This is a genomic window from Paenibacillus mesotrionivorans (assembly GCF_046098205.1).
GTDB classification, from domain to species: domain Bacteria; phylum Bacillota; class Bacilli; order Paenibacillales; family NBRC-103111; genus Paenibacillus_AR; species Paenibacillus_AR mesotrionivorans.
The window spans coordinates 221,549-279,219 of sequence record NZ_JBJURJ010000001.1 but is presented as its reverse complement, the minus strand read 5'-3'; the positions used below and the strand labels follow the sequence as shown (position 1 = coordinate 279,219).

Genomic DNA, 57,671 nt, shown 5'->3' with positions numbered 1-57,671 from the left:
TTGCCGTGGATAACGGGCAAGCCTGGCTGGACGAGCTGCGGATCAAGGAGCTGAAGGAGCTGGCGGTTACCGGCGGCGAACTGATTGCCGCATCAGGCCGTGGTGCAGGTCCTTGGGTAGGTGCGGCTATGTCCCGTTTACTGCGGCTTGCTGCGGTGGGCCGGGTTGCCAACACCAAGGCGGAATTGCTGGAAGCAGTGTTGGACAGCGGGGGAGGTGCATAACATGAAGCATCGGCTTTTGGAGCTGTTTAAGAATGCGGGAGGCGCCTACCTGTCCGGCGGTGATATCAGCAAGGCTCTGGAGGTCAGCCGTACGGCCATCTGGAAGCATATCCAGGCGCTGAAGGAGGACGGCTATACCTTTGAGGCGATCCCGCGGCGGGGATACCGGCTGCTGTCGCAGCCGGATAAGCTCTCACCTGCTGATATTCTACCTTATCTGCGCACCCGGGTTCTGGGACAGAACATCCACTGCTTCGACGAGGTGGATTCCACGCAGAATGTAGCCCAGCGCTTGATCCGGGATGGCGCTCCGGAAGGAACATTGGTACTGGCGGAGCGCCAAACGGCAGGAAGGGGCCGGTTGGGGAGGCATTGGCATTCTCCCAAAGGCAAAGGCATATATATGAGTCTGGTCGTGAAGCCGGAAATCCCCCTGCACTTAACACCGCATCTGACCCTGCTGGCCGCAGTGGCGCTTAACCGGGCTATCCGCAAGGTGGTGCCGGAGGTACATCCGGCTATCAAATGGCCGAATGACCTGTTGATCAACGGCAAAAAAATCAGCGGTATTCTCCTCGAATCCAGTGCGGAGAATGAGCAGCTGCAATACATTGTGACCGGTGTGGGCATCAGCTGCAATCTGGAGCAGTCCGATTATCCGGAGGAGCTTAATCCCAAAGCCACGTCCCTTATGATCGAGTCTGGCAAACGGATTGACCGTGCCAGACTGATTGCCGAATTTCTGGGCCAGCTGGAGGAGCTCTACGCCCTCTATTACGCCCAAGGCTTCAGCCCCATCCGGACGCTGTGGGAGGCTTCGGCAGCTACGCTGGGGCAGACCGTTCGTTCTTCTGATGCAAACGGAAATTTTGAAGGTACGGCGGTAGGACTGAATGAGTGGGGCGGACTGATCTTGCGGATGGCTGACGGCACAGAACGGACCATCTATTCGGCGGATACCAGAAATTCGTAGTTGTAATTAGGGTAAACCATAAAGGAGAATGAAGAAGATTTTTCGGAGAAGGATGCCATTCAATTGAGCACCGACTACAAGGAAACTAAGGAAACTGCCGAAAAAGGAATTTCCATCCAAATGATTGAATGAAAATCATTCGCTTTTTTTCATCAATTGCAGTATGATGCAAGTAAGGCGGTATCCGCACCGGAACCGCACTTTCTAACCGTTTTGGGAATGCTAACCCTTATATCGGATTCTGCTCTGAGCCGTTTGGACCGAGACAGAAGGGATCATAAGACAACTGAACCATGTCTTTTTGTGACCTTATCGGCCTTCCTGCGGCGGGAAGGTTTTTTTATTTTTAACCAATAAGGAGAGATATGTTATGGAGAGCCGCAAGCCTGTTACAATCCCGCAATTCAAAAAAATGAAGAAGGAAGGGACGCCAATCGCGTTCCTCACCGCATACGATTATCCTTCCGCACAATTGGCGGAGGAAGCCGGTGTGGACGGTATCCTGATCGGCGATTCACTGGGCAATGTGGTGCTGGGCTACGATTCCACTCTGCCGGTTACGCTGGATGATATGATCCACCACACCAAAGCCGTTACCCGCGGCGCAAAAATCCCTTTTGTGATTACGGATATGCCGTTTCTAACCTATCACGGCAGCATAGATGAAACCATGCGCAATGTTGGCCGCGTCATGCGTGAAGGCTTGTGCAAGGGTGTCAAAATGGAAGGCGGAGCTGAAATTGCCGCTACTGTGGAAGCCTGCGTACGGGCCGGCGTTCCAGTTATGGGACATATCGGCCTTACGCCGCAAGCAGTGCACCAGATTGGTGGTTACCGGATTCAAGGCAAGGACTCCCCAGGAGCGCAGAAGCTGCTGGAGGATGCGTTGGCTTTGGAGAAAGCAGGCGCCTTCGCCATTGTGCTGGAGCTGGTGACCGAGGAGGTCGCCCGGATGATTACCTCCCGGCTGTCCATCCCTACCATCGGCATCGGAGCCGGTACCGGATGTGACGGACAGATTCTGGTGTTCCATGATATTCTGAACTACGGAGCGGACATCCGCCCCAAAAAATTCGTCAAAACCTATACGGACATTGGCAGTTCCATCCGCCAGGGCATCCGCCAGTATGTGGACGAGGTCAAGACCGGGCAGTTCCCCCGGGAGGAGCATTCTTTTAAGGGGAATAACGAAGCTGTCGCCTACCTATACGGGAATAAAGAATAAGTAATAAAAAGCCGCCCTCAAACCGGCCTTGCCGGTTTCGAGGCTTCAATAACTTATCTGGCCTTCGGCTTGACCAAGTTATTTCAGAGGAGAGACAAAAACCATGCAAATCGCCAGAACCATTGAAGATGCACGGATGATGATTATGGAAGCCAAAACTCGGGCGCTCCGGGAGGGCCGCTCCACAGTGACCGGATTTGTTCCCACCATGGGTTACCTGCACCAGGGACATGCCAGTCTGCTGCGCCAGGCCAGGGAGGAATGCGGTGTCCGGGTGCTGAGCATCTTTGTGAATCCTATCCAATTCGGCCCCAAGGAGGACCTGTCCCGTTATCCCCGCAACGAAGCAGGGGATCTGCAGCTTGCGGAAGAGAATGGAGTGGACGTAGTATTCCTGCCTTCAGTCGAAGAGATGTATCCCCGGGCTATCAAAACAAGTGTTCAGGTTGCTGATGTTACGGAGAGGCTCTGCGGGGCATCGCGGCCGGGGCACTTTGACGGAGTGGCTACCGTAGTGTCCAAGCTGTTCAACATTGTCCAGCCTGACAAGGCGTACTTCGGGATGAAGGATGCCCAGCAGGTGGCGGTTATCGAACAAATGGTATTCGACCTGAACATTCCCGTGCAAATTATGCCTTGTCCCATCATCCGGGAAGCGGACGGTTTAGCATTAAGCTCCCGTAATGTGTATCTGGGCGTGGAGGAGCGGCGCCAGGCGCTGATTCTTTCGGAAACCCTGAAGCTTACGGAAGACTGGCTGGCGGAGTGCCGGGGAGATTTTGCAGCTGTCAAGGAAAGAATGGAGGCTCATATCCGGACCATGCCTCTTGCCGATATCGATTACGTGGATTTGATGCTGTACCCGGACATCCAACCGGTATATGGATTGCCTGTAGGAGAATGGGCCGGGCGCCGCCTCTTAGCTGCATTGGCGGTGCGTTTCGGCACTACCCGTCTGATCGACAACCGTTTGTTCGAGCTGGGAGACGGGGTTTCAAAAACCTTGCGTCCGGCAGAGCAAAGCCGCGCCGGTGTATCCCGCGTATAAAGAGAAAGGAGAGATCTTCATGTTTCGAACAATGATGAAGGCCAAGCTGCACAGAGCGACGGTGACGGAGGCCAACCTGAACTATGTGGGCAGCATTACAATTGATGAGGATTTAATGGATCTGGTGGATCTGCTCCCCAATGAAAAGGTGCAGATTGTCAATAACAATAACGGTGCCCGGCTGGAAACCTATACAATTCCGGGTCCCCGCGGGTCCGGTGTGATTTGTTTGAACGGAGCGGCTGCACGGCTGGTCCATCCCGGCGATATCGTGATTATTATCAGCTACGCCATGATGACTGATGAGGAAGCTCGCAATAACAAGCCCAAGATTGCCGTGCTGGACGCGGCCAATAAGCCGGTGAATATGCTGGAGTCCGAACCGCATTCCACTGTCCTGATCTGAACCATTGTTAATGCGCTCCCCGCTTGGGAAGCATTTGAGCGGTATGAAACCCGCTGCGGTGACAAAGAATGAGGGTACAACAATCTTGAAGCCCAAGGTGGTGTGCCCATGTTCAAACAGCTGTTTGCTTCCATGAACGGCGCATTGGATGATATTCTGTCGCGTCTCCCCTCGTCTTCTGGCAAGGAACGCAAGGACCTGGAAGAGCGGCTGTCCGTGTTAAAGGCAATGAGCGACACCTGCATTGAGGAATGGCTGTTGTTCGAGGAAAAAATGGGGCTGCTTTCAGAAGGGAAGTCCGCTCCGGGGAACGGGGCTTCCATGAGTCTTCCGGCTGGTAAACCCGGCTTGTTGCCGGGAGCAGCTCTGACTGCCGCGGCGCCGGCGGGATTCCTGACAGAACCTGAACAAGCTAAACAAAAAGCGTCTTCTGCAACATACGGATTGAAAAAGCCGCTTAGCTTGGCCAGCTTCTCCAAGGGCCAGGGCTTTTACAAGCTCTCCATGTACAAACAGGCGGTGGATGAACTGGAGCGTGTGGTGGAGACCCAGCCGGATGATTTGTTGGCCCGGATGTATTTAGCCATGGCTTATTTCCACAGCGAGGAATACGCGGAAGCCTACCGCCATTTTCAAATTGTGGTGCCCTTGACCGATGATCTGAAGATGAAGGCCATTTCATACAATGCCATGGGCTGCATCCAGGCTGAACGCCAGAATCTGGACAAGGCTCTGGAGCTGTTCCGGCTAGCCCATTCGGCGGATCCCGCCTCCATAGAGCCGGTGTTGACCCCGGCCCATTGGGATAAACGGAAATAAAGCAAGAACAAAACATTTGTTCTTCCCAACCCCGACTCCTTTTGGTATGCTAAAAGGACAGCCCATCAATGACAAGAGAGGATTGGACGGGGAGAATGAAATTCGCCGTATTGGATTTTGAAACTACAGGCAACCAGCCTTCCGACGAAATCATTCAAGCCGGACTGGTCATCCTGGAAGATACTGAAATTACCGGCAGATACGCCTCCTTCATTAAACCATCGGGGCCTATTCCCGAATTTATAACCACCTTAACCGGCATTACCGACCAAATGGTGGAGTCTGCTCCGTCTGTGGAAAGTGTGATGGCACAGATGGCTCCAATGTTGGAGGATGCGGTGCTGGTGGGTCATAACGTTTCCTTTGACCTCGGCTTTTTGCAGCGGGGGTTGGATATTTCGGGGTATCGTCCCTTTTCCGGAAGGGTTCTCGATACCCTGGATTTTTTGCGTATGCTGTTCCCCATGCTTGGCAGCCTGCAGCTGTCCATGGTTACCCAAACCATGGAGATCCCCCATGAACGACCCCACCAGGCGGATTCGGACGCAGAGGCAACGGCTCTTCTATGGGTGAAGGTGCTGGAACGCTTCGAGGATTTGGATCTGCTCACGGTGCAGCGCCTTTCCTATCTGTTCGAAATGGAAAATACAGACCTCAGCTGGTTTCTAAAGGAAATTCTGGGGTTGAAGGAAATTGCTACTCCGGTGGATCCCAATTTGGACCGGTATTTCCGGCAATATTCCCTGAAGGCCGGGGAATGGGGCGAGGAGAAAAAGCCGCGGGCAGACAAGGAATGGCTGGACAAACCCTTCGAGGAATTCCATGCCTATCTCACAGAGCGGATGAAGGAGAAATTCCCCGGCTACGAGGAGCGGCCTGCCCAGGCCCAGATGATTCGTGATGTACAGGGGGCTTTATCCGACAGCGCCCACCTGCTGATTGAGGCGGGAACGGGGACCGGAAAGTCCTTGGCTTATTTGATCCCAGCCCTTCATTACGGCATCAGCGAAGAGAAGAAAATCGTGGTCAGCACCCATACCATCCAGCTTCAGGAGCAGCTGCGCCAGCGGGATATCCCGCTTTTGCAGGAGCTGTTTCCTTTTGGGTTCGAGGCGGCTGTTCTGAAGGGGCGTAATCATTATCTGTGCCTCCGCAAATTCGAGACCAAGGTGAATACGGCAGACTTCGCCAACGGCCGCGATGACCGGCTGACGGCTGCGCAAATGACCGTATGGCTCTCTGACACAGAACGGGGAGACGACGAGGAGCTGTATTTGACCTCCAAAGGCAATGACTTCTGGCAGGATGTGCAAAGCGATGCGGATTCTTGCTTGAACCGCCACTGCCCTTGGTTCCGGCGCTGCTTCTACCACCGGGCAAAGCATGAATCTACCCAGGCGGACGTGATTATCGTCAATCATTCCCTGCTGTTTACGGATATTAAAGCGGAGAACCGGCTGCTGCCGGCTTATTCGCAGTTAATCGTGGACGAGGCTCATCACTTCGAGGAGGTAGCGGCCAAGCATCTGGGCTTGGAGCTGCATTACCTTAGCTTTGTGCACACGTTGACATGGCTGTATAAGGATTCCCGTTCGGGCCTCCTGCCGTTGGTATCCATGCGTATTCAAGAGCATGCGGCTGGGGATAAAGCATCCAAGTGGCTGCGGGCTATAGTGGACGTGGAGGAGAAGCTGGTGGAGGCCAAGGAGCACTGGGACGAGCTGTCCCAGCTGCTGTATGACTTTGCGGGAATGTCGGCCAGCGCCTCCGACCCTGCATCGGCGGAAGCCGGGCAGCTGGTGGTGCGGGTTAAACCCGCCATGCTTCCTCCTAGCTGGGAGACTCTCCGGAAGATGGAGGAGAATATCTACGTTGGCCTTGGTGAAGCTTCGCGGCAGCTGGACCGGCTGCTGAATGATTGGAAGGATGTCCAGGATGACCTGGGCATACAGACTCTGGTTACGGATTTGAACGGGGCCGGCAAGGATCTGGACAGGCACCGGGATACCCTTCACAGGTTTATGCATATGCCTGAGCAGGATGATGTGTATTGGCTGGAAGCGAGCAGCCAGTTCAAGAGTAAGTCCCTTCAATTGGTAAGTGTTCCTGCGGATGTAAGCGCCATTCTTCGACAGTTCTTTTTTGATGCAAAAGATAGTATAATATTGACATCTGCCACCTTGTCCGTGGACAAGAAATTTCATTATATCTGCGAACAGCTGGGGCTTATGGAGAATAGCCCGTCCGGCAAGGTCCGGACGGTCATTCTGCCATCCCCCTTTCAATACAGGGAGCAGGCGCTGGTAGCGGTGCCCCGCGATTTTCCCAATATTAAGGGCAGTGCCGCCGAAGCGTATTATATCGAGAAGCTTACGGAATCTCTGCGCGATGTGGCGGTGGCAACCAACGGAAGAATGCTTGTGCTGTTCACCTCGTACCGGATGCTGAAGGCGGTTCACCAGAGGCTGAAGGAAGAGCTGGCCTCAAGAGGGATTCAGGTGCTGGGGCAGGGGATGGACGGCGGCAACCGGAGTAAGCTGACGCGGATGTTCAAGGACAGTGCCGCAAGTGTCCTGCTGGGCACCAGCTCCTTCTGGGAGGGTGTGGACATTCCCGGAGATGCGTTAAGCTGCCTGGCTATTGTGAGATTGCCTTTTCAGCCGCCCAACCATCCTCTTGTGGAGGCCAAGTGCGAGCTTTATAAGGAAAAAGGACAGAACCCCTTTATCAAATATTCTGTGCCCCAGGCGGTTATCCGCTTCAAACAGGGCTTCGGCCGGCTGGTGCGGACCGCCACCGATAAAGGAACGGTTATTGTCTATGATACCCGGGTGATTGATACGGCATACGGCAAGCATTTTCTTTACTCCCTGCCCGGGCCGAAGATTGAGCATATGACAACTTCGCAATTGGTGCCGAGAATCATGGAATGGATGAGGAGTGAGGAAGGTTGAAGACGGAGAAGATTTCGGAGGCCGTCGTACGAAGGCTTCCGGTATATCTAAGGTTTCTTAACGAATTGAATATGAAGAATGTCCAGACTGTGTCCTCCCAGGACCTGGGCAACAAGTTGGACCTGAACCCGGCCCAAATCCGCAAGGATCTGGCGTATTTCGGGGAGTTCGGCAAGAAGGGGATCGGATACGATGTGAATTACCTCATCGAGAAGATCCGGCAGATTCTGAAGCTGAACCAAGACATTGCCGTTGCCCTGGTGGGAGCGGGAAACCTGGGACGGGCGCTGTGCAACTACAATGTCTATCTGAAGGACAATATGAAGATTACGGCCATCTTCGACGACAGTCCGGACAAGGTGGGCACCAGCATCAATAACCTGCAGGTGCATCCTATGAAGGAGCTGGTTGGGACGATTCGTGAGGAGGCCATCCGAATTGGCATTATCACGGTTCCGGCTTCGGAGGCCCAGTCGGTGGCGGATGAATTCGTGCGCGGCGGGGTAGAAGCGATCCTGAACTTTGCGCCGGTGATTATTAAGGTTCCGATGCACATCCGGGTGCATAATGCGGACTTTACGACGGATCTGCAAAGCCTGGCCTATTATTTGGACGAATAGCGGCATACAGAATATTATGTGGAAAGGGATGTCCCCATCAGGCGGGCATCCCTTTTTTTGATGTTTTTGTGGAGGTGGTTTTTGGCGATCGAACAGCGGGCGTTTCTCCTTGCAAAAGTGCATCTATTCTCCCCGGAACCCGACGTTTGCTGCATACCAAATGCAAAAGTGCACCTATTTCCTCCGCCCAGGCTTCATAATGCCCCCATGTGATGGAAATAACTGCATTTTTGCAGGAAAGACGATAAAACGAAGGTTTGTCTCTCCAATAAATGTACTTTTGCATTTCGGAAGAGAATGGGAGTAACGTTCTAACGTGTGCAACCCTCTAAAGCAAAGTTTGAACATGCAGTACGTTGGTGTAGTGTAAGCCTCAAAATAAAAAAAGGCCGCAATCATCGATTGCAGCCGGCTGTGGACCGCCCTGGGGCAGTCTCTTTCAAACCATCACTTACGCGTACTTCAATACAATGCCGTCCAGAATGTCGGCCACGTTCTCGCAGGCATCAGTAGTCAGCTCCAGCTGTTCATACATTTCCTTCAGCTTGAAGTCATGGTACGGATCCTTGGGATTGTGGAAAATATCCTTGATGCCTTGACGGAGCAGCTTGTCTCCTTCGTTCTCCATGCTGTTGATCTTCACGGTGAATTCGGCAATCTGCATGTACTTCTTCTTGGAAAGCAGCTTGATGGCGTCCAGTATGTATTGGCAGGCATTCACCAGCACAACCGAGAACTCCTTCATGTAATGATCCGTAGCCTGAATATTCAAATAATCAAACCGCGCGATGCATTCTTCAATGCCGTCGATCACGTCGTCCATCTTGGCAGCCAGAGCCAGAATGTCCTCCCGGTCGATGGGGGTAATAAACACCTTGTTCAGCCCGCGGAAAACGGAGTGGGTAATGGTGTCTCCCTTATGCTCCAAGTCGCGAAGCTCCTGCTGGTAGGCGGTAGGGGAGCCTTCGCTCATCATCGCCTGGCGGAATACGTGGGCAGCCTGAAGCGTATTCTCTGCGGATTGTGTCAGCAGTACGTAAAAATCCTCGTCCTGTTTCTTGCCGATTGCCATGTCCAAAGACCTCCAAGGCTTGCGGGCATTCAAGTGCCCGTTTATTCGAAAACTTCATGCATCCTTTGTTATGCATCCGTAACTCTTAAAATACCATATTCTCCGTCCCGTATGCAATGGATCTTTTCTTGATTTTCCCTTCCGGTCATTGTAGAGTGAAGAAAAGAGATTGCCTGCGGCACTTATAATTCTGCAGCAACAGGAAAGGGGCTTATCGGATGACCCGACTGGTTATTGAAAACGGTGTTTTTGTCACCGGCGACGCAGTGCGCCCGGTAGTGAAAGGATATATGGCGGTAGAGGGTGACCGGATAACGGAGCTTGAGGAGGGGGCCTATCCCGGCCAACCGGGTGAAAGCAATGTCCAGCGCCTGGACGCCCGCGGCAAGCTGTTTATGCCCGGCTGGGTGAATACCCATGGCCATGCGGCGATGGCTTATTTGCGCGGCTACGGGGATGATCTGGCCCTGCAGGTATGGCTCTCGGAGAAAATGTGGCCCAATGAAGCCAAATTTACTGCAGAGGACGTGCGGTGCGGGACCCTTCTGTCCATTGTCGAGATGATGAAGGGCGGCACCACGACCTTCGTGGATATGTATGACCATATGGATGAGGTGGCCAAGGCTGTAGAGGAATCCGGGATCCGCGCCGTTCTGGCCCGGGGAGTCATCGGACTGTGTCCGCCGGAGGAGCAGGACCGGAAGCTGCAGGAGGCGATCCGTTTCGCCAGAGAGTGGAACGGCAAGGCAGACGGACGAATCACTACGATGATGTCGCCCCACGCCCCGTACACATGCCCGCCTGATTATATTGAACGCATCGTGCAAGCCGCACATGAGCTGGACCTGCCTATTCATATCCATATGTCTGAAACCATCCGGGAAGTGGAGGAGAATGTAGCCCAATACGGTCTGCGCCCCGCCGCCCACCTGGAGAAGCTGGGTGTATTCGGCCGGCCCTGCCTGATTGCCCACGGAGTGCATTTGACGGATGATGAAATCGATATTCTCTGCCGCTATGACGTGCGCATCAGCCATAATCCGGGCAGCAATCTCAAGCTGGCCAGCGGTGTGGCCCGGGTGCCGGACTTGCTTGCCGCAGGGCTCCTGGTTTCCCTGGGTACGGACAGCTCCGCCAGCAACAATAATCTGGATATGTTCGAGGAAGCGCGCCTGGCCGCCCTGATCCATAAAGGAGTCTCCGGCGATCCCACTGCCGTTCCGGCTACAGTTGCATTCCGCATGGGTACGGCCGACGGGGCCAAATCCTTGTGGCTGCCGGACACCGGTGTCCTCAAGGCGGGGATGAAGGCGGACTTTATCGGTCTGGATAACAACCGTCCCCACTTCTACCCCCGGACCGACTACGTATCCCATATCATTTATTCCGCTTCAGCCGGGGATGTCACCGATGTGTGGGTGAACGGCAAACAAACGGTGAAGAACGGGGAATGCCTCACGCTGGACGAGGAAAAAATCAAGGCCGAATTCCAACGCCGCTACGAGGGGATTATCGGAAGATAAGCTCTGCATGTAGCATGTTAAGGAGCTTAAGGCCGCTACAAGAGGGATGGGAGAATGAGCCGCTGGAAAAAGAATGTGCTTCTGGGGAGCATCTGCTTGGCTGTACTGCTCCTTGGACTGTTTATATTCGGGGAGCGTCTGACCGCGGGGGAATGGCAGGAGAAGAAGGAGGCGGTCCTGACCGCTTACAGCCAGACCATGATGGTGAAGGCCGACCGGGTGGACACCTTTATTGGAACGGAAACCTGGCGCATCGTCTTCGGAGAAGACAAACTCCAGAAAAAAATGATCGTATGGATCGGAGAAGAATCGGGGATCCATACAGAATATGAGTCCAACGGTATTTCTATGGCCAATGTTTCGTCGAAGGTGACTGCCGCGGATCCCGCTGCCCGCATTCTCCGGGTTACACCGGGTAAGCTGGAGCAAGAGCTGGTGTGGGAGGTTTATTACGAGCGCGAGCAGGAAAACGGGCGTACGGAAGGCTTCTACGGCTATTACCGGTTCGCCGACGGCGAACTCTTGGATACCTATAGATTGGGAGCAAAAGGTTAAATGTTGTCAAGACACCTGGAAGGGTGTCTTTTTTCTTTCCACAAATTCGCTAAGAAGTATTCACAAAGTTGATATACTCTAGTATATAAAAAAGTGATATACTCATTATTATATTAGTATTCATTCTAAATAACGAATCTTTTTTAATTACAGGAAGGGGGACATCCCTTGAAGCTCAAAGCAACACCTATTCTAATTGCTGTTGTCGCATCGGCGGCCGTTCTGTTCGGCGGATGGTTTATTTATCATAGTGTCGCTCTAGAAAGTCCTTTGAATCATGCTTTGAATGAGACAGCTGGGGTTGTGGATTACAAGGCCAGCATCTCCGGGCAAAAGACGGTGTTTAATGTACAGCTTAACAATCAAGCTAATATACGTGAAATTGTTCACAAAATTAGCCAAAAGAACGACGAGGTAGCCGGTGACCGGGTGCCTGAGATTAAAGTGACCAGCAACACCTCCCCGCAGCTGGAGAACTGGTGGTCTACTGCATTGTTCGACGTGGCCCAGGCCATGGAAACCCGCCGTTACGCCGATATTCCGGCTGCTTTGAACGCTAAGGCAGGCCAGCTTCAAGGCTTGTCCGTTCAAACCGAGATGGATGACGATAATGTTTATGTGCGTTTGACGGAAGGGGAGCATGTGAAGTTTGTAATCCTGCCCCGTACCGCTGCCAAGATGGGAGTGTGGAGCCAATGATGAAATACGGGAAGGAAATTCTGATCGGCATTGTCCCTGTTGTTATCGCGTTTCTCGCTTTTATCGGGCTGAATGTGATTCCGGTTGTATTTATGGGCTTGATAGCAGTTGCTCTGTTTATGATCACGAGAGCGAGAACCGGAGGGGCCGCGGCGGTTAGCGCCGTGGACCGGAAATCCAAAAGCCGGACACCGTCGTATATGACCTTTGAGGATATTGGCGGCCAGGACCGGGCAAAGAATGAACTGAAGGAAGCACTGGATTTTATCATTAAGCATGAGGACATTAAACGGCTGGGCATCCGGCCTTTGAAGGGCATTCTGCTGGAAGGCCCTCCAGGCACAGGCAAAACCTTGATGGCCAAAGCTGCTGCCCATTATACCAACTCCATATTCGTTGCCGCCTCCGGCTCGGAGTTTGTGGAAATGTATGTGGGTGTCGGTGCCAGCCGGGTCCGCGACCTGTTTAAGGACGCCCGGAACCGGGCGCAGAAGGAAGGCAAGGACAGCGCCATTGTGTTCATCGATGAGATTGATGTCATCGGCGGCAAACGCTCCGGCGGCCAGCACAAGGAATATGACCAGACCTTGAACCAGCTTCTGACGGAGATGGACGGGATCCATACTACGGACAGTCCCCGGGTTCTCATCATGGCAGCCACGAACCGCAAGGAAATGCTGGACAGTGCGCTGCTCCGTCCCGGCCGGTTTGACCGCCACATTACCGTGGATCTGCCGGACCGCAAGGGCAGAATGCATATTCTGAAGCTGCATGCTAAGAACAAACCTCTGGAAGAGTCGGTTAATCTGGATAAGGTAGCCGACGAGACCTTCCAATTCTCCGGCGCCCAGTTGGAAAGTGTGATGAACGAAGCAGCTATCTACGCCCTGCGGGATGGCTTGGAGAAGATTAGCCAGCAGCATCTGTCCTTGGCCGTAGATAAGGTCATGATGGGGGAACGTTCGGACCGGGAAGCCTCCCGGGAGGAAAAGATCCGTGTTGCCTACCACGAACTTGGTCATGCTATTGCCGCCGAGCTCCTGAAATCCGGCTCTGTCTCCCAGGTTGCCTTATCCCCGAGAGGCCAGGCGCTTGGGTATGTGCGGCATAATCCGCAGGCTGAGCAATACCTGTATACCAAGGAATTTATTGAAGAGAAAATCATGATCGCCCTTGGCGGTGCTGTTGCCGAAGAGATGTTCTACGGCGGCCGCAGCACAGGCTCCCGCAATGACTTCGAACAGGCGCTGTCTATGGTCAAGAATATGATGGATGCGGGGCTGACACGCCTCGGCATTATTGACCGTGAGATGATGACCAAGGAAGAGCTCATGAAGGAGAATGCGTCCATTATGGAAGAGCTGACCACCCGTACCCGGAACCTTCTGGAGAAGCACCGTCGTGTATTCGAGCAGTCCCTGGACATTCTTCTCCGGGAAGAAGTGATGTCCGGCGAGCAGTTCAGAGCGCTGCTTAAGGAAAAAATGTCGGCTGTGGAAGAACTCAAGGGCGTTTCCGCATAGTGCCAAAAAAAGGCGAAAACTTAAGGGAAGTGGGGAGACAGGCTTGCGCTCCTCACTTTTTTTTCGTATGCTTAGAAAGGGCCATCTTCTATTATTGTCGAAATATCGAATGTTTGTCCTCATCCGAACTCAAGCGGGTGGAAAAATGGTATGATAGCTCATGGCAGAAAAGCTGACCTGGACCTGCACGCCCGGGAGGCTTTTTCTTTGCGAATCGGATCTTGGGGCTTGGATACAATGTATAAGAAGAGCCCGGTTTGCAATTGCAAACGTGTGAATGTCCTACATAAATATAACAAGGAATGGGTGAAAAGAGTGCAATTCAAACGGATTGGTGTAATTGGGGCCGGCACGATGGGCCAAGGCATCGCCGAAATGCTGGCGGTGAAGGGGATGGAAGTTTTCCTGGTGGAAAAAACCCCCGAAAAACTGGATCAGGCTTGGGATATGATCGTGGTCAGCCTGGACAAGCAGATTGAAAAATGGGCCATTACGGTCTCTGAAAAGAAGCTGATTCTCTCCAAAATCCACAAGGTTTATGCGCTGGACAAAATCGCCGAATGCGACATGGTGATTGAAACCATCAGCGAGGACCTGGAAGCTAAAAATGAAGTGATCCGCAGCCTGGACAAGATTTGTCCTCCGGAAGTGATTCTTGCCAGCAATACCTCCACACTCAGCCTGACCCAGTTGGCAGCGGAAACCACGCGTCCCGACCGGGTTATCGGCATGCACTTCCTGCATCCGGTAGCAAAGATCGATCTGGTGGAAATCATCCGCGGCTTGAAAACCTCGGAAGAAACCTTCCAGCTGACCCGCCAATTCGTAGAAGAAACCATCACCAAGAAGGGTATCCAAGTCTACGAATCCCCGGGCTTCGTAACCACACGTCTGGTATGTACGCTGATCAACGAAGCGCTGCACGTGCTGGCTGAAGGCGTAGCCTCCGCTGAGGATATTGATTCCGCTATGAGAATCGGCTATGACTTCCATTACGGACCGCTTGAAATGTGCGACCGCTTCGGTCTGGACTCCGTTCTCGCCGCTATGGAAGGCATGTTCCGTGAATTCGGCGATATCAAATACCGCCCGAGCTTCCTGTTGAAGCAAATGGTCCGTGCCGGCCAATTGGGCACTAAAGTAGGACAAGGATTCTTCGCTTATGACAAGGATGGTGACCGTCTGTGAAAATTCTCGTAGTTAACGCAGGTAGCTCTTCTCTTAAATACCAGCTGTATGATATGAATGACGAATCCGTACTGGCCAAAGGCCGCGTCGAGCGCATCGGCATGGACACCGCCATTCTGGTGCACGAGCCCACTGATAAGCCGGAGCTGAAGGAAGTCAGCGAAATTCTGGATCACAATGTGGCTATCAAGAAGGTTGTGGATTGTCTGGTCCATCCGGAGCACGGCGTTATTTCCTCCATCAGCGAGGTGGAAGCCGTCGGACACCGTGTGGTACAAGGTGGCGACCTGTACTCCGAATCCGTGCTGGTCACTCCTGAAGTCAAGGCAGGCATCACCAGCCTGTTCGATCTGGCTCCGCTGCATAATCCGGCCCACATGATGGGGATTTCCGCTTGTGAAATCAACATGCCCGGTGTTCCGCAGGTTGTGGTATTCGATACGGCTTTCCACGCTACTATGCCGGAGAAGGTCTTCATGTACCCGCTCCCGCTTCGTCTGTACAAGAAGCATAAGGTTCGCCGCTACGGTTTCCACGGCACCTCCCACTTCTACGTCAGCCATGTGGCTGCCCAGTTCCTGGACAAGCCGCTGGAAGACACCAAAATCATTACCGCGCACATTGGCAACGGCGGTTCCGTTACAGCCGTTATGGGCGGGAAATCCTTCGACACTTCCATGGGGATGACTCCATTGGAAGGCCTTATGATGGGTACTCGCAGCGGCGACATCGACCCGGCCATCATCCCGTTTGTAATGGGCAAGGAAGGCATCGGCCCGATGGAAGCCAACTTTATGCTGAACAAACACAGCGGTCTGCAAGCCATTTCCGGCGGCTCCAGCGACATGCGTGAAATTGTGGAAGGTATGGAGAAGGGCGACAAGGGCTGCAAATTGGCATACGAAATGTACGAATACCGTATCCGCAAGCAAATCGGTGCGTATGTTGCCGCTATGAATGGTGTGGACGCCATCGTGTTCACAGCCGGTGTCGGCGAAAACTCCGCTGTGCTGCGTCTGAGCATTCTCGAGCAGTTGAGCTGGATGGGCGTTGATGTGGATCCGGAATTGAACAAAATCCGCAGCGGCGAGCCGCGTTTGATCACCAAGGAAGGCTCCCGTGTGAAGGTTCTGGTTATCCCGACCAACGAAGAGCTGGTTATCGCCCGCGACACCCACGAAATCGTAAAGAAGTCTCATAAGTAAGTCACAGCTACTATATTTCCGGGAGGCTCCCTATATGGCGGTACAGTGCATGATCCGGGAGGTTGGCACCCATGCGGGCGAAACAGTCCGCATCGGCTGCTGGCTCCACAATGTGCGGTCCAGCGGTAAAATCGTATTTCTTCAATTGCGTGACGGCTCAGGCTATATTCAAGGCGTTGTGGTGAAAAGTGAAGTCCCCGAAGAGGTTTGGACAGCAGCCAAGTCGCTGACTCAGGAAAGCTCTCTTTATGCCACCGGTGTGGTCCGCGAGGAACCCCGCAGCCAAAGCGGCTATGAGCTGACCGTTACCGGAATTGAAATCATCCAGATTACACAAGATTATCCGATTACCCCGAAGGAACACGGCGTGGATTTCCTGATGGATCATCGCCATCTGTGGCTGCGCAGCCCCAAGCAGCGGGCTGTGCTGATCGTCCGTGCGGAGATTATCCGTGCGGTGCAGGAGTTTTTTGATACCCGCGGCTTCAAGCTGGTGGACCCGCCGATTCTGACTCCGTCCTCGTGCGAGGGAACCACGGAGCTGTTCCATACCAAATATTTCGACGAGGACGCTTTCCTCACCCAAAGCGGGCAGCTGTACATGGAAGCAGCCGCTATGGCACTGGGGCGGGTATATTCCTTCGGCCCGACCTTCCGGGCGGAGAAGTCCAAAACCCGCCGGCATTTGATCGAGTTCTGGATGATCGAGCCGGAAATGGCGTTTGTGGATCTGGACGAAAGCCTGCGCGTTCAAGAGCAGTTTGTGTCCCATGTGGTGCAGAGCGTTTTGACCAACTGCCGCAAGGAGCTGGAGGTGCTGGAGCGGGATATCTCCAAGCTGGAGAAGATTACCGCACCGTTCCCGCGGATCACCTACGACGATGCCATCAAGTTCCTGCAGGAGAATGGGCACGACATTCCGTGGGGCGAGGACTTCGGCGCTCCGCATGAAACGGCCATTGCCGAAAGCTTCGACAAGCCTGTCTTCATCACCCACTATCCGACGGCGATCAAGGCCTTCTACATGAAGCCGGACCCGAACCGTCCGGAAGTGGTGCTTTGTGCCGATATGATTGCCCCGGAGGGATATGGCGAGATTATCGGAGGAAGCCAGCGGATCGACGATCCGGCGCTGCTGGAGGCCCGTTTCTCCGAGCATGAGCTGTCCACAGAAGCGTACCAGTGGTATCTGGATCTTCGCAAATACGGCACTGTGCCCCACAGCGGCTTCGGCCTGGGACTGGAGCGCACTGTAGCCTGGATTTGCGGTCTGGACCACGTGCGGGAAACCATTCCGTTCCCGCGGCTTCTGTACCGTTTGTACCCATAAGTACGTCCCCCAAAAATGAAGTGAAGCTGACGAAGCTTGTTCCGATTACTTTTGGGGGAGCCTCCAGGTAAACAATGGAGACTAACCCACTTTTGGGGGATTCATATTTATGCATCTTGGAAGAGCCTTGTTATTCGGGGCTCTTTTCCCATAGAAAGACATGGCGGGAGGGACCAGGGGATGAGCAAAATGAATGATCCATGGAAAGACCTGCGGGACGGTGTGCTGGCGGGGCTGCGCTCCGGCTCCATCGCCGTTCCCATGCTGTTGTTGACGGGATATGCCAAGCTGGATTTATCCGAGCCGGAGGCGATGCTGCTTCTGCAGCTGATCGGGTTCCGGGATCGAGAGCATAATGATTTTCCAACACCGGGAGAACTGGCAGACAGAATGAGTCTGACAGAGGAGAAGGTATCCGCTACTCTCCAAAAGCTGGTGAAGGAAGGGTTCATTGGCATCGATGAAGCAAGTGATTCCTTAACGGGAATGCGTTATGAGCGGTACAACCTGGATGGGCTGTGGGAGCAGCTGGCCATGGTGATTACCATGGAATCCGGCCAGGAGCCTGAAAAAACGGTGCCTGCCGTAAAAAGCCCGCTGCCGGAACCAACTGCCGCCGGTAACCGGAAAACCGACCGCTCCCAACAGGAGGGCAATATCTTCCTGCTGTTCGAACGGGAATTTGCCCGTCCGTTGACGCCGATGGAAATGGAGACGATCACCGGTTGGCTGGACCAAGACCGGTATCCGGTGGAGCTGCTGCATATGGCCCTGAAGGAAGCGGTGTTCGCCGGAAAGATTCATTTCCGGTATATCGACCGGATCTTGCTGGAATGGAAGCGCAACAAAGTGTTTACCCCGGAGCAAGCTAAGGAACATGCACAGCGTTTCCGAGGCGGCAGATAAAAGCGGCGTGAATACAAAAAGCCTTGACGGTGGTGGAGATCCCGTCAAGGCTTTTTTGCGTTTCGTTTCGTAAGACCGTGATTAATCTGGAAGAACCGGAAATTGCCGGACAACATCATGGAAGGTTTCGAAGGGCAAATAGGGCATCTGCAGACGGCGGCATTCGTCCTCCAGATGGGAGCGGGCAAAGATCAGGTCCGCAAAAGCTGCACCGGCAAAATCAGTAATGCTGTCGCCGATCATGATCCGGTAATACTCCTCCTGGGGATATTGCCGCATCACCGTGCTTTTGCACATGCCGCAGTCGCTTTCGCAATGCTCATCGCAGGGATGGGAGGAGTGTATATGGATATGGGTACCGCTGAAATCCGTGTTGTTGCAATAAATGTTGGAGGGCGCGATGCCAAACGGCTCAAGAGCCGGATACAGGATAAAATCCATTCCTCCGCTGGTTACCAGAAACTCCACATTGTGCGTCCTGCAGAAATCCAGAAGCTCCTGCAGGCCGCTTCTGATCTGGAGCTGGCCTTGGATAAACTCCACCAGTTGGGGTTTGATCGAGCTGGGCATGAGGGCGAACAACGTCTCCACACCCTCGCGGATGGACATTTCCTTGGTTGTTGTGCGCCGCAGAATTTCCTCCGCACCTTCCGGCCGGAAATGCTTAAACAGCTCAACTACATTATCGGTCAGGGTGATCGTACCGTCGAAGTCGCAAAAGATGACTGGTTTACGTGTACTCATAAGCTTTGCCGCACCTCTTGGCTGAGACCTTCGCCGATCTCCGCCGCCCGGGCCACACAGCGGTTGATACCGGCTTCCACAATGCCGCTTAAGCCCTCCCGCTGGAACTCCTCAATCGCCATTTGAGTGGTGCCATTGGGGGAGGTAACCTTGCGCCGGAGCTCGGCAGGCTCCTCGCCTGTAAGCTTCACCATGGAGGCGGCGCCAAGCACGGTTTGAACCGTCAATTGCTTGGCCAGCTCCGGGGACAGACCACCCTTCACGCCTGCGGCGATCATGGATTCCATGAAGTAGAAGGCATATGCCGGACCGCTTCCGGAAATGCCCGTCAGGATATTCATCTTCTCCTCGGGGATGGGATAAGCTTCGCCAATGGCACGGAACAGGGACAACCCCATATTCTGCTGGGATTCCGTTGTTTCCGGGGAAAAGCAAAGTCCGGTTGCGCCCAGCCCGATGGAGCTGGGGGTATTGGGCATGGTGCGGACAATGGGCATCCCTTCCGGGACAAGCAGGGAGAGAGTTTCCAGAGACAACCCGGCCACCATGGAAACCAGGAGCTGGGAGGGCTTCAGAAACCGGTTGAAGTCCTCGAAGGCCTGCCGGACATCCTTGGGTTTCATGGCCAGAATGACGATGTCCGCCTCTCGGATAAAGCTTTCCTTCTCTTCCGGTGTAAATGCGGCATGGACTCCGTAGGTATCCCGCATGACTGTCAGGTGGGCAGCATTGCTGCGGTTCATAATGTAGATTTGATCGGGCCGGACAGTCTTTTGCTGGATCAGGCTTTTGAAAATGGGCTCAGCCATCGATCCGGCGCCGATAAATGTGATTTTTTTACCAGTAAGCGGCATCTGGACTCCACTCCTTTTTTTCTTTATTTTTGGAAGACGTATAACCGGGGCTTATCCTCTATCCGCGAATCTGGCCGCTTCCATACACCAGGAACTTTGTCGAGGTCAAGGCAGGAAGCCCCATGGGACCCCGGGCGTGAAGCTTCTGGGTGCTGATGCCGATCTCGGCGCCGTAGCCGAACTCGAAGCCGTCGGTAAACCGGGTGGAGGCGTTATGGTAAACCGCTGCCGCATCCACCTCCTGCAGGAACCGTTCCGCCCGTTCGGGATGTTCAGTCACAATACATTCGGAATGCTGGGTCCCAAACCGCCGGATATGCTCCAGCGCCTCATCCAGACTCTCCACGATGCGGACATTAAGGATGTAGTCGTTATATTCGGTGGCATAGTCCTCATCCGTTGCTTCCTCCATGGGACCGGCAATTCGAATGGAGGCAGGGCAGCCGCGAAGCTGTACACCCAAGGTGCGGAACGTTTCAGCAATACCCGGAAGATAGGCTTCGGCGAATTCCTCGTGAAGCAGCAGGGTTTCCATGGAATTGCACACGGAAGGACGCTGCACCTTGGCATTAACGGCAATGTTCAGGGCAATGGTCGGATCCGCAGTTTCATCCAGATAGGTATGGCAAACCCCTGCGCCGGTTTCGATGACGGGAACCGTGGCATTGGCTACCACCGTCTGGATCAGCATCCGGCCGCCACGGGGGATTACCACGTCCAACAGGCCGTTCAACTTCAACATTTCATCCACGGAAGCGCGGTCGCTGGAGGTTATTAGCTGCAGGGCCTCAGGAGGAACAACAGTGGTGGCCAGGGCCGCTTTCAGCACCTCCACAATCCGGATGTTGGAGCTTAATGCATCCGAGCCTCCACGGAGCAGCACCGCATTCCCCGATTTCAGACAAAGGCCTGCGGCATCCACCGTCACGTTGGGCCTGGCTTCATATATGATGCCTATCAAACCAAGCGGCACGCTGACCTTGCGGACAACCAGCCCGTTGGGACGCTCGAATTGGTCCAGCACATCCCCTACGGGATCAGGCAAGCCGATAATTTGAAGCAAACCCTCCGCAATCCCCTGAATGCGTTTTTCATCTAGCGCCAGGCGGTCCAGCAGCGATTCACCGATGCCGTTTTGTTGGCCTCTGGCCAAATCCTCTTGATTGGCTGCAATAATCGAGGCGTTTTCCCGGACCAGGGCATCCGCCATGGCCCGCAGGGCATCGTTTTTTTGGCGGGTGGTCAGTTTTGCCATCCGAATGGAGGCCTCTTTACCCAACAGCGCTTTTTGAACAACTTCACTCATCCTTGAAGCCCTCCTTTATAATCGAGAAAATATTATTCGGACAACGTGATCCATTCATCCCGGTGGATCACTTCAATGCGGGCAACATCCACCCTCTTCTGCACTTCCTCGGTGCTGAGTCCTGCAACAGCTTTCAGCTGCCAGGATTCGTAATTCACAACCCCCCGGCCGATTACGCCGCCTTCGGGATTGATAACCTCCACCACATCCCCCGGATGGAAGTCCCCTTTGACACCGGTAACCCCTGCGGGCAGCAGGCTTTTGCCTCCGGCAAACAGCGCTTTTTCCGCGCCGGCATCCACCAGGACGGAGCCGTGAGGGACGGACAGGAACCCGACCCATTGTTTCTTGATGGGGAGCTTGTTGAGGCTTGTGGTAAAATAAGTGCCTTTGCCTGTGCCCTGTACTGCAGCAGTTAAATCACCGGGCTCCGTCACCTGGCCGATAAAAACGGGAACCCCGCCTCTGGTGGCGATGCGGGCGGCATCCAGCTTGGAGCGCATACCTCCGGTGCCGACGGAGGAGCCGGCCCCTCCGGCATATTCCAGGATCTCCTGCGTGATCTGGTCCACCTGAGGGATGCGGACGGCGGAAGGGGTTTTACGGGGATCGCCGGTGTATAATCCGTCCATATCGGTGATGATTGCCAGCTGCCGGGCCTTCACCAGATTGGCTACTAATGCGGATAAAGTATCATTTTCGCTGAATTTCAGCTCCGCTACCGACACCGTGTCATTCTCGTTAATAACCGGCACAATGCCGTGGGCCAGCAGCTCCTCAATGGTCATTAGGGCGTTGTGGCCCCGCTGGCGGCTGGAAAAGTCGGTGCGGGTGAGCAAAATCTGGGCCACGGCGATTCCGCTTTCTTGGAACGCTTCATTATAGGCTTGCATCAGCAGAGCCTGGCCCACTGCGGCGGAGGCCTGCTTTTCATGCAGCAGCTTGGGGCGCTTGGCATAACCGATGGTGGTGAAGCCTGCGGCTACGGCGCCGGAGGTGACCAGCAGCACCTGGTGGCCGGATTTCTGCAGGGCGGCTATCTCATCGGCAAAAAAACGCACCTTGCTCCGGGTCAGGCCGCCTTCCGCGGAGGTAAGCGAGCTGCTGCCAATTTTGACAACGATTCGGGTCATACCATCAACTCTCCTGTAAACAAAATAAAAAGCCTCCGTCCTCCAAACACGAAGGACGAAAGCTGTAAGCTTCCGCGGTACCACCTTGATTGGCGCCCGACAGGCGCCCTCTTAAGTCCCTGGTAACGGCAGGGGCCGTTCAACTCGTCGTTGACCGTTCAGGGGCGGGTTCTGCTGGTTCCGTAGGTGGCGGCAGGCTCTTGCAGCCGGGAAGCCTGCTCTCTGTTCGCCGGGAAGGCAGCGTACTATTCCCATCGATACGTTATCGCAATAAAACTCTTTTGTTTAAGATAGCATTCTGCGGCAGCTTTGTAAAGCATGCCAACTGTCTTTGGGGGAGATCCGCCGTGGATTTTACCATGGGTTCACTGTGAAATCATGGTGGATGTGCAGTGGATTTAACGCAGAACCGGTCTGGAGCGCCGTTTGCTGTAGAACAGGCCGAACGCTACCGTGGGTCCGCATGTAACGGAACTCAACGACTCTTACACGCGGAAAATAAGGTTTCTGCAATTTTAACGGAACTGAGGAGCTATAAGACGCTGGTTGGCAGCGAAATCTCTGCACTTTTTGCCGCTAAGGGTCTCAGAGTTCCGTTAGCGTAGAAAATGTGCACTAAACACCGTTTACGGACCTCTAAGTTCCGTTAGCGCCAATGGGATTCCGTTGAGCCCCAGGAGGCTGTTAACCCACCGGTGCTTATCCTGCTATCCATCTGCCTTGCAGAGTGGAAAGCCTTTGCTTTAAGATGGAGTAAAGCGACTGTGGAAGGAGGGGAAACGGATGCCCCGCATTAGTCTGCTGCAAATGGATGTTGCCTTCGGGGACCCGGAGGCCAATTACCGGAACGCGGAGCGGTTGATCCGCAAAGCTGCCGCTGCCCCCGATAAACCGGATTTGCTGCTGCTTCCCGAGCTGTGGGACACGGCATATGATCTGGAACGGCTGGGGGAGCTGGGAGATTGGCAGGGCGAACGGGTGCAAGCCTGGGCGGGCGCCCTAGCCCGGGAGCTCCGCGTCACCATTGCCGCCGGGTCCATCGCCGAAAAGCGGGAGGACGGCATCCGCAATGCGTCATACGTCATGGACCTGCACGGCTCTGTGATGTCCCGCTACGCCAAGCTTCACCTGTTCGGGCCAATGGGGGAGGACCGGCATCTGACCGCGGGGTCCACACGGGAGCTTGTCCAGATGGAAGGGGTTACCGCAGGAATGATGATCTGCTACGACCTGAGATTCCCTGAGCTGGCCAGAGCTCTAGTGCTGGACGGGGCGGAGCTGCTTCTGGTTCCCGCCCAGTGGCCTAAGCCCCGGCTGCAGCATTGGCGGACGTTGGCTGTGGCGAGGGCTATCGAAAACCAGGTCTATGTGGCCGCATGCAACCGTGTTGGAGCAGGAGGCGGACAGGAGTTTTTCGGTCATTCCCTCATTGTTGATCCGTGGGGTGAGGTATTGGCCGAAGGGGGAGAAGGGGAGGAAATCGTCACCGCCCAACTGGACTTGAACCGTATAAAAGAAGCCCGGGAGCGGATTTCCGTGTTCCGGGACAGGCGCCCTGATGTCTACGGCAGCTGGGAGCCGGAGAATTAATCCTCCTGCTCCACTCCCGGTGCCGGCTGAACGGGAGGCTCTGACCCGTCCCCCTTGTTCATCACCTCCCGCATCACTCCCATAAAGGCCTCTGCCGCCTTGGAGATGTACCGGCCCTTGCGGTAAGCGGCCACCAGCGTCCGGTAAGGCCGCTCCTTCAGTTGAAGATAGTCGGGGCGGAAGGAGGTGCCGTGCCCAAGAGCGATCATGCTGGGCACGAAGGCGATGCCCATTCCGGCAGCCACCAGAGACTGGACAGTTTCGATATTACTGCTTTCGAACACAATCCGCGGTTCAAAGCCATTGCTCCGGCACAGCTCCAGCGCAATTTGCCGGAAGCCCTGTCCCCGCTTCAGTACAATAAACGCCTCTTCCCGCAGTTGGCGGATGCTGACCGTGGCCGTTTCGTCCGGTGCGGCCCGTCCCGCCAGCGGATGGGTGGGAGGGACGGCCAGCAGGATCTCCTCATCCAGCAGCGGCTCCCAGGAGAGGTTGGAGTCCAAAACCGGCAGGGTTAACAGGCTGATATCGGTCCGGCCGGCGGCGGTCAGATTTTCCAATACATTGGTGGTGTCTTCGATCAAATGGATTTCGATCCCGGGAAAACGGCTGTGGAAAAGGGGCAGCACCCGGGGCAGCATATGGGACCCGGTGATGGGGAGGGAGCCTACGTTCAGGCGGCCCTTTTTCATATCGGAAATATCCTCCATCTCCCGTTCCAGCTGGCCTACCATATCGAGAATCATCTGGGCCTTCTCCATAAACGCAGAGCCGGCATGGGTCAGCTCCACGGAATTGGTGTTGCGCTGGAACAAAAGCACACCCAGCTCCTTTTCCAGTTTGGACAGCTGCTGGCTGAGTGAGGGCTGGGCGATATGAAGCTTTTCGGCGGCGCGGGAAAAGTTTTTTTCGGCGGCAATTTGCAGGGCGTATTGCAGTTGGCGCAATTCCATGATGCAATCCTCCATAGAGTCAGTTCGTTCTTTGGTATAGTCTTTTATAGTTGAAAACTATAACGATTATAGATATTATATCTTGGATCAATGAAGAGATTCAATGCTATGATAACAGCAGGAGAAATTGCTGCAGCGGCCGTTGGCCGGGCGGCGTGTAGAGATAGATCATCAGGATAATGAAGAGGTGGCTAATGATGAGCAAAAAAACCATGTTTGAGAAAATTTGGGACAATCATGTCATCTACCAGGAGGAAGGCAAACCGAGCATTATTTATATTGACCTTCAGCTGGTGCATGAGGTTACATCTCCACAGGCTTTTGAAGGCCTGCGGCTGACCGGGCGCAAGGTACGCCGTCCCGATCTGACCTTCGCTACGATGGACCACAATGTCCCCACCAAGGACCGCTTTAATATTACCGATCCGATTTCCAAGCAGCAAATCGAAACCCTTTCGAAAAACTGCGCCGATTTTGGCGTCACCCTGTTTGACCTGGACCACATCGACCAGGGGGTTGTTCACGTTATGGGCCCGGAGCTGGGTCTGACCCATCCCGGCAAAACTATCGTTTGCGGCGACAGCCATACCTCCACACACGGAGCCTTCGGCGCCCTTGCTTTTGGCATCGGCACCAGCGAGGTAGAGCATGTGCTGGCTACCCAATGTCTGCAGCAGTCGAAGCCCAAAACCCTTGAGGTGCGCATCAACGGCAAGCTGGCTACCGGCGTTACCGCCAAGGACCTGATTCTGGGCGTTATCGCCCAATACGGCACGGATTTTGCCACCGGCTACGTTATTGAATATACCGGTGAATCCATCCGCAGCCTCTCCATGGAAGAGCGCATGACCGTGTGCAACATGTCCATCGAAGCCGGCGCCCGGGCGGGGTTGATCGCTCCCGACGAGAAAACCTTCGAGTATCTCCGCGGACGGCAATACGCTCCCCAAGGCGAAGCCTTCGAGCAAGCCATCAGCGAGTGGAAAAACCTGGTTTCGGACGAAGGTGCGGTATATGACCGCGTAGTGGAATTTGATGCGGATTCCCTGATCCCGCAGGTTACCTGGGGAACCAGCCCGGGTATGGGCGCAGGTATTAGCGACACCGTACCGGTGCCTGCCGAATTTACCACCGAAAATGAACGCAAGGCGGCCGAGAAGGCCATTGAATATATGGGACTTACACCGGGGACGCCTATGTCCGATATCCCCGTGGATGTGGTATTCATCGGCTCCTGCACCAATGGCCGTATCGAAGATCTGCGGGCAGCTGCCAAGGTCGCCAAGGGCTACAAGGTAAGCTCCAACGTGCAGGCTATGGTTGTTCCGGGCTCCGGCCGGGTGAAGGCTCAGGCGGAGAAGGAAGGTTTGGACAAAATCTTTACCGAAGCCGGTTTTGAATGGCGCGATGCGGGCTGCAGCATGTGCTTGGCTATGAACCCCGATGTTTTGGTACCGGGCCAACGCTGCGCCTCCACCTCCAACCGCAACTTCGAAGGACGTCAGGGACGGGGCGGACGCACCCATCTGGTATCCCCGGAAATGGCCGCAGCGGCAGCCATCAACGGTAAGTTCACTGATGTCCGCAACTGGCAGTTTCTGGCCTAAACAACGTAATGGATTGAAACCAGCGCCGAAGGGAGTCTTCTATCATGGAAGCTTTTAAAACTCATACAGGTCTTGTTGGACCGGTTGACCGCGTTAATGTGGACACCGATGCCATCATCCCCAAGCAATTTTTGAAACGGATCGAACGGACCGGCTTTGGCCAGTACCTGTTCTTCGAATGGCGGTTCGACGAGGCTGGCAAGGAAATCGCCGAATTTAACCTGAACAAACCGCGTTACCAGGGCGCTTCCGTATTGCTGTCCCGGGCCAACTTCGGCTGCGGCTCCTCCCGTGAGCATGCACCATGGGCCATCCAGGACTTTGGCTTTAAGGTGATTATCGCCCCATCCTACGCTGATATTTTCTATAACAACTGCTTCAAAAACGGCATCCTGCCCATCAAGCTCAGCGAAGAGCAGGTGGAGGAGCTGTTCCAGCGGTCAAACGCCCAGGAGGGCTACCAGCTGACTGTGGACCTGGAAAACAAGGTGATCACGGACGCTGCCGGCCTGCGTATTCCCTTCGAGCTTGACGAGCACCGCCGCCAATTTCTGCTGCTGGGCCTGGACGATATCGGCCTGACCCTCCAGCATGAGGACGCCATTACCGCTTACGAGGGCAAACATGCCTACCGTTTAGGTTCCAACGCTTAAGTGAAGCCAACTGATTAAACGGCGTGAAAAACTCCCTGTCCGCGAGGATCAGGGAGTTTTTGGCGTCTATCGCTGAGGGGGCTGGGGGCTCCTGCAGAAGAAGGGGGATTTTCTTCCAAAGTACGCAACAAAATGCGATTTACCGCGTCTATATGATGACGGTACAGAGGGTTATTTTGCCAGCCCCTGTCGCGAGAACAGCATGCAGAGGTGAATCATGAAGAAACTTGTAACAGCGTTGGTCGGTGCTGTATTGTTGGTGCTCATGTGGAGCGGAGGGGGAGGGACAAGCTATGCCGCGGACAACCAAGTCCGGCTTTTCCTGAACCGCACGGAGCTTGTGCCGGAGGTGCCGCCGCGGATTGTCAATGATCTGACTCTTGTTCCGGTCCGGATTATCTCGGAGGAGCTGGGGGCAGAGGTCTCGTGGAATCAGGAAAAGCAGCAGGTTACCATCAAGCGTGATGGAGCACTTCTGCAATTGGCCATCAACAACCCCGTCGCCAGTGTCAACGGAGCGGCATTCAAGCTGGAAACTGCCCCGGTTTTAGACAGCGGTACTACCCTTTTGCCGGTCCGGTTCGTAACAGAGAATTTGGGCATGGATGTCCAGTGGGACAACCTGACACGGTCTGTATTTCTGTTTGACAAAAGCAGCTCCATCCCGGTTTCCGGCGGGCAAAGCTCGGAGCCGCCCAAAGCGGGAGCGTCGATCCCGCCGGCTGCAACGGAAACACCCAGTCCTGCCGCAACACCTAAACCGTCACCATCGGCATCATCATCGGCATCCATTATGCCGTCTTCTACGCCAACATCCAAACCATCCGGTTCGTCATCGCCGACTTTGCCCGGTTCAACAATTGCTCCCGGAGCAACACCGGGCACATCCCCGTCTACGGGGCCTGATCATGTGGTTTCCGTCATTCAAACCATCAGCTTCTCAGATGGGCGTATGGCCATAACGGCCGACCGTGCTGTGCCTCAGCCGGTGTTCACCCATCTGTCCAACCCGTCGCGTCTTGTTATCGATTTACCCGGCGCCCGCCTGGCTCAAACGGTGAACGGAAAGGCGGTTGAACAAGTCAATGAATTGGCCATTTCGGCTGAATTCTCCGAGCGGATCCGGTTCTCTCAATTCCAGGACCAGCCGCCTACAGTCCGAATCGTAGTCGACCTGAAGCAGAAAATCGACTATACTTTATTAGAAGGCAGGAACCCGGCCGAGCTTACCATCGCCATGAAGGGGTATAATTTCCTTGTGGTACTGGATGCCGGCCACGGTGACGGAGATCCCGGGGCAATCTCCAAAATCACCGGCCGTAAGGAAAAGGACTTCAACCTGTCCATGGTGCTCAAAATCGCCAAGGCGCTGGAGAACATCCCCAACCTTCAGGTGAAGCTGACACGGCAGGATGATACGTTTGTGGAACTGAACGAACGGGCGGATTTCGCCAACCGGCTGAATGCGGATGTTTTTGTATCCGTACATGCCAATAGCTTCAACAAAGCTACCGTCAGCGGAACGGAGACCTATTACTCCAGGGATGAAAGCCGCGCTTTGGCTGATATTCTGCACAGCCGCATTTTGCCTGCTACCGGCTTCAATGACCGGGGTGTGCGCAAGAATGATCTCCGGGTGACCCTACGAACCGTCATGCCTGCGGTGCTTTGTGAAATTGGCTATCTTTCCAGCCCTGAAGAGGAAGCCGCTTTATTTACGGAGAAGCTCCAGCTCCAGACAGCCGAGGCCATCGCCGCGGGCATCCGGGAATATTTGCAGATTCCATAAGGAGGGATTGATACTTGAACAGAAGAATATGTATACTGCTGGGAGTTGCCGTTTCTCTATCGCTAGTGGCCGTTGGCTGCGGAGCCAAGGAGAGGAATGCTGCTTCCACCCCATCAGCAACAGGTACGCCCGCCGTTTCGGTGGCGCCCTCCCAGTCCGCTGCTCCCGCAACACCTTCTCCCGTACAGGAGAAGGAGGTGGCCATCAAGGCGTATTTCGGCCAAGCCAACGGCGATAATACGGCTTTGGTGGAAAAGCAGGTCAATATCAAGTTCGACAAGGATGAGAACAAGTATCTGGCTGCGTTGAACACCCTGAAGAAAAGCCCGTCTGCCGATGCGGTATCCTTGTGTCCCCAAACCACCTTTTTGTCCGCCAAACTGGATTCAGGCAAGCTGTCCGTCAATTTGAATCTGCCCGATGAGGACAGGCTGGGCTCCGCCGGAGAAGGACTTCTGCTGGATGCATTCCGCAAAACCCTGTTCCAATTCAACGAAGTGGAAACCTTCGAGATTCTGGTGAACGGCAAAAAGCCCGAATCCCTAATGGGCCATTTTGAGCTTCCCGAGTGGTTTAAGCGTTAATCTTTGGAGAGACAGATAGAGAGGAGAACAATCACTTTGAAAAAAAGAGCGACAAAAGCTGTGATCGTCTTGCTTACGGCAAGTCTGACCTTGGGTACGACCGCAATGGCAGCCCTTAACGACACTACCGCTCCACAGTCAACAGTCCAGAATGCCTACACGAAGCCCAACCTGAAATTTACGGATGTGCCCGTCTCCCATTGGGCCAATAAGTACATAACCAAGCTGGCTTTGCTGGGGATTGTGGACGGCAAATCAGTTGGCATTTATGATCCGAGCAGCTCCGTAACCCAGGAGGAAGTGGTTACCATGCTGGTGCGGATGATGGGACTGGAGCAAGCGGCGGGTGAGCTGCCCGCCTTTGCCTCCGATCTGCAGGTATCCGACTACGCCAAGAAATATCTGTTTATGGCCTTGGAAAAAGGAATCATCTCCTACCCGGAGGAATCCGCTGTCTCGGGATCCGGCTGGGGTACCCGCCAGGCCTCCCGGGATTGGGTGGCCAAGCTTGTCATCCGGTCTATCGGCAAGCAGGCCGAAGCCAATGAGCTGGCAAACCAAGCAACCAAGTTCGCGGATGATGCGGACATCTCCGCATCCACAAGAGGTTTTATTAACCAAGCAGTAGCACTGAAGATTGTGGATGGTTTGGATGACGGCACCTTCAAGCCCGCCAAATCCGTAACCCGCGCCGAAATGGCCACCTTCCTGAGCCGGACAAGCCCGTATATGGATTCCACGGACATCTCCGGTCTGGGGATTGTGGACAGCATCACCGACAAAGCCGTTGTTTTAGGCGATGACTACGGCGACCAGAAAACCTTCGGCTTTACCGCAGATACGGTGTTCTACGGTCTGAACCAATCCGCACCTTCCACAGCGCAGTCCCTTAAGCAGGGCAATAAGCTGTTTATCGTCGTGAAGGACGGCAGTGTGCTGTTTGCAGAGGTTATTGAAGAGAACGGACAGGCGGCCAATATTTTGGACGGTACGCTTGTAAGTCTGGACTTCAATACCTCCCAGGTTGTGATGAAGAGCAACGGCAAGGAAATTACAGCCCAAATCCAAATCCCCTTGTCCATTGTGGACAAGGACGGCAAGGGTTTGGCCTCAAGCGACTTGGTTCCCGGAACTGTGCTGACGCTGCACAGAACCGGCAGCAAGGCCAAATATACGTCCATTACCGTGAAGCATATTCCGCTGAACAAAACAGCGGAAGGGGTGATCCAATCCGTCAATCTGACGGACAAGAAGATCACCGTCCGCGAAACTGACGGCTCCACGGCAACCTATCCCATGGCCACTACCGTAACGTATTATGCGGGTGCTGCAGGCGGGGATATCTCGGCCATTAAAGCCAAGGACAAGATCTCCTTCGTCATCAATACGGATGTACTGACGGAAATGACCATGCTGGAGGCCTATGAGCCGCCCAGCGACAAGGGCCGGATTACGGATATCAAGGAAGACAAGAACTATAAATACATTACGATCTTTAGTACATCTAAAGGCAAACCTGCACTTTATACCTTTGATAACAACTTGAAGGTCACTATTCCCGGCATGGAGTTTACTACCTTCAGGGATCTGGAAATAGATGACGAAGTGAAGCTGATTCTGGATGATAATAATAATGTGATTGAGGCCATCGCCACTAGCCGCGCATTACAAACGGAATACATGAACACCGTGTTTAGCTATGATGCCAAAGGCAAGGTTCTGATCGTGACCAATCAGGCCGGCAAAAAAGAACTGTACGAGCTGTCGGACACGACCGTGTTTGAGCTATACGGCACCACCACGACCTTCACTTTGGGGACCTCCAACTTGACCGAAGGCAGAAAAATCGATATTACGGCTTCTTCGGAAAAGAAAGTGAAGAAAATCAGCATTGTATACAACTACCAAGGCACAATTGCACAGGTATCGCCGCTTGCGAGGACCATTACACTGAAAATGGGCGAACAGTATTTAACCTTGAATTTAGGAACGGCTGTAGGAATTGTGATTCCCAACAAATCCAACCCTGCCATTACTGACTTGATCGTCGGTGAACCTGTGACCATCATGCTGGATTCCACCGGCACTAATATCAGTATGGTAGAGGTTTCCCGCACGTTTCTGGTTTACCTGGCCAACAAAAGCGGCAGCAACCGGCAGCTGACTCTTCGTGACCCGTTGAACGGCTCCACTACGCTGACCCTGCCATATTCAACCAAGATTTATAATATGAACGGCCAGGAGATCACCATCGACTCCATGTCCAATGAGGATCCCTATATCATGCACTACAAAGGCACCACCATTGAGAAGGTGCAGGCAGCCTCCGTATCCAGAGGAAATGTGCTGTCTGTGGACGCCGCGGCAGGTAAAGTAACCATTTCAGAGGCAGGCTCCGCCGGCAGAACACTGGAAGTGGGTACAACAGCCGTTGTGAAGCGTACAAGCTTATCCGACACCACACTGGCAGACCTGAAGGCCGGCGACCGTGTGGAGGCCGTTAAGGGGCAGGACGGCGTGTACACCATTTATACCGCCACCTCCTTGGTCCGCAAGACCGACTATTATGATACCGCAACAAACAATCTGTATGTGCTTCGGGAAAGCCTGGGCGAATCGCGCAATTATCCATTCCATACCAAGGCATATGTCCATCAGGGCTCCATTTCCTATTCACCGGCAAGCATTCCTTCAGGTAAAACCGTAACTCTGTACCTGATTAACGGTAAAATCGTGGAAGTGGATATTCAGTCCTAAGCTGTTCTCATTATTTTCAGCATTAAGCACAATGAGCCGTCAAGCACGCGGGATTCCGCAAGCTTGGCGGTTTTTTCAAGGACGAAAACCGCCAAAAGACGACTTTTCACGTTAAATCTTGCCATTGTTCCGAAAATATTCGATTTTCTTTGAACTATAGCATTGATTTACCAATGGTTTTTCGTTAAACTTTGGTTTATCTAAAATAATTCTTGACGTTCTGCAGGCACCAAGGTAGGTACGGCAATCATCGGAGGTGAAGACCGCCGTATGAACAAAAAGCAGTTGCGTCATATCCTGGATACCATTGCCGAGATGTTTCCTGATGCCCATTGTGAGCTGAATCACTCGAATCCCTTCGAGTTGACCATTGCCGTATTGCTGTCCGCCCAATGTACGGACGAGACGGTGAATAAAGTGACCGCAACCCTTTTTCAGAAATACCGTACGCCCGAGGATTATATTGTTGTCCCCGTCTCCGAATTGGAGGAGGACATCAGACGCATCGGCCTGTTCCGGAACAAAGCGAAGAATATCCAGAGCTTGTGCCGGATCCTGCTGGAGAATTATCATGGACAAATCCCGGAGGCCCATGAAGAGCTTGTCAAGCTTCCCGGGGTAGGCCGCAAAACGGCTAATGTTGTGGTATCCAATGCATTCGGCGTACCTGCCATAGCTGTGGATACGCATGTGGAGCGTGTTTCTAAACGTCTCGGCATCGCCAAGGAGACCGATTCGGTCCTGGAGGTGGAGAAGCACCTGATGGCGGGTGTTCCCCGGGATGAATGGACCCTGACGCATCACCGGCTGATTTTTTTCGGCCGTTACCATTGCAAGGCGCAGAATCCCGCCTGCGGCATATGTCCGCTGCTGGATGTCTGCAAAGAAGGCAAGAAACGTATGAAAACCGGCGGAAACAGGAAATCTAAGGAAAGCAGTACCGGTTCTTCCACTGTATTGACTTGAACATTCAAAGGATGGGATTACATTGAAGTGCATCGCCGTATACACCAAGAATTTTGAGCTTTTCTCCGATATCTATGAAGAAGTGCTGAACATTCCCTTTAAGGATAATGAAGAGCGCGTAATTGAAGGCGTCACCGTCAGCGAAGCCGGAGAAGTGCCGGAGCATTATATTGAGCGGATGAAGGCCAAGCCCGACGTGGTCGTGATGAAGGTCAAGTCCAAGGATATTACGATTCTCCAGCACGGTGACGTGTTCGAAATCTTTATCCCCGCCCAGGAAAATGTCGTTCACTAGAAGCCGTTTGTACGGCTTCTTTTTTTTCGTCCTAGGTAGAGCAACCGCTATGGGAAAAGTCCCATGATGAATTTTCATGTATTTGCAAATTGCGGCAGGAACACTTACTCTTACTTTATCCGATGTAATTAGGGTGAGTTTGAAAACTCCAAGATGTTCGGACACACACAAGCAGTTGGGAAATGGGGGACTTCTGACATGAGCAATACCCGTGTGCTCTGGCGGATTGCCGGGACAGCCGGACTTTTAACTACCCTTGTGCTGGCGGCCGGTCTGGTATATGGCATCAAAACCGTACTGTATCCCCGGGGTGAAACGCCGGAATCCGCTGCAGGGACGTCTACACCGGCACCTGACCGTCAGGACAAGCTGCAAATTCTGGCTTTGGGGGATTCGCTTACCCGTGGGGTGGGGGATGACGATGCCGAGGGGTATGTAGGCAAGGTGAAGAAGCAGCTGGAAGACAAAACCGGCAAACCTGTGTATGTGTGGAATTATGCGGTCAGCGGAGCCACCACAACGGATATGCTGACGGACATCGCCAAACCCACTGCCCAGGATTATATCGCTCAAGCTGACATTATTCTGTTTACTATTGGCGGGAATGACCTTAACCGGATCGCGACTAGGATTGTGGGCTTTAACGGAGCCTCCAGCCCTGCACCTGCCGCATCTCCTGCGGGCAACGCCACTTCACAGGCGGGAGGCACTTCCCTTCCGGGAGATATATCCTTTGATTATGCTGCTTTGGCTAAAGAATTCCCAGGTTCCATCACCCGGCTGGAGACGATTATCGACAAGCTGGCTGCTGCCAATCCAAAAGCTCAAATTGTATATGTAGGGTTATACCATCCCTTCGCCGAATTTGATCCGGAGCGCCAGGCGGCCGAATGGATCGGACGCTGGAACAATGCCGCCTTTGTGGCAGCCAACCGCCATTCCAATGTGACAGTTGTGCCTACTTATGATCTGTTTCAGAATTTTGGCCGGTCTATGCTTTATACGGATCTGTTTCATCCCAATACTGCCGCCTACGCGGAAATTGCCGCACGTGTGGCGCAGGTCATCCGGACAGGAGGCTGAAGCTTATGGTAACCAGGGAAGCGGTGCTATCCGTCCGCAATTTGAAGAAGAAGATCCGCAATAAGTGGATTATCAAGGGCGTCAGCTTTGATGTAGGTGCGGGAGAGGTGTTCGGGTTTCTCGGCCCCAATGGAGCGGGCAAAACCACCACCATCCGGATGCTGGTGAATCTGATCCGTCCCACCGAGGGCAGCATCGAAATTTGCGGGCTTCCGCTGCAGAACAAGCCATTTGAGGCCTTGCGCCAGATCGGCTGTATTGTGGAGAATCCGGAGCTGTACCCTTACTTGACGGGATGGGAAAACCTGGAGCATTTTGCCCGGATGATTCCCGGCGTTACGGAGGCGCGAATCCGCGAGGTGGTGGCCATTGTAGGAATGGAGCAGCGGATTGGGGATAAGGTCAAAACGTATTCCCTCGGCATGCGCCAGCGTCTGGGCATTGCCCAAGCCTTGCTGGGTTCCCCCAAGCTGCTGATTTTGGACGAACCCACTAACGGCTTGGACCCCCAGGGCATCAAGGAGATGCGGGAGTTTATCCGCAGGCTGGCGCAGGACGGGTTGAGTGTATTTGTATCCAGCCATCTGCTCTCCGAAATCCAGCTGATGTGCGACCGGGTGGCGATTATCAGCCATGGCCAGGTGATCGCTGTCGGTGAGGTGAAGGATTTGATCGAGAAGAGTATCAGCACTGTCATGTGGCATGCAACTCCCCGGGAGACTGCCTTGCAGGTCATGGAGAAATTCGCTGACGTGCACCTGACAGAGGATGGGGATTCGCTCCAGACGGAGCTGCAGGGGACTGGAGCGGAGAAGGGCATTCGTACGGAAATGAACACTGCCGATATTCCGGCCGTATCCCGGTCACTTCAGGATCACGGGGTGTCCTTGTATGAGGTATCCATCAAACATCCGACGCTGGAGGAGCTCTTCCTGCGCCTGACGGAGGGTGAACGCATTGAGTAGCCTATATCCCCTGATTCAGAATGAGACGATCAAGCTGATCAAAAAACGCCGTCTGCTAGTAGTTGTCCTGATCCTGCTGGTGCTGATTCCTATGTTCACCTACGCCCAGTACCGGGTGTCGGCGGAGCGGGAAAAACAGTTCGGCACCAGTAACTGGAGGATTGAGGCAGAGCAGCGGCTGAAGGATATGACCAACCGCATGTCCAGCCCGCGGATTTCCGAGGATTGGAAGAAGTATATGCGGGTGGAGATGACCCGGATTGAATATGCCCTGGAGAAAAATGTGAATCCCAGCACGCCCAACGGAGTAACCTTTACCCGGGAGTTTATGAAGAATGCGCTGTCCCTGTTCGTCCCCCTGCTAATTGCGGTGGTAGGTGCGGATTTGGTATCCTCGGAGCATTCCTCCGGTACCATCAAGCTGCTCCTGACGCGGCCCGTCGCCCGATGGAAGGTGTTGACAAGCAAGCTGATAGCGCTTATTATGTTTGTCTCCCTGATTACCTTCTTGATTGGGCTGGTGAGCTATGTGGTGTCGGGAACAGTTTTCGGCTTTCACGGCTGGGGGGAGCCTGTGCTGGTGGGTTACCGTGTGGTGGGTGACGAGCTGTCTACGGCTGATGTTTACACCGTCGCCCAATGGAAATTTATCCTGATGGAATATGGGCTGGCCTGGTATCCGCTGGTGGTGGTCGCTTGCATCACTTTGATGGTATCCGTCCTGGTCCGCAGCACCGCGGCAGGCATGGGCATCATGCTGGCTACTCTGATCGCCGGGACGATTTTGTCGGAGATGGCCTCCTCCTGGACCAGCGCCAAATATCTGTTTATGTTGAACCTGAGCACGATTGATTTTCTCACGGGGGATTTGCCGTCCATCCCGGGATTAACGCTGACTTTCTCCCTGGTTGTGCTCACGGTCTGGGCGGTTGGCGCACTGGTCGCCGCATACACGGTGTTTACAAAGCGTGATGTTTTAAATTAAAATAAACTATTGTCGAAGCAAATCAGGAAGCGGGTACGTCTTTAGCGGAAGTTTATGATGCCGACTCACGAAGCATAAGCCAAGAAGCATCCCAAAGTGAGTGCGGTAAAATAAACTATTGTCGAAGCAAATCAGGAAGCGGGTACGTCTTTAGCGGAAGTTTATGATGCCGACTCACACATGAGCCGGCTGATAGCGGAAGGGGAGTTTCCTTTATTTCCTGCGAAAACAAGGGAATCATGCGATAACGGCAGGGGTTTTTCCGCTATTGCACCGTATGGATGCCTAGAGATCGAGTTTTAGGCGTCATAGCGGAAAAGAGGCTTCCTCTATCCGCTTGTAGCCGGCTGTATTGAGACAATAGCGGAAGATACCTTCCGCTATCGCAGCGCTCCGGCCACGGCAGGGTAAATAGCAGAAGTGAACTTCCGCTAAAGGGCACCACAGGTCCCAAAGACATGGCCGGAGTAAGAAATAGCGGAAAACTCCTTCCGCTAAGGCCCCGCTGTCAGCGCTCACGCGGCAATTAACGGAAGAATGCTTCCGTTAACCGCTCCATAAGCAGGGTTGCAGAAATGCTCTAAGGAGCGCACAGCATAGGTTGGCAGAGGGTTGGTTTTTGACTTAAGAAACGAAGGTGAGGCACGCCGATGGCGGAACAGATAGAGTTGTTTGTAAATGCGGGACAAACCCAAGCTAGCGGATACGATGCAGATGATATCCAGGTGCTGGAGGGCCTTGTGGCCGTCCGGAAGCGCCCCGGGATGTACATTGGCAGCACCGGTCCTTCGGGGCTTCACCACCTGGTGTGGGAAATCGTGGATAACGCGGTGGACGAGCACCTGGCCAAATACTGCACGGAAATTCAAGTAACCATTCATAAGGATCATTCCGTAACGGTTAAGGATAACGGACGCGGAGTGCCTACAGGCATGCACAAAACCGGCGTGCCAACTCCTCAGGTGGTGTACACCGTTCTTCATGCCGGCGGCAAGTTCGGCGGCTCCGGCTACAAAAAATCCGGGGGACTTCACGGTGTTGGCGCATCGGTAACCAATGCGCTGTCCGAATGGCTGGAGGTCACCATCTGGCGGGAGGGCAAAACTCACCGGATGCGTTTTCAATCCTGGGTGGACGAAAAGGGCAACGAGCATGTCGGCGAGCCGGTTACCGGTCTTGAGGTGCTGGGCAATACCAACCGCACCGGTACCAGTGTAACCTTTAAGCCGGATGTGAAGGTCTTCGCCGCCGGGATTGCGGTCAGCTATGACACCTTGTCCGAACGCCTTCAGGAAATCGCCTTTTTGAACTCGGGACTGAATATTACCCTGAAGGATGAGCGCAGCGGCCGGGAGGATGCCTTCCTCTACGAGGGCGGTGCCAGCCAGTTTGTGGAGTTCCTGAATGAGGATAAGACGGTGCTTCATCCGGTGATCCATTTTTATGCGGAAAAAGAGGATATTGAGGTGGAGGTAGCCCTTCAATACAATGACGGCTATACCGAAACCATTGCGTCCTTCGTAAACTCGATTCCCACGCGGGGCGGCGGTACCCATGAAACTGGTTTTAAGACCGCTTTCACCCGGGTGATGAATGAATATGCCCGAAAGGCGTCCATCCTGAAGGAGAAGGATAAGAATCTGGAGGGTGCGGATCTGCGGGAAGGCATGATGGCGGTTATCAATGTCAAAATGGGCGAGGTCGAATTTGTCGGCCAAACCAAGGACCAGCTGGGCAGCGCGTCGGCACGGGGTGCGGTGGATTCCGTGGTGTCGGACAAGCTGGGGGTATTCCTGGAGGAGAATCCGCAAATCGGGCAAGCTCTTCTGAAGAAGGCTGTCCAAGCCTCCAAAGCCCGGGAAGCGGCACGTAAGGCCAGGGAGGAAGTCCGCAGCGGCAAAAAAGGCAGAGGTGAAAGCTCCAACCTGAACGGGAAGCTGACTCCTGCCCAATCCAAGGATTACGCCAACAATGAGCTGTTCATTGTGGAAGGTGATTCCGCCGGCGGTTCAGCCAAGCAGGGCCGGGATTCCAAGCATCAGGCGATTCTGCCCTTGAAGGGTAAACCGATGAATCCGGAAAAAGCCAAGCTAGCGGATATTCTGAAGAACGACGAATACAAGGCGATTATTTCCGCCATCGGGGCGGGAGTTGGTTCTGAGTTTGATCCGGAGGAGTCCAATTACGGCAAGATTATTATTATGACGGATGCGGATACGGACGGGGCCCACATCCAGGTGCTGCTTCTGACCTTCTTTTACCGGTATATGAAGCCACTGATCGATACGGGCCGGGTGTACATCGCCAATCCGCCGTTATATAAAATCTCCAAAAAATCCGGCAAAAACAGCATGCTGAAATATGTGTTCTCCGACGAGGAGCTGCAGCAGGCCGCCAAGGAGCTGGGTAAGGGTTATGAGCTCCAGCGCTACAAGGGGTTGGGCGAGATGAACCCGGAGCAGCTGTGGGAAACCACCATGGACCCGGCCGGCAGGATGCTGTACCAGGTGCAGATTGAGGATGCCGCCAAGGCGGAACGTCGAGTGTCCACGCTGATGGGAGACAAGGTGGAGCCGCGGAAGCGCTGGATTGTGGAGAACGTGGATTTTACCGAGTTCGAGGAGTAGAGGGTTATCAGGTTATGTTTGTTCTAACGGATGCCACAGCCGCTATTTGGCTAAAAATGAGGCTTGGGCGTTTCTAAGGGAAGTGAGCGCCGCTATTACGCGTAAAGATGCTTGCAATAGGCGTGTTTGCGGCAAATAGCGTCCCTACCCGCCGTTAGAATTCTAGGGATGCTGTTTTCCGACATATAGCGTCTCTCCGTTCCGTTAGATATTTTGCTTTTTGGAGTCCCCGCAAAGTAACAGGATTAAGCCTCGTAGGCATTCTTTACTTTGTGGGAAATTAACATATCCGTCCAGCGGGACGGACCATGTTATTACAGTTTTATCCCTCAAATTGGCTCTGCCAATTTCGAGGCTTCCATAACATATCCACCCTGCGGGACGGACCATGTTATTACAGAGAAAGTGGTGATACGCGTTGAGTATGATGGAGCAAATTATGCCGGCCTTCCTGGAGGAGGTTGTGGGAGACCGGTTCGGCCGTTATTCTAAATATATTATTCAAGACCGGGCCATTCCCGATGTGCGCGACGGGCTTAAGCCGGTGCAGCGGCGGATTCTCTATGCCATGTATGAGTCGGGCAATACGCCGGACAAGCCATACCGCAAGTCGGCCAAAACCGTGGGCGATGTAATGGGCAATTACCATCCCCATGGCGACTCCTCCATCTATGAAGGCATGGTGCGGATGGCTCAGCCATGGAAGATGGGACATGTCCTGGTGGACGGCCACGGCAACTGGGGCTCGATGGATGATGATCCCGCTGCCGCCATGCGGTATACGGAAGCGCGCTTGTCGGAAATTGCCATGGAGCTGCTCCGGGATATCGACAAACGGACGGTGCTGTTTAAGGATAACTTCGACAATACCGCCAAGGAGCCAACAGTTCTGCCCTCCCGTTACCCCAATCTGCTGGTCAACGGGGTCAGCGGCATTTCCTCCGGCTTCGCTACGGAAATTCCTCCTCATAACCTCCGTGAGGTGATCCAAGGGGCCATCATGCTGATGGAGAAGCCGGATACCACGCTGGAGGAGCTGATGACCATCATCCAGGGGCCGGACTTCCCCACCGGCGGCATTATTATGGGCGGCGAAGGCATCAAGGAGGCGTTCCGCACAGGCAAAGGACGCATCTATCTGCGCTCCCGCACTGCCATCGAGGATCTGCGCGGCGGCCGCCAGCAGATTATCATTACAGAGATTCCGTACCAGGTAGTGAAATCCCGGCTGGTGACAGCCATCGAGAATCTCCGCCTGGAGAAAAAGGTGGAGGGCATTGCCGAGGTCCGGGACGAAAGCGGACGGGCCGGCCTCAGGATCGTCGTTGAGTTGAAGAAGGAAGCGGACGCCCAGGGGATCCTCGCCTTTTTGCTCAAAAAAACCGATCTTCAGGTAGCTTATAACTTCAACATGGTGGCTATCGTCAACAAGACCCCCATGCAATTGGGCCTTAAGGCGCTTCTGGAGGCGTATATCGCCCACCAGAAGGAAGTGGTGACCCGGCGGACCCAATATGAGCTGGAGAAGGCAGAGGACCGCGCACACGTCTTAGAAGGGCTGGTAAAGGCGCTCAACATACTGGATGAGGTGATTGCCACCATCAAGGCCTCCAAGAACCGTGCCGACGCCCAGAAGAACCTGGTGGAGCAATACGGCTTCACAGAGCGCCAGGCCGATGCGATTCTCACCCTGCAGCTGTACAGACTGACCAATCTGGAGATCCACGCGCTGGAGAAGGAGCACCGGGAGCTGCAGAAGCTCATCGGAAACCTGCGTGAGATTCTCTCCAGTCCGGTCAAGCTCATCAAGGTGATTAAGGGTGAATTGATGGAGATCCGCGACAAATACGGCATCGACCGCCGCTCGGAAATCCAGGGTGAGGTAGAGGAGCTGAAGGTGAATGTGGAGGTCCTGGTAACAGCGGAGGATGTGCTGGTTACCTTGTCCCACGAGGGATACATCAAGCGGATTAGCAAGCTGAGCTTTACCCGCTCCGGCGGGGATATCGGCAGCACGGGGCTGAAGGCCGGAGATTATTTGAAGCATCTGCTGGAAGTGAATACGGTGGAGAAGCTTCTGATCTTTACCAAAAAGGGACAGTATTACATGCTGCCGGTCCATCAGATTCCCGAGTTTAAGTGGAAGGACAACGGGACCGCCCTGGTCAATGTAATTCCGATTCCGAAGGATGACCAGCCGGTCAGCGTTATTCCGCTGAAGAGCTTCCAGGATCAGGACAAGTCTTTGGTGTTCGTCACCAAAAAAGGGCAGGTCAAACGTACGGATCTGAAGGAATACGAGACGGTTCGCACCAACGGCATTGTAGCCTGCAAGGTGGCGGACGGCGACGAGGTGCTGAAGGTGGAGCTCTCGGATAACAGCCGTGATCTGGTTCTGATCAGCAAGCTTGGCATGAGCATCCGCTTCCAGGAGTCGGAGGTAAACGCTATGGGCCGGGCAGCCGGAGGCGTCAGAGGGCTTCAGCTGCGCGAAGAGGATGAGGTTGTGGCGGCGGAATGGGTCCGCGGCGAGGAAGGCGAAATTCTGGTGGTCAGCGATCTGGGCTATGCCAAACGTTCCTTCGTCTTTGATTATCCCTTGCAGGGACGGGGTGGAAAGGGCGTTATTACCTTCGAATTCAAGGAAGGCAAACGGGTGCGTCCCAACGGCTCTTCGCTTATCGCCGGTTTTGCGGTGAAAACGCCCTTTGCGCTCATGGCCGTAAACACGAATGATGACCGTCATGTATTCACTACGGAGGAAACCGCCATCGAGGACCGGAAATCGGTAGGTATGAGCTTGATTCCCGTAGTCAAGGGCACCCATGTCACCTCCGTCATCCGCCTGCCGGCGCTTCAGTCGTAGGTAGCACAAGGCGGATCAAGCTTTTCTAACAATAGCAGGGCCACTTCGAGCACCGCCCATACGGGCATGGGCTCGTCTTTTTTTTCCAGCCAGCCGGGATCATGAATTAAACCTTCAGCCAAGGCGCGTTTGATGATTTCCGTTTTCCATTGCTCCAGCTCCATAGAAGTCCCTCCCAGTATTGCAAGGTGAATGGAACATGCCTCCGACAAAACCAGGCGAATGTCCCGGTATTTCAATAAAGCATATGTTGAAAAACAGCGCTTGGTTCCTGACTTCGTCGATTCATGGGCTAAATTATTTAGAGCATTAACCTTTTTTTCGCAAAATAGGGATGGTATAATCAGGGTACATCAATCCACATGGGAAAAAGAGGGAAAATTATGTACACACAGGAATTTGGCAAGTTATGGTCCAAGATGTCCCGGGATTTGAAAACCCACATGGAGACGGAGCTGAGCCCCGCCCTGACGGAGGGGCAGCTGGCTGTACTGGAGCTTCTGGTGCCGGAGACCAGGATGAAGCCGTCGGATTTTTTGCCTCATCTGTCCACTACACCGGCTGCAGTCACCACTCTCCTGGACAGAATGGAAAAGGCAGGGCTGATTATACGGGTCAGGGACGAGAAGGACCGGAGAATCGTCTGGGTATCGGCCACGGTCAAGGGAGTGGAGGAATGCCAAAGAGGGACGGAGGTGCGCAAGCAGTTTCTGGACTCCTATCTGAACCGGATCTCCTCCCATAACCAGCAGCTGCTGGTGTATCTGTTGGGCAAGGTAGCTAATTTGTAAATGCGGGCATCGTGCGGGAGACGGCAGACATAGCAAAAGAGGGAACAGGACCGCCAGTGGCGGCTCTGTTCCCTTTTTGGTTTACTTCCAGTATTAACCTATAGAAAACACCTCAAGCTCAGCAGAGAGCTCGATAAAGCGTTTCATAGATGATATTTCACCGGCATACAGCTTGTCGCCGATTTCGTAATAATCCACACAGGTTTTGCAGGCCAGCACCGGTACTCCTTTGTCCTGGAGCTCCTTCAGGTGCAGCGAAACCAGGGAGGTTTCCGTAAGATTCAGCACACCCCGGTGCATACAAAAGATGGCGGCGGGAGGCTCCTGGTTCTGCTTCAGCAGCGTAAAGTAGGTTTCCAGCAGAGTTTGTCCCAGCGCCTCGTCCCCGGAGCCCCAATGGTCCGTGTTCAGCAAAATCAGCTTGTTGCGCATCATGATTTCCTCCGAAGCACGCTTCTGAAATAGAAGCCGCAGGAATATGGTTTTCCACGTTCAGCGGTAGAAAAGTGGGAAAGCGGCAGAAAATGTCTGCTAATGGGCCGAATAGTGGTACAGCCGCCCGAATAGCGACACAAAATGTCTGTTAACTGCAAAATAACAGCCCCAAAACAGGTCTTCGCAGGTAATAGCAGACATTTGATGTCTGCTATCGGATCGGGAAGGCCCGCTTCCAGCGAATAGCCGACATTTGTTGTCCGCTATCATTTCTGGAGGCGGCTAAGAGAAGACGGAGAAGGCTGAAGTGGCGCCCCCAGAAACTAATGCCCCGGCCCCGTTTCCGTCAGATGCTCCTCCGCCCACAAGGACCAGGGAAACTCCTGCGGCGGCCGGGAGGAGAAGCTCGTAGGCTCCCGCAGGGTGGGGTGCTCGAAGGACAGCCAGACTGACCATAGCGCCAGCTGCTGGCCGGGTTTGTTCACCCGGGATCCGTACTTCTGGTCGCCGTACAAGGGGCAGCCGCTTTCGGCCATCTGCACGCGGATCTGATGGGAGCGTCCTGTATGTAACACCACGGACACCAGGGATAATCCCTCCGCAGCTTGCAGCACCTCATAGTCCAGCACCGCTTCCTTGGCATCCGGGTGGGACTTGGCAGGCACCGCCTTCACCGTGTTGGTGCGGCTGTCCTTCAGCAGGTAATGCTGCAGGGTATCTTTCTTTTGCGGCATCATCCCATGGACCACAGCCAGATACCGCTTGCCGAAGGCCCGGGTCCGGACCGTGTCCGAAAGCCGGGAGGCGGCTTTGGAGGTTTTGGCAAACACCATAGCGCCCCCTACAGGCCGGTCCAGGCGATGGACCAGCCCGAGGAACACATTGCCGGGTTTCCCGTGGCGCAGCTTCAAATCCTCCTTGAGGGCGGTCAGGAGGTCCATATCGCCGGACTCATCCGCCTGGGTAGGCATGTTCACCGGTTTTTCCACGATGAGAATGTGGTTGTCCTCATAAATAACGGGAATCTCCCGTCTGCTCCCTTCCCGCATGGCTTAGGACTCCCAGCGGCCAAGAATACCGCAGGGCAGGTTCAGAGAGCTGGCGGTGATAGGCAGGCCGATTTCACCGCTGGAGATCACACCGCCATATTTCCGGCCTATCGACATGGTGAGGATATTCGTCAGCACCGAGGCCGATATCCCGGTAGTATACGAGTTGATCAGGAAGAACAGCGGTTTTTCCGTGAGAATAGCGGAGCAGGAATCCACAAAGCGGTACAGGTCATTTTCCAGCTTCCACATTTCGCCGTTGGGGCCGCGTCCGTAGGAGGGCGGGTCCATAATAATGGCGTCGTAGGTGCTGCCGCGGCGCTGCTCCCGTTGCACGAACTTGAACACATCGTCCGTAATGAACCGGACGGGCTTGTCCCCGAGGCCGGAGTGGTGCAGGTTTTCCTTGGCCCAGGTGACCATCCCCTTGGCCGCATCCACATGGCACACCTCGGCGCCTGCACTGGCGCAGGCCACTGTGGCACCGCCCGTGTACGCGAACAGGTTCAGCACCTTGATGGGACGTCCGGCATTCTTGATTTTGTCCATCATCCACTTCCAGTTCACCTGCTGCTCGGGGAACAGCCCGGTATGCTTGAAGCTGGTGGGTTTGATGATGAATTTCAGATCTCCATATGATACGGACCAGCGTTCGGGGAGCTTCACCTTTTCCTCCCATTGTCCGCCTCCGCTTGAGCTGCGGTGGTAATGGGCATGGGCGTCCTTCCAAAGCCCGGTTTCATTCAACAGCGGCCAGATGATCTGCGGGTCGGGCCGGCGCAGAATGTATCCGCCCCAGCGCTCCAGCTTTTCGCCTCCGCCTGTATCGAGAAGCTCATAATCTTTCCATTCGTCAGCCAAATACATCGCGAATCTCCTTTAAAAGAGGTCTCTGTTCTAGATTTCAATACTTCATCATGCAATATACGGTTGAATCATGTCAAATCTAACGCCCCTTGTCAAGATATTGCCATACCTAACCCTGTTAATCATCGACATTATTGTGAACGCCCTTACATGTACGTCACCGCATTCATTATACTTAAGATCAGACTCCATGCGAATTGTCTCTTCCTGGAAAGATCACATGGCAAGGAATCTCCGAAGCATGTCTCTAGGAGTGTGGACCATTTGTTTAAAATGACATTGAATCAGAATGACGGGATTCTGCTCATTTCGTATTCAGGGTATTTCACCGTATACGAGGCCAAGCTGTTCCAGCGGGAGCTGGAGCTCCGCTTAAGCAGGATCCAACCCGAGGAGTATGCTCTGGTTGTCGAGATGCAGGAAATCCGCCTCTCCACTCAGGAGCTGGCACCCATGTTCGACGAGATTAAACAGACCTATCTGAGCGCTCCCTTCCGGTCGATTTATTCGGTGGAGTGCCAGACCCAGGCGGCAGGCAAAACAAAACGCAAAGCCCAGGCGCGGGCGAACTGGACACCGGTCCAGACGGTGGACGAGGCGCTGCAGCTGGTCAGAAGCGGAAGAGGTGCGGAGGCGTGAGGGAGATCGGGCGGAGCAGGCAGAAGATCAGCTTGGCTGGTGAATGAAGATGCGGACAGGAAACCCTGGGCCGCATCTTTTTTTTTGCCCGGAAGCACGCTTCATGAATTGTCGAATGCCTCTCCTACCCCTTACAATAAAATTAATTTGCTGCAAGCGTTTCTTTCCCGCAAATTCCGGGTATTAAGTGAAGGCCCCGCAGAATTGTGCATCAGCGCTGTTCCAGCCTATCAGGGAGGGTGAGACATGATCAACCGGTTCATATCAGATGACAAAATTAAGCGGATGGCGCGCACAACACTTATTGCCGCATGCCTCGCAGCCTCTGCAGGACCGGGAATTCCGGCGGTGTATGCCGAGGATTTCTGGACACTGGAACGCCAGGCACGCCAGGATGAGCAGAACGGGAACCTCCAGGCTGCCGCACCCAAATGGAAGCTGCTGCTGGACCATTACGCAGTAGAGGGGAATGTGGTGAATGCGGCCCTTTACGCCAAAAATCTGGGCAAGTATTATGACAGCCAGAAGCAATATGAAACCGCCATTTATTATTATGAGCTGGAGAATGAGTATTGGCTTCAGGCGGGTTATGACTGGGGGGCGCAGGATCTGTTCCGGGCGGAGGAAATCCGCAGCACACTGGATCTGTATGTGCAGACCACAGATGAATCGGCTCTGGCCGCTGCCAGCGACGGAAACGGGGGCGGTTTGGCCAAGTTCGAGCCGGTATACGGCACGTATCTGGGCATGTATTCCGAATTGGATCCCCAGATGGGCAACCAGTATACCCGCTCCGAGCAATTCTACAATAAGAAGCATGCCCTCTACCTGGCTTATACCCAATGGGGCAAGCCGTTTCCCAGACAGTATGCGGTGAACGCCAAGGCAGCAGGAGCGGCGCTGCAAATCGCTTTTGAGCCGATGAACGGGTTGGATGAGGTGAAGGATGGGGAATATATCCGCCAGTGGGCTGCTGCTGCCAAAGCAACCGGCCTGCCGATTTTTCTCCGTTATGCCTCCGAGATGAACGGCAACTGGGTTCCCTGGCACGGCGACCCGGCCAAATATATGGAGAAATTCAAGCTGGTCCACGACATCATGGAGCAGGAGGCGCCGAATGTAGCCATGGTATGGAGCCCCGGAGATGTGCCGATTAACACCATGTCGGCCTATTATCCCGGCGATGCTTACGTGGACTGGGTGGGCATCAGCATGTACAGTACGCCTTATGAAAACGGTGATCCTTCCAAGCCCCAGCTGGGGTTGGGTCCGGTGGACAGGCTGGATGAGATTTACCGGCTGTATGCGGACCGCAAGCCGGTGATGATCAGCGAAACGGCGGTTACCCATGGAACAGTCGGTGACGGGAAAAGCTGGACAGATTGGGGTGTTATGAATCTGGAGCGGGTTTATGAGATCATGACCAAGCAGTATCCGCGGCTGAAGGCCATCACGTACTTCAACCGGGGTGCTACCCAGCCCGGGGTCACCGATAATTTCCTCCTCCGGGACAACACGGCCATGATGGACGCTTATAAGCGGCTTATCGGGAGTCCGCATTTCCTGACCAAGGTGGAAAACGGCGCAAAACCCGTTGCAGCAGGAGGATACATGAAGGCCCAGGCAAGTGCTGCCTTCAGCGGGCGGACGGTGGTCTATCCGTATGTCAAGCTGCCGGATATCTATAACGGCAAGGTGGAGTACCGGCTGAACGGCATGCTCCTGAAGACCGAATATCCCCCGTACAAGGGTGTGGAGCTGGAGGCGGGAGGCATTGTGGCTGGTTCGGTTCTGGAGGTGAAGGCCTTCAACCAGGGGGGAACCCCTGCCGTTACCCGCCAGCTGGCCCTGGAGCCGCAGACTACGGTGACGGTAAACGGCCGGGCGTTGGCTTTTGAGCAGCCGCCGGTAAACTGGCAGGGCAATGTGCTGGTTCCCATGCGGGCCGTATTCGAGGCACTGGGAGCAGAGGTCAGCTGGAATCAAACCACCCGGACGGCAACAGGCCGGAAGGGGGGCACAACAGCCAGCGTCACCATAGACAGCCACACGGCGGTAAAGAACGGCAAGGATTACCGGCTGGAGGCGGCCCCCCGGCTCATCAACAGCTATACCATGGTGCCTGTGCGGTTTATTGCCGAATCCTTCGGCGCCAAGGTGGAATGGGACGGGCCCAATGCGGCTGTCCGGATCACAATGCCATAAATTTGAAAAATTCATCCTTTTTTTACGGAGTCCGAAGAAGGAAAAGCGCTTTGCAGTCTAGAAAGGGTAGAAGGTAGAGAGGAGTTGATCCCTGGCTTGCCAAACCGCATTCCGACTGCTCATGATCTGCATTTGTTTCACGAGGGAAATCTGCACCACAGCTACCGTATGATGGGGGCGCATCCGGCTCAGGAGAACGGGGTTACGGGTGTGCGCTTTACGGTATGGGCGCCCCACGCCAAGGAAGTGGGGATCAGCGGTGATTTTAACGGCTGGACGGCTGACTGTCATCTGATGGAGCCGCTACTCGACTCCGGCGGCATGTGGACTCTTTTTGTCCCCGGCTTGGAGGAAGGGGCTGTCTATAAGTACCGGATCACCGGACCTGACGGACGCCGTTTTCTCAAAAGCGATCCGTATGCCTTTTTTTCCGAGCTCCGTCCCCGGACTGCTTCCGTTGTCAAAAGTCTGGAGGGCTTCCGCTGGAATGATACTCGCTGGCGCAGGAAGCAGGAGAAGGAGCCCGTTTATGCCAAACCTCTCAATATCTATGAGGTGCATCTGGGTTCCTGGAAATATATTGAGAATGAAGTGTTCTATACGTATGAGGAGTATGCGCAGGAGCTGGTGGAATATGTAAAGGAGATGGGGTACACCCATATCGAGCTGCTTCCGTTGACAGAGCATCCCTTCGACCGCTCCTGGGGTTACCAAGCCACCGGGTATTACAGCGCCACCAGCCGCTACGGGCAGCCGGAGCAGCTGATGTTCTTCATTAACCACTGCCACGAAAACGGCATCGGTGTTCTGCTTGACTGGGTGCCCGGGCATTTTTGCAAGGATGACCACGGTCTCCGGCTGTTCGACGGCACCCCCTTGTTCGAGCATCCTGATCCGGATATTGCGGAGAAGCGGGGCTGGGGCACACTCGGTTTTGATTTCGGCAAACCGGAGGTGCTGAGCTTCCTGATCTCCAACGCCATCTTCTGGATGGATGTTTATCATGTAGACGGTCTGCGGGTGGACGCCGTGGCCAGCATGATCGACCTGGCATTCGACCGGGATAAGGCTGCCGCTCCCCGGAACGCTTACGGCGGTAATGAAAATTTGGACGCCTTGGGCTTCCTGAAGCGCCTGAACAAAGCTGTGTTCCAGTATTTCCCCGGCGCCTTGATGGTGGCGGAGGATTCCTCGGACTGGCCGATGGTGACGGCTCCCGTCCATGCGGGAGGGCTTGGTTTTAATTATAAATGGAATATGGGCTGGATGAATGATGTGCTGCGCTATATGCAGCTGCAGCCCGCAGAACGCCGGCACCGGCATCATCTCATGACCTTTTCCATGATGTATGCCTATGCCGAAAACTATGTGCTCCCCTTTTCCCACGACGAGGTTGTGCACGGTAAAAAGTCCCTGCTCAACAAAATGCCCGGCAGCTATGAGGAGAAGTTCGCCAATCTTCGTGTGCTGTACGCCTATATGGCGGCCCATCCCGGCAAGAAGCTCCTGTTTATGGGAAGTGAATTCGGGCAGTTTGACGAATGGAAGGATATGGAGGACCTGGATTGGGAGCTGGTGGGGTATCCCATGCACGGCAAAACTCGCCATTATGTCCGGAGCCTGAACGCCATATACATGAAAGAAAAGGCGATGTGGCAGCAGGATCACAGCCCCGGAGGTTTCCAATGGATCGATGCGGACAATGCGGAGCAAAGCGTCATGTCCTTCGTCCGGTGGAACAAAGCGGGAGATGAGCTGATCCTGGCTGTATTAAATTTCCGGGAAACCGGGTATTCCGAATACAGAATCGGGGTTCCTGATGCCGGCATCTACCGGGAGCTCCTGAATTCCGATGCGGAAGAATTTGGAGGCAGCGGGGGGAAAACACGCTCCAGGCTGACGACGGAGGCTGTACCGTTCCATGGGCAGCCGTGCAGCATCCGGATTGCGCTTCCGCCGTTTTCCGCTTTGCTGTTCAAGCACAAAGTCGCAGCCAAGGGTCCCTTCACGGAGAAGCAGGCAGAGCTCCCGGACACGCCAGACCGCACAACCATGGGAAAGGGGAAATAATGTATGCCGCAGAAGGAATGTGTAGCGATGCTTCTGGCCGGAGGAGAAGGCCGGCGATTGGGGGCTTTGACCAAAAATTTGGCAAAGCCTGCCGTCCATTTTGGCGGAAAGTACAGAATTATTGATTTCACCCTGAGCAACTGCACCAACTCCGGCATCGACGCAGTAGGGGTACTGACCCAATATCAGCCCCTGGTGCTGAATTCTTATCTGGGCATCGGAACACCGTGGGACCTGGACCGCAAGGGCGGGGGCGTCACCGTGCTTCCTCCGTTCATGAAGTCCAAGGGCGGCGACTGGTATAAGGGGACGGCCAATGCCATATACCAGAATATTGGTTTTATCGAGCAATACGCCCCGGAATATGTGCTGGTCATCTCAGGCGACCACATCTACAAGATGGATTACGACCTGATGATCCAGTACCACAAGGAAAAGAATGCGGACGCCACCATCGCGGTTATTGAGGTCAAGTGGGAGGAGGCCAGCCGCTTCGGCATCATGAAGGCAGATGAGGACTTCTTGATTACCGAATTTGAGGAAAAGCCCAAAGCCCCCAAAAGTAACCTGGCTTCCATGGGTGTATATATCTTCAGCTGGCCCGTGCTCAAGAAGTATCTGATGGCTGACGCGGAGAATCCGGCCTCCAGCAACGACTTCGGCAAGGATGTCATTCCGGGTATGCTGAACGCCGGGGAAAAGCTGATGGCGTATCCGTTCCAGGGTTATTGGAAGGATGTAGGCACCGTGGAGAGCCTGTGGGAGGCCAGCATGGATTTGTTGGAGGAGGAGCCGGGACTGAACCTGAATGACCGGAGCTGGAGAATCTACTCCCTGAATCCCAACCAGCCTGCCCAATACATTGCCCCCACCGCAGCGGTCAAAAATTCCATTCTCAACGAAGGCTGCTCCGTATCGGGCACGGTGGATCATTCCGTTCTGTTCTACGGCGTCCGGGTCGGGGAAGGGACTGTGATAAGGGATTCTGTGATTATGCCCGGTGCCAAAATCGGCGAAAATTGCGTCATCAACCGCGCCATTATCGGAGAAGCCACCATTGTGGCGGACGGCTCCGTCGTCGGAGATCCGGACAGCAAGGAGATTACTTTGATCGGCAGCCATGAAATTATTGCGTAAGTGTGTCTGAAAACTCCGAGGGGAGCAGATTTTGCTGAATTTTCGTTCAAGGCAAGGTACTTTCACGCAGGCGTACCGGGGGTACGTCAAGGGGAAGTAACGAAGCATGGGGCGAAAAGGCTGCAAAAGATGCCCTCAAGCGGGTTTTCAGACACACCCTAAGTAATTTGTCCTGATCCCATCCATACGAAAGGAAGCTGCCCCCATGAAAAATGTGCTTGGTGTTGTGAACTTGGTGAATGAGCCCGACAACCTGGAGGAGCTGACCTACAAGCGCTCCCTGGCTTCGGTTCCGTTTGGCGCACGCTACCGTCTGATCGACTTTATCATGTCCAGCATGGTGAATTCCGGCATTGTCAATGTGGCGGTGTTCGCCCATACCAAATACCGTTCCCTGATGGACCACCTGGGCTCCGGCAAGGAATGGGATTTGAACCGCAAGCGGGGCGGGCTGTTCATCCTGCCGCCGGCTGTGGATGAAATCCGCGAGATAGTGAAGGGTGATTTGTACCACTTCTACGCCCACCGGGATTATTTCTACCGGAGTACCCAGGATTATGTGCTGATTACCCGCAGCCATATGGTCTGCAACATTGACCTCACCGAGGTGTATGAGCATCACCGGCTGTCCGGGGCGGACATCACCATGGTGTATAAGGATATGGAGGAGGATGACTTCTCCCACTCCCGGCGGATCCTGATCAATCCCCTGGGGCAGGTGAAGGATATCCAGGACCATACCGGACGGCTTAAAAGCGGCAAGGTCTCCATGGAGATGTTCCTCATGAAGAAGGAGCTGCTCCTGGACCTGGTGGAAACCTCTTTGGCCCAGGGTTATGACCACTTGGTGCGGGATGCCATCATGAAGAATGTGGACCGTCTGAAGATCAACGCCTTTCCCTACCAGGGGTATCTGGGCGTCATCAATACTATCCAGGCTTATTACCACCACAGCATGAACCTGTTGAACCCGTCCATCTGGAAGGATCTGTTCTTCCGCCCGGGTCTGATCTATACCAAGATCAAGGATGAGCCCCCGGCCAAATATACCCAGCACTCCAATGTCCGCAATGCCATGATCGCCAACGGCTGCATTATCGAGGGTGAGGTGGAGAACTGCATTCTCTTCCGCGGTGTGAAGGTGAGGAAGGGGGCGGTGCTCCGCAACTGCATCGTGCTGCAGAACTGCGACATCCAGGAGAATGTGAGCGTGGAGAACGCCATTCTGGACAAAGATGTGATGATCAACAGCGGCCGGGTGCTGAAGGGCGCCGTCACCGCTCCGTTTGTGGCTGCGAAGAAGAAGATCATCTAGACGTCTTTCTGGCGAGGCCGACAAAACGTGTTTGAGCATCCAAGACATGTCTTTTCCGGTAAGGAATGAAACCGGGTGAATAATTAATCTAGGGGACTGGAGGGACTATACACGCATGAACATTTTATTCGCTGCTTCTGAAGCCGTTCCATTCGTTAAATCGGGAGGGCTGGCCGATGTAATCGGTTCGCTGCCCGCCTCCCTCCGTCACCACAATGTGGATGTGCGGATAATCCTGCCCAAGTATGCGGACATTCCCGAACACTTCCGGGAGCAAATGGAAACCGCCAGCACCTTCAGCGTGTATCTGGGCTGGCGCAACCAATACTGCGGCATCCAGCAGCTGGAGGTCAACGGGATTCACTATTATTTTGTGGATAATGAATTCTACTTCCGCCGCGGCGGCCTTTACGGGTATGGGGATGATGCCGAGCGGTTTGTTTATTTCAGCCGTGCTGTACTGGAGGCCTTGCCGCATCTGGATTTCAAGCCGGATATCATCCACTGCCATGACTGGCAGACAGGTCTGATTCCGTATCTGCTGCGCCGCAATTATGCCGCCCATCCGTTCTATGCCAACATCAAAACCGTGTTTACCATACATAATCTGCGCTATCAGGGCAGGTACAACCGGAAGCTGATGCAGGATCTGCTGGGTATTGATGACGGCATGTTCGGCGATGGCAACGGCATTGAGTATTACGGGGACGGCAATTGCATGAAGGCTGGGCTAACCCATGCGGACAAGGTGACCACGGTAAGCAAAACCTATGCCGAGGAGATCAAAACCACCTTTTTCGGCGAGGGGATGGAGGGTGTGCTGCAGGAGCGGAGCCTTCACGGCGGGCTGGTAGGTATTCTGAACGGGCTGGACAATGAACTGTTCGATCCAATGAATGATTCCCATCTGGCAGAGCCGTACCGCAACTCCCTGTCCAAAAAACGCCGCAACAAATCCGCTCTCCAGGCGGAGCTGGGGCTTCCGGTGGATGAACGTATTCCTATGATCGGGTTAGTATCCCGGCTGGTGGACCAGAAGGGGCTGGACCTGATTCAAGCGGTGATGGATGAAATCGTATCGCTGCCGCTGCAGCTGGTGGTGCTGGGCACGGGAGAAAGCCGTTTTGAGCATCTGTTCAAGGATAAGGCCTATTGGCATCCGGACAAGGTATCGGCCAACATCACCTTCAGCGACGGTTTGTCCCGCCGGATTTATGCAGCGTCGGATATGTTCCTGATGCCTTCGCTGTTCGAACCCTGCGGCTTGGGTCAGCTGATTGCCTTCCGCTACCGTTCCGTGCCGATAGTGCGGGAAACCGGAGGGCTGAAGGATACGGTAGTCCCTTACAACGTGGCAACCGGTGAAGGCACTGGCTTTACCTTTTATGCGTACAATGCCCATGAGATGCTGTTTGCCATCAAACGGGCGCTGGAAACTTACAAGGACGAAGCGGCGTGGAACACAATTGTGAAAAACATCAGCAAAACGGACTTTGGCTGGGAGCAATCGGCCAAACAATATGTATCGCTGTACAAGCAAGTATTGGGCGTGTAAGCTGACGGGGGATACCCACGGCAGATTGTCCCATATTCCGGCTGGAGAGCCGGAGGCAGGCAGATAGAGAGGCTTGAGCGTTTGTTAGCAGGAGGTAACAGAAGGGAAGGCCGGGAGAAGCTCCCGGCAGCCCTGACTGTTGCCTTTTTTTGTGTTGGTCAGGCGAGGGTTCCGGGCAAAGTCCGTTACCGTTACGGACTGTAGGGACGTTATTTTGCCCAATATCGGACTTTTGCGGACTCTCGTGGACCGTAGGGACCTTATTTGTCATCTGCGCCACAGAAACCTGCTGATTTGTGGGATATAGCGGCTGCTGGGTCCGTTACGGTGAGGAACAGCCTGTTTTGGGGGAAATAACGGAACCAGGGTCCGCAAGAAGGAAGAGCTCTTCCGCCAAAAAAAACCGTGGCAGATCTATCCGCCACGGCCCTAATGTACTTTCTCAATCGAAGTTGGCAATAATCCCACGCGGCCGCACCGGCAGCCCTGCTTCGTAGAGGTGGGACACATCGCCGAAGCCGATGCAGCGGGGAGTGGCCCAATCCTGGGAGCGTTCGTCGAACAGAATGGTGGTCACCGAGCTGGGCGGCATCCAGAAGCCGGCCCAAACCAGGGACAGGGGAATCTCCAGCAGATGGGCCAGCCAGGTCAGACCGAAGCCGCCGTGGCAAAAAACGGCCACCCGGTCCTGGGTTTTCTTCAGGATCCGGTAACGTCCGCCTACCCGCTCAAAGCCCTGCCGTTTCAGGAACTCGTCTGAGAAGGCCTGCAGCTTTTCGAAGGTTTCCCGGCTGGGGGTCCCATGGTAATACGAGATCTCATGCCAGTTCTCGGAAGTGGGCATCCGCTCGCCGGACCGGATCACTTCGCCGGGCAGATCCCAATGGGACAAACGTCCGTAAGGAGTTTCCTCCAGCTTCAGGCTGAGCTCCTGCGTCCATTCCTCCACCTCATGAGTCATTCCCAAAGCTTCCGCTGTGTAGCGCATGGTGTCTTGGGCTCTGCCCATGGGCGAAGCGTAAATCCGGTCCAGACCGTGAGTGGCCATTCGTTTGGCCAGTGCCTGCGCCTCCAAATGTCCGGCTGGGGTAATGGTATTGTTGGGATAATCCGGGTCCGCATGGCGGATGATGTATAGCCGCATGTCACATTCTCCGTTCGTGATGGCGTTGGGATTAAGGGGTTCGCGCGAAGCGCCATAGGAGCCCCCTGTCCGCTTGCTCCCATTATAAGCGCCTAAACGCCAAATTTGAAGATCCCGGGTTGATGGAATGCAGCTGATCTCTCCTTCAAAGCCATACAGCACAAAGCACCATCATGCAAATGCCCACCATAAGGACGTATTGCAGCACTCTGCGGCTGCTTAAGAAGCATTGCATCCCTGCGACGGATGCGAACAGAAATCCATACCCCAACAGGAGAGGGTGCATGGCGATCCCTACCCCCAAGCCGCAGCCATAGGCTATGGAACGCCGGGGAGTGGGTGAAGCATCCGTAAAAAATGAGACGGCACAGTAAACAAGCAATATGGTGGTGCAGGTATACAAGGCTTCGCTATTAAAGCCCGAAGAGGAGCGGATAATGGCAGGATGGAGGAAATATAAGCTGCCTGCAGCCAGTGCCAGCCACGGCTGGTTCACCATGATACGGATGATGGCCATCAGCAGGAGCAACGACAAGGCGTTCATCGCGTTTTGCAGAATCTGCACAGCAAGCACCGGCGGTTCCATCGTGCTGCCGAATACCCGGTAACAGAGCGTCAGGAAACGGGCATAACCCTCCGGAAAAGGGTGGGAGGAGGCGGTGGTGAGCCTGGCCCCGGATTCACCGTCCGGCAGGTTGATTGTCGTATTTTGCGGAAACCGGCTGCGCACCTCCCGGTCCATCAAGGCTTCAGCCGGTGTCAGCCTGATCCCGGAGGCGGCCATTTGGCGGCTCCGGTTCCAATCCGTCAGCTCCAGCCGCAGCACGGAACCGGCCAAAAGCAGCACAGCCGCCAGAATGCCCAAGGTGACTCGTTTCATGGCTTGTCCTCCCGGTTATGGCGTTGCTTCCTTGAACGCCGCCAAGGAGCCGTAATTATTTTCCCACGGCATCCGTGATTTATCCGGGCTGTCAGCCGCTGGGGAATGGGCGCTCAATTGAAAAAAGCGCCGGGACAGAGTAAGATGAAGGAAGATTCCGGCTGGAGGTTGTTTATGTCAGAGGAGATTTCTTATACGACTGAGGAGATTGCGAAGCTGCTTCGGGTCTCCAAGCTGACCGTTTATGATTTGATCAAAAAAGGCGAGCTGCCGTCCTACCGGGTAGGCAAGCAGATGCGCGTGGATGCCTCCGACCTGGAGGCATATAAATCCCGTGCCAAAGGGGGGCGTGTCCGTCCGGCGGCCTCCCCTGCTCCTGCGGAGGAAACGCCAAACCTTGCATATATTTCCCCAATGGTGATGTCACCTTCACCTGGGCTAAGCTCCGCGCTGAAGCCCTTGGTCATTACCGGGCAGGATTCCATTCTGGATATTCTGGCCAAATATATCGAGAAGCAGAACCGGAACGTAAGGCCGCTCCGGTCTTTTGTGGGGAGTATGGACAGTCTGGTGTCCATGTACCACGGGGAGGCGGATATCGTCAGCACCCACCTGTTTGACGGGGACACGGGGGAGTACAATATTCCCTATATCCGCAGGCTGTTGATGGGTTATTCCTACGTGGTGGTAAACCTAGCTTACCGTAATGCAGGTCTGTATGTGGCCCAGGGCAATCCCAAGGGGATAACCGCGTGGGAGGATCTCACCCGTCCCGGAGTACGGATCGTTAACCGGGAGAAGGGCTCGGGCGCCCGCGTGCTGCTGGATGAGCAGATGCGGTTGAAGGGCATTTCCCGTTTTGCTATCGCAGGGTATGAGACGGAGGAATCCAGCCATCTGGGGGTGGCCGGCAAGGTAGCCACCGGACAAGCGGATGCCGGAGTGGGAATTGAGAAAGCCGCGGCTATGGTCAATGTGGATTTTATTCCGCTGATCCGGGAGCGCTACGATCTGGTGATGATCAAGAAGCCGGCGAATATGGAATGGGTAGAGACGGTGCTGGGCATCTTGCGTTCGGAGTCCTTCCGGAGCGAGCTGTCCTCCATCCGCGGGTACGATCTCTCCCTGACCGGCACCGTGGTTTGGGAAACGGAATAGAACGGACAACAAAAAGGCTGAACCCGAATTAATCCAGGTTCAGCCTTTTTATTTTGCTCCTTCAATGGAGGAAAAAATACCAGTACAGCCAGCTCAGAAAGGCCGAGGCCCAGGAGATAAAGCCGAACACCATAACGATCTTGTTCTCCGACCAGCCGTACTTCAAGCTGAAATGATAGTGAATCGGCGCCATGCGGAAGAGGCGCAGCTTGGTTTTTTTGTAATACCAGACCTGGAGAATGACAGAAATTTGTTCCGCCAGATAAACGGAGAACAGGATGGGGATCAGGATCTCCACCTTTTCCAGAACGGCGAGGAAGGATAAGGATCCCCCGATGGCGAGAGAACCGGTATCCCCCATAAACGCCCGGGCCGGATAAAGGTTATAGATCAGAAGTC

At 54.4% G+C, this 57,671-nt stretch carries 50 protein-coding genes (2 of these 50 running past the window's edge); 37 read left to right on the top strand and 13 right to left on the bottom strand.

Translation table 11 applies throughout. The features are described 5' to 3' along the window. The 8 genes from ACI1P1_RS01290 to ACI1P1_RS01255 all read left to right on the top strand — a co-directional run. Positions 1–224, top strand: partial view of a CCA tRNA nucleotidyltransferase gene (locus ACI1P1_RS01290; protein ID WP_416214543.1) — the 3' portion only. 1,078 nt of this gene lie to the left of the window's left edge; 224 of the gene's 1,302 nt are visible here — the last part of the coding sequence; its start codon lies off the left edge, out of view; it ends in the stop codon at positions 222–224. Position 225: 1 nt separating this feature from the next. Then, positions 226–1,197: a biotin--[acetyl-CoA-carboxylase] ligase gene (locus tag ACI1P1_RS01285; RefSeq protein ID WP_416214542.1), complete on the top strand. Its 972-nt coding sequence runs from the start codon at positions 226–228 to the stop codon at positions 1,195–1,197. A gap of 370 nt (positions 1,198–1,567) precedes the next feature. Further along, positions 1,568–2,422, top strand: coding sequence for a 3-methyl-2-oxobutanoate hydroxymethyltransferase (gene panB, locus ACI1P1_RS01280; RefSeq protein ID WP_416214541.1), 855 nt, complete (start codon positions 1,568–1,570; stop codon positions 2,420–2,422). Between the two features lie 103 nt (positions 2,423–2,525). Further along, entirely contained in the window at positions 2,526–3,470 is a 945-nt protein-coding gene (panC, locus tag ACI1P1_RS01275) for a pantoate--beta-alanine ligase (protein ID WP_416214540.1), read from the top strand. A gap of 19 nt (positions 3,471–3,489) precedes the next feature. After that, on the top strand, positions 3,490–3,876 hold the full coding sequence (panD, locus tag ACI1P1_RS01270) for an aspartate 1-decarboxylase (RefSeq protein WP_416214539.1): 387 nt from the start codon (positions 3,490–3,492) through the stop codon (positions 3,874–3,876). Positions 3,877–3,984: 108 nt separating this feature from the next. Further along, positions 3,985–4,695: a tetratricopeptide repeat protein gene (locus ACI1P1_RS01265; RefSeq protein WP_416214538.1), complete on the top strand. Its 711-nt coding sequence runs from the start codon at positions 3,985–3,987 to the stop codon at positions 4,693–4,695. A gap of 95 nt (positions 4,696–4,790) precedes the next feature. Continuing rightward, positions 4,791–7,649 carry an ATP-dependent DNA helicase DinG gene (gene dinG, locus ACI1P1_RS01260; protein ID WP_416214776.1) on the top strand — a complete coding sequence of 953 codons (2,859 nt, stop codon included), beginning with the start codon at positions 4,791–4,793 and terminating at the stop codon, positions 7,647–7,649. Continuing rightward, positions 7,646–8,269, top strand: a complete 624-nt coding sequence (locus ACI1P1_RS01255) for a redox-sensing transcriptional repressor Rex (protein WP_416214537.1) — start codon at positions 7,646–7,648, stop codon at positions 8,267–8,269. The genes dinG and ACI1P1_RS01255 overlap by 4 nt, the downstream gene beginning before the upstream one ends. A gap of 451 nt (positions 8,270–8,720) precedes the next feature. Here ACI1P1_RS01255 and ACI1P1_RS01250 read toward each other — a convergent pair whose 3' ends face one another. Beyond that, complete coding sequence (locus ACI1P1_RS01250) at positions 8,721–9,341, bottom strand: DUF47 domain-containing protein (protein ID WP_416214536.1); 621 nt, start codon at positions 9,339–9,341, stop codon at positions 8,721–8,723. A gap of 218 nt (positions 9,342–9,559) precedes the next feature. On the opposite strand from ACI1P1_RS01250, the gene ACI1P1_RS01245 reads away from it, so the two are divergent. The 8 genes from ACI1P1_RS01245 (at position 9,560) to ACI1P1_RS01210 (ending at position 18,270) form a co-directional block, all read left to right on the top strand. Next, on the top strand, positions 9,560–10,864 hold the full coding sequence (locus ACI1P1_RS01245) for an amidohydrolase (RefSeq protein ID WP_416214535.1): 1,305 nt from the start codon (positions 9,560–9,562) through the stop codon (positions 10,862–10,864). A 54-nt stretch (positions 10,865–10,918) separates the two neighbouring features. Next, positions 10,919–11,419: a cell wall elongation regulator TseB-like domain-containing protein gene (locus ACI1P1_RS01240; RefSeq protein ID WP_416214534.1), complete on the top strand. Its 501-nt coding sequence runs from the start codon at positions 10,919–10,921 to the stop codon at positions 11,417–11,419. A gap of 168 nt (positions 11,420–11,587) precedes the next feature. Then, complete coding sequence (locus tag ACI1P1_RS01235) at positions 11,588–12,118, top strand: hypothetical protein (RefSeq protein ID WP_416214533.1); 531 nt, start codon at positions 11,588–11,590, stop codon at positions 12,116–12,118. After that, positions 12,115–13,641 (top strand): AAA family ATPase, encoded by a 1,527-nt coding sequence (locus ACI1P1_RS01230; protein ID WP_416214532.1) that lies wholly within the window; start codon positions 12,115–12,117, stop codon positions 13,639–13,641. The genes ACI1P1_RS01235 and ACI1P1_RS01230 overlap by 4 nt, the downstream gene beginning before the upstream one ends. A gap of 315 nt (positions 13,642–13,956) precedes the next feature. Next, positions 13,957–14,829, top strand: a complete 873-nt coding sequence (locus tag ACI1P1_RS01225) for a 3-hydroxyacyl-CoA dehydrogenase family protein (RefSeq protein WP_416214531.1) — start codon at positions 13,957–13,959, stop codon at positions 14,827–14,829. Next, entirely contained in the window at positions 14,826–16,034 is a 1,209-nt protein-coding gene (locus ACI1P1_RS01220) for an acetate kinase (protein WP_416214530.1), read from the top strand. The genes ACI1P1_RS01225 and ACI1P1_RS01220 overlap by 4 nt, the downstream gene beginning before the upstream one ends. A 34-nt stretch (positions 16,035–16,068) precedes the next feature. Next, positions 16,069–17,364: an asparagine--tRNA ligase gene (gene asnS, locus ACI1P1_RS01215; protein WP_416214529.1), complete on the top strand. Its 1,296-nt coding sequence runs from the start codon at positions 16,069–16,071 to the stop codon at positions 17,362–17,364. Positions 17,365–17,544: 180 nt separating this feature from the next. Further along, positions 17,545–18,270, top strand: a complete 726-nt coding sequence (locus ACI1P1_RS01210; protein ID WP_416214528.1) for a DnaD domain-containing protein — start codon at positions 17,545–17,547, stop codon at positions 18,268–18,270. Between the two features lie 81 nt (positions 18,271–18,351). Here the strand turns inward: ACI1P1_RS01210 and ACI1P1_RS01205 are convergent, their stop codons facing one another. Genes ACI1P1_RS01205 through proB form a run of 4 tightly spaced genes read right to left on the bottom strand, consistent with a single transcriptional unit; the run spans position 18,352 to position 22,307 of the window. Continuing rightward, a complete protein-coding gene (locus tag ACI1P1_RS01205) occupies positions 18,352–19,014 on the bottom strand; it encodes an MtnX-like HAD-IB family phosphatase (protein WP_416214527.1) in 663 nt (220 codons plus the stop codon). Continuing rightward, positions 19,011–19,868 (bottom strand): pyrroline-5-carboxylate reductase, encoded by an 858-nt coding sequence (gene proC, locus ACI1P1_RS01200; RefSeq protein ID WP_416214526.1) that lies wholly within the window; start codon positions 19,866–19,868, stop codon positions 19,011–19,013. The genes ACI1P1_RS01205 and proC overlap by 4 nt, the downstream gene beginning before the upstream one ends. A 58-nt stretch (positions 19,869–19,926) precedes the next feature. Next, entirely contained in the window at positions 19,927–21,174 is a 1,248-nt protein-coding gene (locus ACI1P1_RS01195) for a glutamate-5-semialdehyde dehydrogenase (RefSeq protein ID WP_416214525.1), read from the bottom strand. Between the two features lie 32 nt (positions 21,175–21,206). Beyond that, positions 21,207–22,307 carry a glutamate 5-kinase gene (proB, locus tag ACI1P1_RS01190; RefSeq protein WP_416214524.1) on the bottom strand — a complete coding sequence of 367 codons (1,101 nt, stop codon included), beginning with the start codon at positions 22,305–22,307 and terminating at the stop codon, positions 21,207–21,209. Between the two features lie 783 nt (positions 22,308–23,090). Between proB and ACI1P1_RS01185 the strand changes: the two genes are divergently transcribed. Further along, positions 23,091–23,897: a carbon-nitrogen family hydrolase gene (locus tag ACI1P1_RS01185; RefSeq protein ID WP_416214523.1), complete on the top strand. Its 807-nt coding sequence runs from the start codon at positions 23,091–23,093 to the stop codon at positions 23,895–23,897. Here the strand turns inward: ACI1P1_RS01185 and ACI1P1_RS01180 are convergent. Further along, positions 23,894–24,850, bottom strand: a complete 957-nt coding sequence (locus tag ACI1P1_RS01180) for a LysR family transcriptional regulator (RefSeq protein WP_416214522.1) — start codon at positions 24,848–24,850, stop codon at positions 23,894–23,896. The two genes, ACI1P1_RS01185 and ACI1P1_RS01180, sit on opposite strands and share 4 nt — an antisense overlap. A 197-nt stretch (positions 24,851–25,047) precedes the next feature. Between ACI1P1_RS01180 and leuC the strand changes: the two genes are divergently transcribed. The 12 genes from leuC (at position 25,048) to gyrA (ending at position 42,027) form a co-directional block, all read left to right on the top strand. Then, positions 25,048–26,457: a 3-isopropylmalate dehydratase large subunit gene (gene leuC / locus ACI1P1_RS01175; RefSeq protein WP_416214775.1), complete on the top strand. Its 1,410-nt coding sequence runs from the start codon at positions 25,048–25,050 to the stop codon at positions 26,455–26,457. Positions 26,458–26,501: 44 nt separating this feature from the next. Further along, a complete protein-coding gene (gene leuD, locus ACI1P1_RS01170) occupies positions 26,502–27,110 on the top strand; it encodes a 3-isopropylmalate dehydratase small subunit (protein ID WP_416214521.1) in 609 nt (202 codons plus the stop codon). A 217-nt stretch (positions 27,111–27,327) separates the two neighbouring features. Beyond that, the gene (locus ACI1P1_RS01165) at positions 27,328–28,899 is read left to right on the top strand and encodes an N-acetylmuramoyl-L-alanine amidase (protein ID WP_416214520.1); all 1,572 of its coding nucleotides are present in this window, start codon (positions 27,328–27,330) and stop codon (positions 28,897–28,899) included. 14 nt (positions 28,900–28,913) lie between these two features. After that, on the top strand, positions 28,914–29,483 hold the full coding sequence (locus ACI1P1_RS01160) for a GerMN domain-containing protein (RefSeq protein ID WP_416214519.1): 570 nt from the start codon (positions 28,914–28,916) through the stop codon (positions 29,481–29,483). A 36-nt stretch (positions 29,484–29,519) separates the two neighbouring features. Continuing rightward, positions 29,520–32,240 (top strand): S-layer homology domain-containing protein, encoded by a 2,721-nt coding sequence (locus ACI1P1_RS01155; RefSeq protein WP_416214518.1) that lies wholly within the window; start codon positions 29,520–29,522, stop codon positions 32,238–32,240. Between the two features lie 270 nt (positions 32,241–32,510). Beyond that, positions 32,511–33,206, top strand: a complete 696-nt coding sequence (gene nth / locus ACI1P1_RS01150; protein WP_416214517.1) for an endonuclease III — start codon at positions 32,511–32,513, stop codon at positions 33,204–33,206. Positions 33,207–33,228: 22 nt separating this feature from the next. Continuing rightward, positions 33,229–33,501 carry an NAD/NADP transhydrogenase alpha subunit gene (locus ACI1P1_RS01145; RefSeq protein ID WP_416214516.1) on the top strand — a complete coding sequence of 91 codons (273 nt, stop codon included), beginning with the start codon at positions 33,229–33,231 and terminating at the stop codon, positions 33,499–33,501. Positions 33,502–33,699: 198 nt separating this feature from the next. Then, a complete protein-coding gene (locus ACI1P1_RS01140; RefSeq protein WP_416214515.1) occupies positions 33,700–34,584 on the top strand; it encodes a GDSL-type esterase/lipase family protein in 885 nt (294 codons plus the stop codon). Positions 34,585–34,589: 5 nt separating this feature from the next. Further along, the gene (locus tag ACI1P1_RS01135) at positions 34,590–35,549 is read left to right on the top strand and encodes an ABC transporter ATP-binding protein (protein ID WP_416214514.1); all 960 of its coding nucleotides are present in this window, start codon (positions 34,590–34,592) and stop codon (positions 35,547–35,549) included. Further along, positions 35,542–36,534 (top strand): ABC transporter permease, encoded by a 993-nt coding sequence (locus ACI1P1_RS01130; RefSeq protein ID WP_416214513.1) that lies wholly within the window; start codon positions 35,542–35,544, stop codon positions 36,532–36,534. Before ACI1P1_RS01135 ends, ACI1P1_RS01130 begins: the two co-directional genes overlap by 8 nt. Positions 36,535–37,184: 650 nt before the next feature. Further along, entirely contained in the window at positions 37,185–39,161 is a 1,977-nt protein-coding gene (parE, locus tag ACI1P1_RS01125) for a DNA topoisomerase IV subunit B (RefSeq protein ID WP_416214512.1), read from the top strand. A gap of 418 nt (positions 39,162–39,579) precedes the next feature. Next, the gene (gene gyrA / locus ACI1P1_RS01120) at positions 39,580–42,027 is read left to right on the top strand and encodes a DNA gyrase subunit A (protein WP_416214511.1); all 2,448 of its coding nucleotides are present in this window, start codon (positions 39,580–39,582) and stop codon (positions 42,025–42,027) included. Here gyrA and ACI1P1_RS01115 read toward each other — a convergent pair. Continuing rightward, positions 42,018–42,191 carry a hypothetical protein gene (locus ACI1P1_RS01115; RefSeq protein ID WP_416214510.1) on the bottom strand — a complete coding sequence of 58 codons (174 nt, stop codon included), beginning with the start codon at positions 42,189–42,191 and terminating at the stop codon, positions 42,018–42,020. The two genes, gyrA and ACI1P1_RS01115, sit on opposite strands and share 10 nt — an antisense overlap. A 219-nt stretch (positions 42,192–42,410) precedes the next feature. Here ACI1P1_RS01115 and ACI1P1_RS01110 point away from each other — a divergent pair, with 219 nt between their 5' ends. Next, positions 42,411–42,818, top strand: coding sequence for a MarR family winged helix-turn-helix transcriptional regulator (locus ACI1P1_RS01110; RefSeq protein WP_416214509.1), 408 nt, complete (start codon positions 42,411–42,413; stop codon positions 42,816–42,818). Positions 42,819–42,911: 93 nt separating this feature from the next. Here the strand turns inward: ACI1P1_RS01110 and ACI1P1_RS01105 are convergent, their stop codons facing one another. The 3 genes from ACI1P1_RS01105 to ACI1P1_RS01095 form a co-directional block, all read right to left on the bottom strand. Continuing rightward, on the bottom strand, positions 42,912–43,250 hold the full coding sequence (locus tag ACI1P1_RS01105; protein WP_416214774.1) for a DsrE family protein: 339 nt from the start codon (positions 43,248–43,250) through the stop codon (positions 42,912–42,914). 326 nt (positions 43,251–43,576) lie between these two features. After that, entirely contained in the window at positions 43,577–44,302 is a 726-nt protein-coding gene (locus ACI1P1_RS01100) for an RluA family pseudouridine synthase (protein WP_416214508.1), read from the bottom strand. A gap of 3 nt (positions 44,303–44,305) precedes the next feature. Beyond that, positions 44,306–45,169: a class I SAM-dependent methyltransferase gene (locus ACI1P1_RS01095; protein ID WP_416214507.1), complete on the bottom strand. Its 864-nt coding sequence runs from the start codon at positions 45,167–45,169 to the stop codon at positions 44,306–44,308. A gap of 264 nt (positions 45,170–45,433) precedes the next feature. Between ACI1P1_RS01095 and ACI1P1_RS01090 the strand changes: the two genes are divergently transcribed. The 6 genes from ACI1P1_RS01090 to glgA all read left to right on the top strand — a co-directional run bounded on the left by ACI1P1_RS01090 (position 45,434) and on the right by glgA (position 54,090). Further along, complete coding sequence (locus ACI1P1_RS01090) at positions 45,434–45,808, top strand: hypothetical protein (protein WP_416214506.1); 375 nt, start codon at positions 45,434–45,436, stop codon at positions 45,806–45,808. A 246-nt stretch (positions 45,809–46,054) separates the two neighbouring features. Beyond that, entirely contained in the window at positions 46,055–48,013 is a 1,959-nt protein-coding gene (locus ACI1P1_RS01085) for a stalk domain-containing protein (protein ID WP_416214505.1), read from the top strand. A gap of 96 nt (positions 48,014–48,109) precedes the next feature. After that, a complete protein-coding gene (gene glgB / locus ACI1P1_RS01080; protein ID WP_416214504.1) occupies positions 48,110–50,083 on the top strand; it encodes a 1,4-alpha-glucan branching protein GlgB in 1,974 nt (657 codons plus the stop codon). Positions 50,084–50,086: 3 nt separating this feature from the next. Then, positions 50,087–51,220, top strand: a complete 1,134-nt coding sequence (locus tag ACI1P1_RS01075) for a glucose-1-phosphate adenylyltransferase (RefSeq protein WP_416214503.1) — start codon at positions 50,087–50,089, stop codon at positions 51,218–51,220. Between the two features lie 205 nt (positions 51,221–51,425). Continuing rightward, entirely contained in the window at positions 51,426–52,535 is a 1,110-nt protein-coding gene (gene glgD, locus ACI1P1_RS01070) for a glucose-1-phosphate adenylyltransferase subunit GlgD (protein ID WP_416214502.1), read from the top strand. A gap of 115 nt (positions 52,536–52,650) precedes the next feature. Then, positions 52,651–54,090 (top strand): glycogen synthase GlgA, encoded by a 1,440-nt coding sequence (gene glgA / locus ACI1P1_RS01065; protein WP_416214501.1) that lies wholly within the window; start codon positions 52,651–52,653, stop codon positions 54,088–54,090. A gap of 442 nt (positions 54,091–54,532) precedes the next feature. Here glgA and ACI1P1_RS01060 read toward each other — a convergent pair whose 3' ends face one another. Both ACI1P1_RS01060 and ACI1P1_RS01055 read right to left on the bottom strand, forming a co-directional pair. Next, positions 54,533–55,234 carry a histidine phosphatase family protein gene (locus tag ACI1P1_RS01060; RefSeq protein WP_416214500.1) on the bottom strand — a complete coding sequence of 234 codons (702 nt, stop codon included), beginning with the start codon at positions 55,232–55,234 and terminating at the stop codon, positions 54,533–54,535. 145 nt (positions 55,235–55,379) lie between these two features. Beyond that, the gene (locus ACI1P1_RS01055) at positions 55,380–56,114 is read right to left on the bottom strand and encodes a hypothetical protein (RefSeq protein WP_416214499.1); all 735 of its coding nucleotides are present in this window, start codon (positions 56,112–56,114) and stop codon (positions 55,380–55,382) included. Positions 56,115–56,288: 174 nt separating this feature from the next. Here ACI1P1_RS01055 and ACI1P1_RS01050 point away from each other — a divergent pair, with 174 nt between their 5' ends. Beyond that, on the top strand, positions 56,289–57,272 hold the full coding sequence (locus ACI1P1_RS01050) for a substrate-binding domain-containing protein (protein WP_416214498.1): 984 nt from the start codon (positions 56,289–56,291) through the stop codon (positions 57,270–57,272). Between the two features lie 61 nt (positions 57,273–57,333). Here ACI1P1_RS01050 and mraY read toward each other — a convergent pair whose 3' ends face one another. After that, positions 57,334–57,671, bottom strand: the end of a protein-coding gene (gene mraY / locus ACI1P1_RS01045) for a phospho-N-acetylmuramoyl-pentapeptide-transferase (RefSeq protein ID WP_416214497.1). Its footprint extends 619 nt past the window's final position; only the last 338 of its 957 coding nucleotides appear in the window; its start codon lies off the right edge, out of view; it ends in the stop codon at positions 57,334–57,336.

Bases quoted from the DNA above. Each gene is read 5' to 3' on its own strand.
- ACI1P1_RS01135 (WP_416214514.1), top strand. From the start codon at position 34,590: ATGGTAACCAGGGAAGCGGTGCTATCCGTCCGCAATTTGAAGAAGAAG.
- panD (WP_416214539.1), top strand. From the start codon at position 3,490: ATGTTTCGAACAATGATGAAGGCCAAGCTGCACAGAGCGACGGTGACG.
- ACI1P1_RS01075 (WP_416214503.1), top strand. From the start codon at position 50,087: ATGCCGCAGAAGGAATGTGTAGCGATGCTTCTGGCCGGAGGAGAAGGC.
- ACI1P1_RS01165 (WP_416214520.1), top strand. From the start codon at position 27,328: ATGAAGAAACTTGTAACAGCGTTGGTCGGTGCTGTATTGTTGGTGCTC.
- ACI1P1_RS01105 (WP_416214774.1), bottom strand. From the start codon at position 43,250: ATGCGCAACAAGCTGATTTTGCTGAACACGGACCATTGGGGCTCCGGG.
- ACI1P1_RS01230 (WP_416214532.1), top strand. From the start codon at position 12,115: ATGATGAAATACGGGAAGGAAATTCTGATCGGCATTGTCCCTGTTGTT.
- ACI1P1_RS01245 (WP_416214535.1), top strand. From the start codon at position 9,560: ATGACCCGACTGGTTATTGAAAACGGTGTTTTTGTCACCGGCGACGCA.
- ACI1P1_RS01240 (WP_416214534.1), top strand. From the start codon at position 10,919: ATGAGCCGCTGGAAAAAGAATGTGCTTCTGGGGAGCATCTGCTTGGCT.
- proB (WP_416214524.1), bottom strand. From the start codon at position 22,307: ATGACCCGAATCGTTGTCAAAATTGGCAGCAGCTCGCTTACCTCCGCG.
- dinG (WP_416214776.1), top strand. From the start codon at position 4,791: ATGAAATTCGCCGTATTGGATTTTGAAACTACAGGCAACCAGCCTTCC.
- ACI1P1_RS01115 (WP_416214510.1), bottom strand. From the start codon at position 42,191: ATGGAGCTGGAGCAATGGAAAACGGAAATCATCAAACGCGCCTTGGCT.
- ACI1P1_RS01055 (WP_416214499.1), bottom strand. From the start codon at position 56,114: ATGAAACGAGTCACCTTGGGCATTCTGGCGGCTGTGCTGCTTTTGGCC.
- ACI1P1_RS01140 (WP_416214515.1), top strand. From the start codon at position 33,700: ATGAGCAATACCCGTGTGCTCTGGCGGATTGCCGGGACAGCCGGACTT.
- ACI1P1_RS01050 (WP_416214498.1), top strand. From the start codon at position 56,289: ATGTCAGAGGAGATTTCTTATACGACTGAGGAGATTGCGAAGCTGCTT.
- glgA (WP_416214501.1), top strand. From the start codon at position 52,651: ATGAACATTTTATTCGCTGCTTCTGAAGCCGTTCCATTCGTTAAATCG.
- ACI1P1_RS01195 (WP_416214525.1), bottom strand. From the start codon at position 21,174: ATGAGTGAAGTTGTTCAAAAAGCGCTGTTGGGTAAAGAGGCCTCCATT.
- asnS (WP_416214529.1), top strand. From the start codon at position 16,069: ATGGCGGTACAGTGCATGATCCGGGAGGTTGGCACCCATGCGGGCGAA.
- proC (WP_416214526.1), bottom strand. From the start codon at position 19,868: ATGCCGCTTACTGGTAAAAAAATCACATTTATCGGCGCCGGATCGATG.
- nth (WP_416214517.1), top strand. From the start codon at position 32,511: ATGAACAAAAAGCAGTTGCGTCATATCCTGGATACCATTGCCGAGATG.
- ACI1P1_RS01250 (WP_416214536.1), bottom strand. From the start codon at position 9,341: ATGGCAATCGGCAAGAAACAGGACGAGGATTTTTACGTACTGCTGACA.
- ACI1P1_RS01095 (WP_416214507.1), bottom strand. From the start codon at position 45,169: ATGTATTTGGCTGACGAATGGAAAGATTATGAGCTTCTCGATACAGGC.
- panB (WP_416214541.1), top strand. From the start codon at position 1,568: ATGGAGAGCCGCAAGCCTGTTACAATCCCGCAATTCAAAAAAATGAAG.
- ACI1P1_RS01210 (WP_416214528.1), top strand. From the start codon at position 17,545: ATGAGCAAAATGAATGATCCATGGAAAGACCTGCGGGACGGTGTGCTG.
- ACI1P1_RS01110 (WP_416214509.1), top strand. From the start codon at position 42,411: ATGTACACACAGGAATTTGGCAAGTTATGGTCCAAGATGTCCCGGGAT.
- leuD (WP_416214521.1), top strand. From the start codon at position 26,502: ATGGAAGCTTTTAAAACTCATACAGGTCTTGTTGGACCGGTTGACCGC.
- ACI1P1_RS01100 (WP_416214508.1), bottom strand. From the start codon at position 44,302: ATGCGGGAAGGGAGCAGACGGGAGATTCCCGTTATTTATGAGGACAAC.
- panC (WP_416214540.1), top strand. From the start codon at position 2,526: ATGCAAATCGCCAGAACCATTGAAGATGCACGGATGATGATTATGGAA.
- ACI1P1_RS01060 (WP_416214500.1), bottom strand. From the start codon at position 55,234: ATGCGGCTATACATCATCCGCCATGCGGACCCGGATTATCCCAACAAT.
- ACI1P1_RS01180 (WP_416214522.1), bottom strand. From the start codon at position 24,850: ATGGAATTGCGCCAACTGCAATACGCCCTGCAAATTGCCGCCGAAAAA.
- ACI1P1_RS01085 (WP_416214505.1), top strand. From the start codon at position 46,055: ATGATCAACCGGTTCATATCAGATGACAAAATTAAGCGGATGGCGCGC.
- leuC (WP_416214775.1), top strand. From the start codon at position 25,048: ATGAGCAAAAAAACCATGTTTGAGAAAATTTGGGACAATCATGTCATC.
- parE (WP_416214512.1), top strand. From the start codon at position 37,185: ATGGCGGAACAGATAGAGTTGTTTGTAAATGCGGGACAAACCCAAGCT.
- ACI1P1_RS01285 (WP_416214542.1), top strand. From the start codon at position 226: ATGAAGCATCGGCTTTTGGAGCTGTTTAAGAATGCGGGAGGCGCCTAC.
- ACI1P1_RS01265 (WP_416214538.1), top strand. From the start codon at position 3,985: ATGTTCAAACAGCTGTTTGCTTCCATGAACGGCGCATTGGATGATATT.
- ACI1P1_RS01185 (WP_416214523.1), top strand. From the start codon at position 23,091: ATGCCCCGCATTAGTCTGCTGCAAATGGATGTTGCCTTCGGGGACCCG.
- ACI1P1_RS01205 (WP_416214527.1), bottom strand. From the start codon at position 19,014: ATGAGTACACGTAAACCAGTCATCTTTTGCGACTTCGACGGTACGATC.
- glgD (WP_416214502.1), top strand. From the start codon at position 51,426: ATGAAAAATGTGCTTGGTGTTGTGAACTTGGTGAATGAGCCCGACAAC.